The organism is Streptomyces sp. Y309, from assembly GCF_056712025.1.
Genome location: NZ_CM160048.1, coordinates 5,692,844 through 5,748,511 on the forward strand (window position 1 = coordinate 5,692,844; position 55,668 = coordinate 5,748,511).

A 55,668-nucleotide genomic window follows, 5' to 3' on the forward strand; every position below is an offset into this window, starting at 1 on the left:
AGCGGGGTTCCGCCGTGGACAAGCAGGACATCGTCGGTGACGGTCATGAATCTCGCGTTCCGATGAGGTGGACGGGGGGACGAAAGGGTAAGCGTAATGGCCGCGTACCCCCCTTCAGTAAGCCCAAGGCGGGCTCAAACACGTCATGAGTCCGCTACAACACGAACCGTGCGGAATTGGACGCTCACGGTCACTGCGCCACCAGGCCGTCACAGCCGTCCCGGCACCCTCTGAGCTGCGTTCCCCCGCGTCGCCCCATTGGCTCCCCGCGCGGGCCCAAGATGCGGGATCATGTCTGGCATGACCGAGGTGTCCTCGCTCACAGGGCGGCTGCTCGTGGCCACGCCGGCCCTGTCGGACCCCAATTTCGACCGCGCGGTGGTGCTGCTCCTCGACCACGACGAGGAGGGCTCTCTCGGTGTGGTGCTCAACCGCCCGACGCCGGTGGACGTGGCGGACATCCTGGAGGGCTGGGGCGACCTCGCGGGCACCCCCGGCGTCGTCTTCCAGGGCGGCCCGGTCTCCCTGGACTCGGCCCTCGGCGTCGCGGTCATCCCCGGCGAGGAGGGCCCCCTCGGCTGGCGCCGCGTACACGGCGCGATCGGTCTGGTCGACCTGGAGGCCCCACCGGAGCTGCTCGCCTCCGCCCTCGGCAGTCTGCGGATCTTCGCGGGGTACGCAGGGTGGGGTCCCGGTCAGTTGGAGGACGAACTGGTCGAGGGCGCTTGGTACGTGGTCGAGTCCGAGCCGGGCGATGTGTCCTCCCCGGACCCGGAGCAGCTGTGGCGGGCGGTGCTGCGCCGCCAGCGCAGCGAACTGGCGATGGTGGCAACGTATCCGGACGACCCGTCCCTGAACTGAGGGTCCCCCCCCCGGCCCACCTGCCGTTCCTGGGGCTCCGCCCCAGACCCCGCTCCTCAAACGCCGGAGGGGCTATGGCCCACCCACCCGCCCTGACCAGCCCTAACGGGACGTAGTCGGCACGCTCCGGCAACCATCAGCCGTCCGGAGTTTGGGGAACGGGGGTCTCGGGGCCGACCAGCGGGGGCCGTCCCACCCACCCGCACACCCACCCCACCCCAGCCCCCTCAGCCCGTCCGGCGTTTGAGGACGAGGCCGTTGAGGCCGATCGGGGGTCCAGGGGGCAGAGCCCCCTGGTTACGGGAAGGGGCGGGCTTGGGGAGCTCCCAGCAGGGCCGCCCCTACCCAACCCGCACCCGCAAATACCGCTCAGCCAACGGATGCGCCCCCCGCGCCGGGACCACCAAGTGCACGGCGACCTGCGGCGCGTTCTTGAGGCGTACGTAGCGCAGCCCCGGGTGGGAATGCCGACGGGCAACCGGCTCGGGGGCGACCCCCACCCCGTGCCCCGCCACCACCGCCTCCAGCCACTCATCAAAGTTGTCGGCGGTACAGGCAAGCCGCGGCCGCCCCCCGACGGGCCACAGCTCGGGCCGTGTGGTCCCGGTGACGGTGTTCACGACGAGCGGCACCTCCGCCAGCTCGGCCCAGTCGACGACGCGCCGGTGCGCCAGGTCGGCCGAGCCCCGGGCGACGACGGCGACCCGCGGCTCGTACAGCAGCACCCGGCTGCGTACCGCCGCACCCGGCGGAATCTCACCGCGTACGACCGCGACGTCGCAGGCCCCCGACGCGAGCCCGGCCAGCGGCTCGTCACGCCGCACGAGCCGCACCCCCGCCCCGGTCGCCGCCTCGAACGCGGCGTTGAGCGGGCCGCAGGCCTCGGGCAGCAGCGAGGTGAAGCCGAGCCGCAGCAGCGGGGGTCCGCCGCGGGCCGCGCACAGGGTCGCGTCCAGGCGGGACAGCAGCGGCGCGAGCTCGTCGCGCAGGCGGCGGCCGGCGTCGGTGAGCTCGACGCTGCGGGTCGTGCGGTCGAGGAGCCGGGCGCCGAGGGCCTCCTCCAGGGCGCGCACGGTGCGGGTCAGCGCGGGCTGGCCGACGCGCAGCACGGCGGCGGCGGTCGTGAAGCTCAGCTCGTCGGCGACGGCGAGGAAGGCGCGCAGGTGCCGCAGCTCGACTCCGTCGGGGCGGGGGACATCCATTCCGTCGAGGCGCGGGGAATCCATGCCTCCGAAGCATAAATCCACTTCCCCGGGCATTTCCCCGGCGAACCGGAGACTGCCTACGTTTCCGTTCCGCGGCGCGTGTCCCGTGCCGCAGGACAGACGAAGGGAGCTGGGTGCGGTGCGGCGGATATGGCTGCTGATGCTGGGGGCCTTCACGTTGGGGCTCGACGCCTATGTGATGGCGGGGCTGCTGCCCGTGGTCGCGGACGACCTGGACACGACCGTGTCTCTCGCCGGACAGATGGTGACGGTGTTCACGCTTGCGTACGCGGTGAGCGCGCCGCTCGTCGCGGGCCTCCTGGCGGGCGTGCGCCCGCGCGTGCTGATCGTCGCCTCGCTCGCCGTCTTCACCCTCGGCAACGGCGCGACCGCCCTCGCACCCGGCCTCGCCGTGCTGCTCCTCTCGCGCGTCGTCGCGGGAGTGGGCGCCGGGGTCTACTCGGCGCTGTCCACGGCGGCCGCCGCGTCCCTCGCCGGGCCGGAGCGGCGCGGGCGGGCCCTCGCCCTGGTCATGGGCGGCATGAGCTCGGGCACGGTCCTCGGGGTGCCGCTCGGGGTGCTGCTCGCCGACCACACCTCGTGGCGGTCGACGATGTGGCTGGTCACCGGGCTCGGCGCGGTGGCGCTCGTGGGGCTCGCCCTCGGGCTTCCGCAGGTGCCCGCCGAGCCGCCGGTGCCGGTGCGGGCGCGGCTCGGGGCGCTCGCCGACCGGGCCGTCCTGCCGGTCGTCGGCGTCTCCTTCCTGGCCGCGGTGTCGAGCCTCGGCCTGTACACGTACCTCGCGCCGGTCCTGGAGGCCGCGGGCGGTGTCGGCGAGGGGGACGTGGCGCCGTATCTGTGGGCGTGGGGGATCGGCGGGGTGCTCGGCAGTGTGCTCGCGGGGCCGCTGGTGGACCGGTGGGGGCGGGTGTACGCCCTGGTCGCGGGCATCATGGGAGCCCTGGTGGTGGCGGAGGTGGCCCTTCCGCTGCTGGGTGCGGCGGCCTTCCCGGCGCTCGTGGTCTGGGGTGCGGCGGGCTGGGCCCTGCAAGTGCCGCAGCAGCACCGGCTGTTGGCGCTGTCCGCCGAGCGCGGCACGGTGGCGCTCGCCCTGAACAATTCCGCGCTCTACCTCGGCAGCGCGGTAGGCTCCGGGGCCGCGGGGCTCGCGCTCTCGGCGGGGCTGGGGGCGCAGGAGTTGCCGTGGGTGGCGGCCGGGGTGGCCGCGGCGGGGCTCGCGCTGCACGCGGTGGCAGCGCGTGCGCGGCGCACAGGGCCGCGCGGAGACGGCTCGGACGGCAGGCGCTGCCAGGACGCGCCCGGCGTGAGTACCCTTGGCACCTATGAGCACTCTTGAGCCCGAGCCCGAGCGCGGGGCAGGTACGGGGACCCTCGTAGAGCCGACGCCACAGGTGTCGCACGGTGACGGCGACCACGAGCGCTACGCGCATTACGTCCAGAAGGACAAGATCATGGCAAGCGCCCTCGACGGTACTCCCGTCGTGGCGCTCTGCGGCAAGGTGTGGGTCCCCGGCCGCGACCCCAAGAAGTATCCCGTCTGTCCCATGTGCAAGGAGATCTACGAGTCCATGGGAGCGGGCGGCGACAAGGACAAGGGCGGCAAGGACGGCGGCAAGAAATAGCTTTCCTCTGGCGGGGGCGCCTTGGGCCGCCGTTTCGTAGGGGGCTGCGCCCCTTTCCCCGCTGTCGGCGCTCCGCGCCTCGTCCTCAAACGCCGGACGGGCTGAATACGGCCCGTCCGGCGTTTGCCGTCTCCGGGCCGTTGCGTGTGCCGCAACGGCTCTTTTGTGGCGCGCAATCGCGTGGCAGCCTCACGGCATGACAGACACGGATCTGGTTCCGGCCCCCCGGAGCCTGGAGTGGGTGCCGCCCTCACAGGGGCTCTTCCCCCTCGATCAGGAGACGTTGCTCGAAGCCCGGCCGGGCACGGAAGGCGTGGCCCGCTGGATTCGCGCCACGATCGGCGCGGCCACGGGTCTCCCGCTCGCCCCGGGAGACGATGACGACAACCGCATCGTGCTCGCCATCGACCAGGAGATCCCCTCCGAGGGCTACCGCATCGTCGTCGACGGCTACGCGATCCGAATCGACGGGGGTGACGCGACCGGTGTCTTCTATGGCGCGCAGACGCTCCGTCAGCTCCTCGGCCCGGACGCCTTCCGGCGGGCGCCCCTGAACCTCGCTCGCGAGTGGCACGTACCGATGGTGGTCCTCGAAGACGCCCCGCGATTCCGCTGGCGCGGCATGATGCTCGACGTGGCCCGGCACTTCATGCCGAAGGACGGCGTCCTGCGCTATCTCGACCTGCTCGCCGCGCACAAGTTGAACGTCTTTCACTTCCACCTGACGGACGACCAGGGCTGGCGGGTGGAGATCAAGCGCTACCCGAGGCTCACGGAGGTCGGCGCCTGGCGGCCGCGTACCAAGTGGGGGCACCGCGCGTCGGAGTTGTGGGACGAGAAGCCACACGGCGGCTACTACACGCAGGACGACATCCGCGAAATCGTCGCGTACGCCGAGTCCTTGCACATCACCGTCGTCCCGGAGATCGACGTCCCCGGGCACTCGCAGGCCGCCATCGCCGCGTACCCGGAGCTCGGCAACACCGATGTCATCGACACCGCCGCGCTGTCCGTGTGGGACACCTGGGGTGTCACACCGAATGTGCTCGCGCCCACGGACGGCACCCTCCGTTTCTACGAGGGGGTGTTCGAGGAGCTGCTGGAGCTGTTTCCGTCGACCTTCATCCACGTCGGCGGCGACGAGTGTCCCAAGGAGCAGTGGAAGGACTCGGCCGCCGTGCAGGCCCGCATCGAGGAGCTGGGGGTCAGCAACGAGGACGAGCTGCAGAGCTGGTTCATCCAGCACTTCGACAAGTGGCTCTCCGCGCGCGGGCGTCGGCTCATCGGCTGGGACGAGATCCTGGAGGGCGGGCTCGCGGCGGGCGCGGCCGTGTCGTCCTGGCGCGGGTACGGCGGCGGCATCGCGGCGGCCCAGGCGGGCCACGACGTCGTCATGTGCCCCGAGCAGCACGTCTACCTGGACCACCGCCAGCACGGCGGCTCCGACGAGCCCGTGCCCATCGGCTTCGTACGCACCCTGGAGGACGTCTACCGCTTCGAGCCGGTGCCGGCCGAGCTCACCGCGGACGAGGCGAAGCACGTCCTCGGGACGCAGGCCAACGTGTGGACCGAGGTGATGGAGTACCAGGGGAGGGTGGATTACCAGGTCTTTCCGAGGCTCGCGGCGCTCGCCGAGGTCGCCTGGCGTACGCTCCCGGCGCCCGCCGAGCGCGACTTCGCCGATTTCGAACGGCGAATGAACGCCCACTACGCGCGACTTGACGCCCTGGGTGTCGACTACCGCCCGCCAGGCGGCCCGTTGCCGTGGCAGAAACGTCCCGGAGTGCTCGGACGCCCGATCGAGGGGGCGCCCCCAAACGTGTGAGGCGACGCCCGAGCGCGTGCTCCCGGCGGCTCGCGGTGCAACCGTGGGCCGCCAGGAGAAAGCCGTACAAGGATCACCGAAGGGTGGCAATTCCCGCTGACCGGCGAGGGAGTGCGAAACCGGCATATCCCCTCGGTCTGCGGACGAACGTCTCCTAGCGGACCCCCGCGCCGGGGCCCGGTGAAGATGTGCCAGAGTTGCCACGTCCGGGTTGTGAGCACGTACCGTACGGCGGAACAGGCGTAACGGTGACAACGGCGCGCAAGCCGCCGGGCCATCGGGAAGGGGCAGCCGGTTTTGACCACGCACGCACCGCGGGCAGCGCAGGGGGCGCAGTCTGTGACGCTGCCTGCCACGCTCGACGAGGCCGTCGCGGCGCTCGCCGCCGTGCCCGCCGCCGTGCCCGTCGCGGGCGGCACGGACCTCATGTCGTCGGTCAACGCAGGCCTGCTCCGCCCCGCCGCCCTCGTCGGCCTCGGCCGCATCAACGAGATCCGCGGCTGGCAGTACCAGGACGGGCACGGGCTGCTCGGCGCGGGCCTCACGCACGCGCGCATGGGACGCCCGGACTTCGCCGCGCTCATCCCGGCGCTCGCCGCCGCCGCGCGCGCCGCGGGACCGCCGCAGATCCGCAACGCGGGCACCCTCGGCGGCAACATCGCCTCGGCCGCGCCCACCGGCGACTCGCTGCCCGTACTCGCCGCGCTGGAAGCCGTGTTGATCATCGCGGGACCGGGCGGCACCCGCCGCGAGATCCCGGTCTCGCACCTGCTCGCGGGCATGGAGATGCTGGCGCCCGGCGAGCTCATCGGCTACGTACGCGTGCCGCTGCTGCACGCCCCGCAGGTCTTCCTGAAGGCGACCGGGCGCACTGGCCCGGGGCGCGCCACCGCGTCGGTCGCCCTGGTGCTCGACCCGGCGCGCAGGGGAGTGCGGTGCGCCGTCGGCGCCATCGCGCCCATGCCGCTGCGGCCGCTGGAGGCCGAGCAGTGGGTGGCCGGTCTCATCGACTGGGACGGCGAGCGCGGTCTGGTGCCGGAGGCCCTGACGGCCTTCGGCGAGTACGTCGCCGCGGCGTGCATCCCCGACCACCCGCCCGCCGAGGACGGCACCGCGCAGCCGCTGCCGCCCGCCGTACTGCACCTGCGGCGCACCGTCGCCGCGCTGGCCCGACGAGCACTGGGGAGGGCGCTGTCGTGACCGACGGTCAGAGGAATGGCGCGGGCGGCTGGCAGCCGCATCCGCAGGGCGAGTACGACGCGGACGCCACCGCGTTCGTGCAGCTCCCCGAGGGCGCGGCCGACGCCGTGAGCACGCCGCTCGCCGCCCCCGGGCACGGCTATGTGCCGCCGCAGATAACGGTCGCGCCGACCGCGCCCGACGCCACCGACCCGGCGGCCACTGGCGTGTGGGTGCTGCCGCCCGAGATCACCGGCATCGCGCCCGCGTCCGGCGGCGCGCAGTCCGTGACCTGGCCGGACCCCGGCACACAGACGGGCGCTCACCCGCAGCGGCAGCTTCCGGCCGAGGGCGCCCCCGACGCGTACGACCCGCGCGCCACCGGACAGTGGGCGTTCCCGGACGCAATGCCTTCGCACCCGGAGCAGGTGTCGCACCCGCAGGAGCAGGCGGGGGCCGCCGAGCACGGCCACGCGCCTGCCGGTCAGGCGGGGGCCGCCGAGCACGGCCACGCCCCTGCCGGTCACGACGTGACCGGGCAGTGGTCCATCCCTGTCGCGGACGGTGATCTTCCGGACGAATCGGGCGAGTTCACGACGTCGTCGCTGGCGACACAGTGGGGTGGCACGCCGCCCGCCACGCTGCCCGGCGGGGCGCCCGCCCCCTGGGCCACGTCGGCCACGTCGTGGCCGACGCAGGCCCCGGAGACCTCCGAGGCGCCGCAGGCTCCGCAGGCGCTGGGGTACCCGGCGGCTCCGACGGAGGCCGCGCCTGCGCGACCAGGCGTCGGGGAGACCCCCGAGACCCCCTTCGAACGCACCGCCAAACTGTTCGTCGTGGGCCGCCGACCGGACGGCTCCCTCGGCCCTGCGGGGTCGCGGGGCGACGACGCACCGGACGAAACGGGCGGCCACGCGAGCGCCGAGGACGCCGACGACACGTCGGCCGAGCCCGGCGGAGCCACGGCTCCGGAGGGCCTCGCGCCCGGCCGGGCGGGGGTGGACCCCGCAGGCGGGGCGGAGGGTGCGCACGGGGTGGGGCCCGGGTACGGGGAGGACGCGGCGGAGGGGGACCTTCCGCACGGGGACCCTGCACACGGGGCGAGCCCCGCACAGGGGGCTGACTCCGTGCACGGGGTGGACTTTGCCCAGGAGGCGAGCCCCACACAGGGGGCGGACCCCGCAAGCGGGGTGGACTTTGCCCACGGGGCGAGCCCTGCGCACGGAGCGGACTTCGCGCACGGGGCGAGCCCTGCGCGCGAGGCGGGCTTTGCTCACGAGGCGGACTTCGCGCACGAGGCGGACTTTGCCCACGAGGCTCCCGCGCACGCGGCGGACCAGGCACCCGACGGGGACCCCGAGTTCGTGAACCTCGCGCATGGTGTGCAGGCCGCGCCCGCACACCACGCGCCCGGGGCGGGGCATGTCGCCGACGCGGACCACCCCCGTGACGTGGACGGCGCGCCCGAGGCGGACTTCGCCCCCGGCGTGGGCCAGGCGCCCGGGGCGGGCCATGCCTCCGGCGCGGACCACCCCCGTGACGTGGACGGCGCGCCCGAGGCGGACTTCGCCCCCGGCGTGGGCCAGGCGCCCGGGGCGGGTCATGCCTCCGGCCCGGGCCTCCCTTCCACAGCGGGTCACGCCCGCGGGGCGGGCCACACCGGTGACGCGGAGGGTACGTCCGAGGCGGGCCTTGCCCCCGGGACGGACCACCTGTCCGACGCGGACTTCGCCTCCGACGGCGACTACGAGCCCGGGGCGGACTCCGTCCACGGGGCGGGCCAGGCCCACCAGGCGGGCCATCCCCGTGACGAGGAGGGCGCGTTCGAGGCGGAGCACGCTCCCGAAGCGGCCCACGCCGGAGAGGGACCCCACCCCCACACCACGGACACAGCCCACTCCGAAGACGCGGCCCACCCCACGGACACACCCGCCGCCGCCCACCCCGCCGAAGCGGAATCCACCCACACCCTCGACCCGGCCGACGCCGACGCCGAAGCCGACGCCCACGCCGGCGCCGAAGCCGACGCCCCCTCCACCCACCCCCCGTCCAAGGCTCCGGAGCCAGTCCCCCCTCAGGACGAACACCCCCTCGTCTCCTACGTCCTGCGCGTCAACGGCGCCGACCGGCCCGTCACCGACGCCTGGGTCGGGGAGTCGTTGCTGTACGTGCTGCGGGAGCGGCTCGGGCTCGCGGGGGCCAAGGACGGGTGTTCGCAGGGCGAGTGCGGGGCGTGCAACGTGCAGGTGGACGGGCGGCTCGTCGCGTCCTGCCTGGTGCCCGCCGCCACCGCGGCCGGCAGCGAGGTGCGGACCGTCGAAGGCCTGGCCGTGGACGGACAGCCCTCCGACGTGCAGCGCGCGCTGGCCAACTGCGGCGCCGTGCAGTGCGGTTTCTGCGTACCGGGCATGGCGATGACCCTGCACGACCTGCTCGAAGGCAACCCCGCGCCCAGCGACCTGGAGACCCGCCGCGCGCTGTGCGGCAACCTGTGCCGCTGCTCCGGCTACCGGGGCGTCCTCGACGCGGTCCGCGACGTGGTCGCCGAGCGCGAGGCGAAGGGCGCCGCGGGCGAGCAGGGACAGGGACAAGGGCAGGGGCAACAGGGGCAAGGACAACAGGGACAGGGGCCTGATCACGCGCGCGGCGCGCAGGCACCGCGCGTGCCGCATCAGGCCGGCCCCCACGGCCACGAGCAGACCGGCCCCCACGGCCGACAGCAGCCGGGCCCGTACGGCCAGGACGGAGGCCAGGCGTGAGCAACGAGACCGTCGCCGCGCCCGCGCCGGGCGCGGAGCAACTGCCGCACGGCATCGGCTCGTCACTGCCGTCGGCGGAGATCAGGGCCAAGACGGAGGGCACGTTTCCGTACGCCGCCGACCTGTGGGCCGAAGGCCTGCTGTGGGCGGCAGTACTGCGTTCCCCGCACGCGCACGCGCGCATTGTGTCCATCGACGTCACCCACGCCGAGGACATGCCGGGCGTCCGCGCCGTCGTCACGCACGAGGACGTGCCGGGCGAGCCGCTGCACGGCCGCAAGACCGCCGACCGCCCGCTGTTCGCCGCCGATGTCGTACGCCACCACGGCGAGGCCATCGCCGCGGTCGCCGCCGACCACCCCGACACGGCCCGGATGGCCGCCGCCGCGATCATCGTCGAGTACGAGGTGCTCGACCCGGTGACCGACCCGGAGCAGTCCTTCGAGGCCGCCCCGCTGCACCCCGACGGCAACCTCATCCGCCACATCCCGCTGCGCCACGGCGACCCGGAGGCGGCCGGCGAGGTCGTCGTCGAGGGCCTCTACCGCATCGGACGCCAGGACCCGGCGCCCATCGGCGCGGAGGCCGGACTCGCGGTGCCGCGCCCGGACGGCGGCGTCGAGCTGTACATCGCCTCCACCGACCCGCACGGCGACCGCGACATGGCCGCCGCCTGCTACGGCCTCGCCCCCGAGCGCGTGAAGGTCGTCGTCACCGGCGTCCCCGGCGCCAGCGCCGACCGCGAGGACGCCAGCTTCCAGCTCCCGCTCGGCCTGCTCGCCCTGCGGACGGGCTGCCCGGTCAAGCTCACCGCGACCCGCGAGGAGTCCTTCCTCGGCCACGCCCACCGCCACCCGACGCTCCTGCGCTACCGCCACCACGCGGACGCGGACGGCCAGTTGGTGAAGGTGGAGGCGCAGATCCTGCTCGACGCGGGCGCGTACGCCGACACCTCCGCGGACGCGCTCGCCGCGGCGGTCTCCTTCGCCTGCGGTCCCTACGTCGTCCCGCACGCCTTCATCGAGGGCTGGGCGGTTCGCACGAACAACCCGCCGTCCGGTCACGTACGCGGAGAGGGCGCCCTCCAGGTCTGCGCCGCGTACGAGGCGCAGATGGACAAGCTCGCCAAGAAGCTGGGCGTCGACCCGGCCGACCTGCGGCTGCGCAACGCGATGGCGACCGGCGACATCCTGCCCACCGGCCAGTCGGTGACGTGCCCGGCCCCGGTGGCCGAACTCCTCGCCGCCGTACGGGACTTCCCGCTGCCCGACCTGCCCAAGGACACCCCGCAGGAGGACTGGCTGCTGCCCGGCGGCCCCGAGGGCGCGGGCGAACCGTCCGCCGTGCGGCGCGGCGTCGGCTACGGCCTCGGCATGGTCCAGCTCCTCGGCGCCGAGGGCGCGGACGAGGTCTCCACGGCCACGGTGAAGGTCCACGACGGCGTCGCCACGGTGATCTGCGCGGCCGTCGAGACGGGCCAGGGCTTCACGACGCTCGCCCGGCAGATCGTCCAGGAGACGCTCGGCATCGACGAGGTGCGCGTGGCTCCCGTGGACACGGACCAGCCCCCGGCCGGGCCCAGCTGCCACGGCCGCCACACCTGGGTGTCGGGCGGCGCGGTCGAGCGCGCCGCGAAGATGGTGCGCACCCAGCTCCTGCAGCCCCTGGCGCACAAGTTCGGCATGTCGACCGAGCTGCTCCAGATCGCCGACGGCAAGATCACCTCGTACGACGGCGTCCTCTCGACCACCGTCGAGGAGGCGATGGACGGCAAGGAGCTGTGGGCCACGGCGCAGTGCCGCCCGCACCCCACCGAGCCGCTCGACGCCGACGGACAGGGCGACGCCTTCGTGGGCACGGCCTTCTGCGCGGTCCGCGCGGTCGTGGACGTGGACATCGAGATCGGCTCCGTACGCGTCGTGGAACTCGCCGTCGCCCAGGACGTCGGCCGCATCCTGAACCCCGCGCAGCTCCGGGTCCGGATCGAGGCGGGCGTCACCCAGGGCGTCGGCGCGGCGCTCACCGAGAACCTGCGCACCCCGCGCGGCCTCGTCCGCCACCCCGACCTGACGGGCTACGCCCTGCCCACCGCCCTGGACGCCCCCGACATCCGCATCGTCAAACTCGTCGAGGAACGCGACGTGGTCGCCCCCTTCGGCGCGAAGGCCGCGAGCGCGGTGCCGGTGGTGACGTCCCCGGCGGCGATCGCGTCGGCGGTCCGGGCAGCGACGGGCCGCCCGGTGAACCGACTGCCGATCAGGCCGCAGGCGGCGGTGGGGGCGGAACTGTCGTAGCCGGGCCTGTCGGCAACGTTCCAGCCCGGCTGGCAACGTTCCGGCCCGCCCGGCAACGATCTAGCCCGTCTGGCATCGATTCAGCCCGTCCGGCGTTTGAGGACGAGCCGCGAAGCGGCGATCGGCGGGAGCCGTCCCACCCACCCGTGACCTCCACCCCTCCGAGCCCGTCTGGCGTTTGAGGACGAGGCGCGAAGCGCGGATCGGCGGGGGTCTTTCCGCCCATCCGCGACCTCCACCCTTCCCAGCCTGTCCGGTGTTTGAGGACGAGGCGCGAAGCGCGATCGGCGGGGGCCCTCCCGCCCACCCGTGACCTCCACCCCTCCTAGCCCGTCCGGCGTTTGAGGACGAGCCGCGGAGCGGCGATGAGCGGGGGTCCAGGGGGCGGCAGCCCCCTGGTACGGGAAGGGGCGGGCCTGGGGCGCCCCCGCGAGGGACCCCGCGGTACCCAGGTCCCCCGGAAAAGGAGAGGAACCCTCGGCCGCGCCGAGGTAACTTCGCGTGCGTGAACGCTGCCACCACCCCCGAAGGGGTCATCGTCATCACCGGCATCATGGCCGCAGGCAAGTCCACGGTCGCCCAGGCCCTCGCGGAGCGGCTGCCCCGGTCCGCGCACGTGCGGGGCGACGTCTTCCGGCGCATGATCGTCTCGGGCCGCGAGGAGTACGAGCCAGGGGCGGGCGGCGAGGCGGAGGCCCAACTCCGCCTCCGCTACGCCCTGTCCGCGGCGACGGCGGACACGTACGCCGCCGCGGACTTCACCGCGATCGTCCAGGACGTGATCCTCGGCGAGGAGCTGAAGGACTACGTCGACCTGGTGCGGACGCGTCCCCTGTACGTCGTCGTGCTCGCCCCGCACCCCGCCACGGTGGCCGCACGCGAGGCCGCCCGCGGCAAGACCGGCTACGGCGAGTGGACGGTCGAGGCCCTGGACGAGGGACTGCGTGTCACCACGCCACGTATCGGACTGTGGCTGGACAGCTCGGAGTTGACGGTGGATCAGACGGTGGACGCGATTCTGGCGCGGCTCGACGAGGCGGCGGTGGTCTGAGAGTGGAATGTCACCGACCGGTGCCCATACGGTCGCGATGACGCCTCAGGCATGGCATCCCCCCATAAATCCCTTTTGTTAGCCGCGAGTTGCAAGGCACCATCGGAAGTGTCCCGAGCAACTACGCCACAACTACGGGGGAAATCATGGGGGATGACGGTGACACGGGCTGGGGCTGACCCCGGCGTGTCGAGCGTGACGCGGGGCCTCGCGGACTGAGGCACCGACAGGGGCGGTCCCGGACGGGGCCGCCCCTTTTCACGCCTGCCCTCAGGGCCCTGTGCTGACGTGTGCTCAGGATCCAGCGCCGGGCGGCGCGGTGCCCTCGATCGTCACCACGGAGCCCGAACGGACCTGCCCGTAGAGCCACTTGGCGTCGGCGGACCGCAGTCCGAGCGAGCCGCGGGTCACGTCCGCCCTGCCGGGGGCCCCCTCGTTGTACGTGAGGGCGAGGACGTAGTTGGTGCGGCCCGCGGAGTCGCGCAGCTCGACGACCCAGGGCAGCGAGACGTCGTACGCGCCGCCGAGGCCGACCGTCTCGCCGGTGAGCTTCTTGGTGCGGTGCTTGGCGACGACGGTCATGCGGCCGGGCTTCGTGGGGTGTCCGGCGGTGCCGGACGACAGGGGCAGGGCGCGGCCGCGTACGGTCATCGTGCGCCGGGCGAGGTCGACGGTGACGGCGGGCGCGCCGGCCTCCGACGGGGTGGGCGCCGTGGGCGCGGCGGGCGGTGCCGGGCGCGGGTCGGAGTCGCCGCCGACCGCCGTGACCAGGCCGAACACCAGGGCCGCGCCCGCGATGGCGGCACCGCCCGCGACGGCCGCGTACCGACGGCGAGCACGGGCCACGGCGCGGCGGCGCACCTGCGCGCCGGGGCCGGGGGCCGGGGCGCGGCCGCTGTCGGCGAGGCCGCGCAGGGCGGCGGAGAGCGCGTCCGCCTCGCCGGGCGCGGGGTTCTGGTCATCGGACATGGTCGCCCTCCTTCCCGCCGAGTACGTCGTCGCCGAGCACGTCTTTGCCGAGTACGTCTACGTCTACGCCTTCGTCCGTGGACAGGTGCTTGGCCAGCGCGGCCCGCCCCCGGGAGAGCCGGGCCTTGACGGTGCCCGTCGGGGCGCCGGTCTCGGCGGCGACCTGCTCCACGCTGAGGTCGCACAGGTGATGCAGCACGATCGCGAGCCGCTGCGCGTCCGGCAGCCGCCGCAACGCCTCGACCAGGGCGACGTGTTCGGGCCCCGGACCCGGCGCGTGCTCGGGCGGCGGGTCGCGGCGCACGAGTTCGAGCCAGCGGCGGGCGCGGCGCCAGTGGCTCACCGCGAGCCGCATGGCCACCGTGCGGATCCAGGCCTCCGGGGCCGCGACGGCGGTGAACTCGCGGCGCCGGTCCCAGGCCCGTACGAACGCCTCCTGGACGACGTCCTGCGCCTGCCCGTGGTCGCCGGTCAGCGCGTAGACCTGGCCGACGACGCGGGGGAACGCGGCGGCGTAGAACGCGTCGAACTCGTCCTCCGTCATGCCACCCGCCCCCCCCCGCCACGCGTCCCCGGAAATTCCCGTACGCGGCATGCAACCCGGCGGCCTCCGCCGTGCGTATGGGTGGCGTACATGGAAGCACACCGCAGGAACATCACAGGAAAGCCACAGGGGGGCCGATGACCAGGCGTACTAGGAGCACCCGTAGCACCCGTAGCACCCGCAGCACCAGAATTCGTCATGCCGTACGCGGGGTGGTGGCCGCGGCGCTCGGCGCGGCCGTGCTCGCGGGCTGCGGGGTCGGCTCGGACGGCGGGGCCGAAGGCGGAGGGGCGCCGGCGGCGGCGTCCGAGGACCGGGAGCCGACGGGCGCGGGCTCGCCCACGCCGCGCGCGAAGCCGGTCGTGGAGCCGGACGCGCTGCGCCGGGGCGGCGTACGGGTCAATGTCTTCGACGGGCAGCGGGTGGGCGTAGGCATGCCGGTGTCCGTGACCTTCGACCGCCCGGTCCCGGAGTCCGAACGGGCGGCAGTGGAACGCCGATTGACGGTGCGGGCCGACAAGCCGACGACCGGCTCCTGGAGCTGGGTGAAGGACCGCAACCTGCACGAGGGCCAGCGCGTCGACTACCGCCCCAAGGCCTACTGGAAGCCCGGCACCGAGGTCACCGTCCGGGTGGGCTCCGGCACCGTACGCCGCTTCACGGTCGCCCGCTCCCTGGTCGCCACCGTCGACGTACGCACCCACACGATGACGGTCGTCAAGGGCGGCGCGACCCGCCGCGTACCGGTCACCGCGGGGGCGCCCGGCATGGACACCTGGAACGGCACGATGGTCGTCTCCGACAAGCAGCGCCGCGTCTTCATGGACTCCCGGACGGTCGGCTACGCGGACGCGTACCGGGGCTACTACAACTACGCGGTCCACCTCACCACGTCCGGCACCTACCTCCACGAGAACCCGAAGGCGAACCTGCACGCGGGCGCCCGCAACATCACCCACGGCTGCATAGGCCTCGCCACGGACGGGGCGGCGCGGCGCTTCTTCGAGGAGGTGATCCCCGGCGACGTCGTCCGAGTGACCGGCTCCAAGGAGACGGTGGCACCCGGGAACGGGTACGGGGACTGGAACGTGCCGTGGGACGAGTGGAGGGCGGGGAGCGCCCGCGCTTCGGCCCGGAAGGGTTCCTAGGCGGCGGTGTCGTAGGTGTAGTAGGGAGTGTGGTCGAGCATGTCGGCGGGGGTGACGTTCCCCCAGGGGCGCATCGGGTCGTGGAGGTCGACGACGTCGTGGGTGCCGGAGGCGGGCAGGTAGGGCGAGTCGGGGTGGCGGGACTGCCACTGGGTCCAGAGTTTGTCGACGTAGGCGTGGTGGAGCCAGAAGACCGGGTCGTTGGGGGAGGCGCCGGTGGTCATGTGACCGCCGACCCAGACGTGGACGCGGTTGTGGAGGTTGGCGCCGCGCCAGCCTTCGAGGTGGTTGCGGAAGCCGTCGGACGCGCTGTTCCACGGCGGCATGTCGTACGTGGACATGGCGAGGACCGAGTCGACCTCGGCCTTGGTGGGGAGTTGGCGCACGCCCGCGCCGAGGTTCCGGCGCAGGAAGTCGCGGCCGTCGACGCGTACGTTGATGCGCCAGCCGTTGCCGGCCGAGGCGAACGCGCCGTCGGTGACCTGGCCGTCGCGGCTGCGGCCGGTGCCGCCGAGGAAGTCGGGGGCCCAGAGGGAGGCGGCCGGGGTGCGGTCGGTGGTCCAGTCCCAGTAGGGGAGGGCGACGGACGGGTCCACGGACTGCAGCGCCTCCTCGAACTGTATGAGGAAGCGGCGGTGCCAGGGCAGGAAGGACGGCGAGCGGTGGCCGACGCGATCGCCGTTGTCGGTGTCGCTCATGATGAAGTCGTTGTGCGTGCTGACGAAGGAGTCGTAGCGCCCATCGCGCTTGAGGGCGAGGAGTGCGTTCACGAAGCGCCGCTTCTCGTCGGCGGTGAGCTGGGACTGGTTCTTGCGTACGGTCATGGCGGTGCTCCGGGTCAGACGGCGGAGGGGGACGGGGCGAGCGGGACGAGCGCGGCGCCCTGGAGTTCGACGACGGCGGCGCGGGCGAGGGCGCGCGGGGTCGCCCGCGGCTCGTAGTGGTTGATGACGCTGATCCAGGTGCCGTCGGCGTTGCGCATGATGTGCAGGTCGTCGCCGTCGATGCGGACGGCGTAGCCGTCTCCGTGGTCTCCGTGGTGCCCCCCGCCGTGGCCACCGGTGGGCCCGCCCTGGATGCGGCGGCCGAGGTACACCTCGTCGAAGGAGCCGGGCTGGTCGCTCGGGTGGCCGTGGGCCATCGGTGCGGCGGCCCGGGCGGAGCCGGCGGCGGCGAGGCCGACGGCGGCGCTCGCGGTGACGCCGAGGGCCTGGCGGCGGGTGATTCCGGACATGCGTATTGCCCCCAAGTAAGCGTGGTGGAAGAGCAGTTCCGGTGGTCGGCCGGACTGCTGAGGCCATGCCTACAGGGAGGGGGAGTGAGGCCGTAATCGGCGGGAAGAGTTGCCCTCCATTACGGACAACTACGGGTAAATGGTGCAGAGTTGGACGAGCGTAATTCTGCTGCCCATTCGCCCTGGCGGCACGCAGACCGCAAATCCTGCGCCTTGGATGAGGATAGCGTGAAAGATCTTCACGCATGCTCCATGAGGCGTGCGCCGGGTCACAGGGAAAAGCTGGCCAAAAGGCGCCCTGTGGAGTCCCGCAGGGCGCCGCTTCGCCGCGTGGAGGCCGTGACCGGAATCGAACCGGTGTGCTTCGCTTTGCAGGCGAATCCCTCAACCACTCGGGCACACGGCCACGTCGTAGGCTCGCGCCGTACGTGACGTATCGACCGTAAGCAGGGCCGCCCACGCCGCTCAAGCCCTTGGCGGACGCTGCAACGGGACTGCCATGCGGCGTTCACGAACCGCCGGAGCAATGGAATTGGAGATCCCCATGACGACCCTCCCCGACCGCCCCCGCACCGCCGTGCTGGTCATCGACATGCAGAACGGCGTGGTGGCCGAGGCGTACGAGCGCGATGCCGTGATCGCGAACATAGCCACCGTGGTGGACAAGGCGCGCGCGGCGGACGTGCCCGTCGTGTGGATCCAGCACTTCGACGACGAGCTCCCGCGGGGCAGCGAGAGCTGGGCCTACGTCCCGGAACTCGTCCGCCGCGACGGCGAGCCCGTCGTCCACAAGCAGTACGGCGACTCCTTCGAGGCCACCGACCTGGAGTCCGTGCTCGCCGAGCGCGCCGTCGGCCACCTCGTCGTCACGGGCGCCCAGACCGACGCCTGCATCCGCTCCACCCTCCACGGCGCCTTCACCCGCGGTTACGACGCCACCCTCGTGGCCGACGCCCACACCACGGAGGACCTGACCGGCCACGGCGCCCCGTCCCCGGACCTGGTGATCGCGCACACGAACCTGTACTGGCACCGGCAGAGCGCGCCCGGGCGGCGCGGGGGGACGGTGCGGACGCCGGAGGTGACCTTCCCTGCCACGAGCTGAGCCGTCAGCCGGCCAGCGCGTCGACTGGCTGAAATTGCACTTGCAACGTGTGTGTGCGGGCGACTTGGCTGGAGCGTCTGTTGAGTGAGCGACGGGGGAGGAGCCGCACATGACGCAGCCGCCGGGACAGCAGCCCGGGCAGCCGCAGCCGTGGCAGGGAGGGGGCGGCTTCGGCGCGCCGCACGGTTCGTACGGGGCGCCGCAGGGCCCGTACGCCGCGCCCCAAGGCCCGTACGGCGCGGCGAGACCCGCGGCGGACAATCCGTACACACAACCCGCACCACACTTACCGCAGTACGGAGGATTCCCGCCCCCACCGCCGGGCGGCGGAGGACGAAGGCGCAGGACCGGACTCATCGCCGGGGCCGCGGTGTTGGCCATGGCGGTTGTGGCGGGTGGGGTCTGGTTCGCGGTGGGGCAGGGGGACGACGACGAGTCGCAGAAGCCCGCGGCCCTGCCGAGTGAGAGCGAGAGCTTGAGCGCGGGGGCGGAGCCGCGGGAGTCGCCGAGCGCGGAGGAGGAGTCGGAGGACGATCCGTACGCCGACCCCGACCCCGACCCCGACTCCGGCCCCGACACCGAGGAGTCCGAGGAGTCCGAAGAGCCCGGCGGCGGGCCGACCGGGACCACGCTCGTCGGGTTCTGGCGGTCGGAGAAGCCGGGCGGCGGCATCCTCGGACTGCGGGAGAGCCCGGACAGCGCGAAGCCGAAGAAGGCGTCGGTGTCCCTGCTCGACGGCGGCCGCTGCACCGGCCTGCGCCGCGTGATCGAACCGGGCCGCAGCTACCGCATAGGGCTGATCTGCGAACGGGACAAGAAGGAGATCTACGGGGACCTGATCTTCCCGGGCGGCGACACCCTGACGGTCACCTGGGACCAGGGCAAGTCCGGCAAGGAGACCTACAAGCGGTTCCTGGACTGGTCGGAGGACGGGGCGGGAGACGGGGGCGGGGGAGGAGGGGACACGGGGGCCGGAGGGGACCCGGGAGTCGAGGGCGTCGCCGATACCGGCGCACCGGCCATGGGCGCCAGGTAGGAGGCCGACGGCGAGGGCGCGGAGTCGTACGACCAGCGGAGTCGTACGACCAAGGGATGATCCAGGGCCCGCCCGCAGACAGGGGCCGGGTGTCAGTGGGCGCTTCTACGCTGGCCCCTATGACTGCCCGAGACTCCCGCGACGCCGAAGTCGCCACCGCCCCGGCCGCCTTGGAGGCGGCTTCCGTATCGGAGGAGCGCGTCGGCGGTGTGCTCAGGAAACCGTATCGGGCGCTGAGCTTCGGGATCGTCTCCGTCGTCTTCCTCATCGCCTTCGAGGCGACGGCCGTGGGCACGGCCATGCCCGTGGCGGCGCGGGAGCTCGACGGGATTCCGTTGTACGCCTTCGCGTTCTCGGCGTATTTCACGACGAGCCTGTTCGGGATGGTCCTGTCGGGGCAGTGGGCCGACCGGCGCGGGCCGCTGGGGCCGCTGGCGGGCGGGATCGCGGCGTTCGCGGCGGGGCTGCTGCTCGCCGGGACCGCGGGCGCGATGTGGCAGTTCATCCTGGGGCGCGCGGTGCAGGGGCTCGGTGGCGGGCTGGTCATCGTGGCGCTGTACGTGGTGGTCAGCCGGGCCTACCCGGAGGCGCTGCGGGCGTCCATCCTGGCGGCGTTCGCCGCGAGCTGGGTCATACCCTCGGTGATCGGCCCGCTGATCGCCGGCACGGTGACCGAACACGCGGGCTGGCGCTGGGTGTTCCTCGGCATCCCCGTCCTCGTCGCCGTCCCGCTCGCCCTCGCGCTGCCCGCGATACGGCGGACCGCGTCGGGCCCCGTCGACCCGGACGCCCCGGTCGAGCCCTTCGACCGCCGCCGCGTCCGTCTCGCCCTCGGCATCTCGCTCGGCGCGGGGCTCCTCCAGTACGCGGGACAGGACCTGCGGTGGCTGTCGCTGCTCCCGGCCATGCTCGGCGCCGCCGTCCTCGTCCCGGCCGTGCTCGGGCTGCTGCCGCGCGGCACCTACCGGGCGGCGCGCGGGCTGCCCTCCGTCGTGCTGCTGCGCGGCGTCGCCGCGGGCTCCTTCATCGCCGCCGAGTCCTTCGTGCCGCTGATGCTCGTCACCGAGCGCGGCCTGTCGCCGACGCTCGCCGGGCTCTCGCTGGCGGCGGGCGGCGCGACCTGGGCGCTCGGCTCGTACGCCCAGTCGCGGCCCCGCATGGAGCCGCACCGGGAGAAGCTGGTGGTCACCGGCATGGTCCTGGTGGCCGCCGCCATCGCCACCGCGCCGAGCGTCCTCATCGACGCCGTCCCGGTGTGGACCATCGCCGTCGCCTGGGGCTTCGGCTGCCTCGGCATGGGCATGGTGATCGCCTCGACGAGCGTCCTGCTGCTCCGCCTGTCGCCCCCCGAGGACGCGGGCTCGAACTCCGCCGCCCTCCAGATATCCGACGGCCTGTCCAACTCCCTGCTCCTCGCCGCGGGCGGCGCCGCCTTCGCCGCGCTCGGCGGCGGCATGACCGGCGCCGCCCACACCGCCGAGGCGACGGGCTCCCACCCGGCCGCGTTCACCGCGGTGTTCCTGCCGATGGCGGCGGTCGCCCTGGCGGGGGCGTGGCTGGGGACGCGGCTGCGTAGCCCCCACGGCGTCCATTAGCGCGCTCCGCGCGCGGGCACCCCTTCCCACTGCATCGAATAGCGGCTCCGCCGCGGGCGGGGGCTGCGCCCCCGGACCCCCGCCATCGGCGCTGCGCGCCTCGTCCTCAAGCTCCCCCAGGCTCTTAATGAGCAGGGAGGGACCCCCTCGACGGGCTGTCATGACTCCGGTGTGAGTCGTGTCCCACCCTGGTGCCTCCGGGGTCGTCAGCCCGGTCCCCTTCGGGTGGCACCGGTAAGGTGGCCCGGTTGTCATACGTAGCCGTGCCGCCGAACCCGAACGAACCGGAGACCGTGACTACCACCGCCGCCTCCTCGTCCCACCACCTTTCCCCGGCCTTCCCCGGCCGCGCCCCCTGGGGCACCGCGAGCAAGCTGCGGGCCTGGCAGCAGGGTGCGATGGAGAAGTACCTCCAGGAGCAGCCGCGCGACTTCCTCGCGGTCGCCACCCCCGGCGCCGGCAAGACGACGTTCGCGCTGACGCTAGCGTCCTGGCTCCTGCACCACCACGTGGTGCAGCAGGTGACCGTGGTCGCGCCCACCGAGCACCTGAAGAAGCAGTGGGCCGAGGCGGCGGCACGAGTGGGGATCAAGCTGGATCCGGAGTACAGCGCGGGCCCGCTCAGCAAGGAGTACCAGGGCGTCGCCGTGACGTACGCCGGTGTCGGCGTCCGCCCCATGCTGCACCGCAACCGCGTCGAGCAGCGCAAGACGCTCGTCATCCTCGACGAGATCCACCACGCCGGTGACTCCAAGTCCTGGGGCGAGGCCTGCCTGGAGGCGTTCGAGCCCGCGACCCGGCGGCTCGCGCTCACCGGCACGCCGTTCCGGTCCGACACCAACCCGATCCCCTTCGTGGCGTACGAAGAGGGGAACGACGGAATCCGGAAGTCCGCCGCCGACTACACCTACGGGTACGGCAGCGCCCTGGGCGACGGCGTCGTGCGCCCCGTCATCTTCCTCTCCTACAGCGGCAACATGCGCTGGCGCACCAAGGCCGGCGACGAGATCGCCGCGCGGCTCGGCGAGCCCATGACCAAGGACGCCGTCTCGCAGGCCTGGCGCACCGCGCTCGACCCGCGTGGCGACTGGATGCCGAACGTCCTGAAGGCCGCCGACCAGCGCCTGACCGAGGTCCGCAAGGCCATCCCGGACGCGGGCGGGCTCGTCATCGCCTCCGACCAGGACTCCGCCCGCGCCTACGCCAAGCTCATCCGGGAGCTGACCGGGACCAGGCCCACGCTGGTGCTCTCCGACGACGCCGGTGCCTCGCAGCACATCGACGACTTCAGCGGGAGCGACGAGCGGTGGATGGTCGCCGTGCGCATGGTGTCGGAGGGCGTCGACGTGCCGCGGCTCGCGGTGGGCGTGTACGCGACGACGATCTCGACGCCGCTGTTCTTCGCCCAGGCCGTGGGCCGTTTCGTACGCTCCCGGCGGCGCGGCGAGACCGCGTCCGTCTTCCTGCCCACCGTCCCCGACCTGCTCGGCTTCGCCAACGAGATGGAGGTCGAGCGGGACCACGTGCTCGACAAGCCGAAGAAGGAGGGCGAGGAGGATCCGTACGCCGAGTCCGAGAAGGAGATGGACGAGGCGAACCGCGAGCAGGACGAGGACACCGGCGAGCAGGAGCAGTTCTCCTTCGAGGCCCTGGAGTCCGACGCGGTCTTCGACCGGGTGCTCTTCGACGGCGCCGAGTTCGGCATGCAGGCGCACCCCGGCAGCGAGGAGGAGCAGGACTACCTCGGCATCCCGGGGCTGCTCGAACCCGACCAGGTGCAGATGCTGCTCCAGAAGCGGCAGGCCCGGCAGATCGCCCACAGCAAGAAGAAGCCCGCCGAGGAGGCGGACCTCCTGGAGATCCCCGCCGAGCGGCGACCTGTCGTCTCCCACAAGGAACTGCTCGAGCTGCGCAAGCAGCTCAATACGATGGTCGGCGCGTACGTCCACCAGAGCGGGAAGCCGCACGGCGTGATCCACACCGAGCTGCGCCGCACCTGCGGCGGACCGCCGAGCGCGGAGGCCACGGCGGGCCAGCTCCGCCAGCGCATCGCGAAGGTCCAGGAGTGGGCCACCCGCATGAAGTGACCCGTTGGTACGACCCGCTGTAAGGAATCGTGTGCTCCGCGTGCAGACACTGTGCGCGCTGCGTCCATATACGGCGGGACGTATCGGGGTATTCCGGTCGCTCTTTCCTTACCCTTGACCGGATTCTGGACGGAGTCTTCCGCTGAGCGGGACGCCCTCGCTACTGTCCCCGCTACACAACGCCCCGTGGCAGCGCCGCCCCGGAGCGCAGCCGGTGCGCCCACCCGTAGAGGGGGCCGTCGACCCTCACCACTAAAGGAGTGGGCGTCGTGACCGCGGAGACATCTCAGACGCTCGACCGAGGACTGCGCGTCCTCAAACTGCTCGCCGACACCGACCACGGCCTGACCGTCACCGAGCTCTCCAACAAGCTCGGCGTGAACCGCACCGTGGTGTACCGCCTGCTCGCCACCCTGGAGCAACACGCCCTCGTACGGCGGGACTTGGGCGGTCGCGCCCGCGTCGGGCTCGGCGTGCTGCGGCTCGGCCGGCAGGTCCACCCGCTCGTCCGGGAGGCCGCGCTGCCCGCGCTGCGCGCCCTCGCCGAGGACATAGGGGCGACCGCGCACCTCACCCTCGTCGACGGCACCGAGGCGCTCGCCGTCGCCGTCGTCGAGCCCACGTGGACCGACTACCACGTGGCGTACCGCACCGGCTTCCGGCACCCCCTCGACCGGGGCGCCGCCGGCAAGGCGATTCTCGCTGCGCGGCGGGGGCAGGTCACCGACCCCGGGTTCGCCCTCACCCACGGGGAACTGGAGGCCGGGGCGAGCGGCGCCGCGGCGCCCTTGGTCGGGGTGACCGGGATAGAGGGGAGCGTGGGTGTGGTGATGCTGGCGGATTCCGTCCCGGAGAGGGTGGGCCCCCGCGTGGTGGACGCGGCCCGCGAGGTTGCCGACGCGTTGCGGTGACCGCAGATCGCGGCCTTCGGCCTGGCTCGTCCTCAATCGCCGGACGGGCTTGATCTCGCCTCGCGTTAGATTGGACGGGTGCTGTCTCGTCTCGCTCGTCTGAGCCGCCCCCAGGCCCTGGCCGCCGCCGCGGTGCCCCTCGTCGCCCTGCTCGGGGTCACCGCCTTCGCCCCCCTGCCATTCGCTGTCGCCCAGCCGGGCAGCACCGCCGACGTGCTCGGGGAGTACAAGGGCAAGCCGGTCCTGACGATCACCGGGGCGCCGCAGCGCGAGACGGGGGGCCAGCTCCGGATGACGACCATCGTGGCCACGGGCCCGCAGATGGACGTGCGGCTCGGAGACGTCATCGACGGCTGGTTCCGCACGGACCGGGCCGTGATGCCGAAGGACTCCGTCTATCCGGACGGCGACAACGTCAAGGAAGTCGAGAAGCACAACCTCGGCGAGATGCGGGAGTCGCAGGACGACGCCACGAAGGCGGCGCTCGGCTACCTGCGGGCGAACGGCGTGGACGGCACCGGCAAGGTCAAGGTCAAGGCCGACCTCGGCAAGATCGGCGGGCCGAGCGCGGGCCTGTTCCTGTCGCTCGGCATCATCGACAAGCTGGACGGCGACGGCAGCGGGGGCGACCTGACCGGCGGCCGCACCATCGCCGGCACCGGCACGATCACCGCGAAAGGCAAGGTCGGCGCGGTCGGCGGCGTCGCCATGAAGACGCAGGCCGCGGCCCGCGACGGCGCCACGGTCTTCCTCGTGCCCAAGGCCGAGTGCTCGGACGCCGAGGCGGAGAAGCCGAAGGGCCTCCGGCTCGTCCCGGTGACTACGCTGGCGAGTACGGTCGACGCGCTGCGAGCCCTGGAGAAGGGCGAGAGCGTCCCGAGCTGCTGACCAGGCGCAGCCCCAACTCGACCAGGGTCCAGCCCAGTTGAGTACGCAGCGGGGCGCGCCGCGGCAGCCGGGCAAGGGCGGGGGCGGGGGTCGCGCGCCGTAATTCCGCCGCGCGGGCGTGGTGCACATACAGATGTGCGTCGGGGTGCATGCAGGAACCTCTCAGTCCGTGGGCCGGGTCGGCCCGTCCTCGGTGTGGGCCGGTCAGTCCGTGGGCCGGGTCGGGATCAAGTGCGTGTGCACGCGGACCTTGGCGGCGTCCGGGACGCCCTCCTCCGGCGCCAACGCCCGGTATTCCTCGATGAGTTCGTGCATCTTCGCCTTGAGTTCCGCGGCGCGGCCGGGCGTCAGGTGCAGCGTGAAGTCGCTGATGTCGGCGCTCTCGATCCAGTCGGGCGACCAGTCCTGCCCGGTGGCGAGCCAGGTGGAGACCTCTTCGGCGTGGTTCGCCGTGTGCTCGTGCATGAACGTGCTGTAGGCGCCCCGCACCGTGGGGTCCGCGTCCTTGGCGAGGTCGTTGTCCAGGTGCGTGCCGTCATAGGTGGCCCGCCACCACCGCTCGCGGCCCTTGCCGCGCTCGGGGGCGTCCTCGACGAAGCCGTACTCCGCGAGCTGGCGCAGGTGATAGCTCGTCGCGCCGCTCGACTCGTCCAGGCGCTGGGCGAGTTGGGAGGCCGTCGCGGGGCCGTCCAGACGCAGCGACCTGAGGATCCGCATCCGCAGCGGATGCGCGAGCCCGCGCAGCGAGCGCGGGTCGAGGTGAAGGACCTTCCGGGCTGACGCCGCCTGCTCGGGCGACCGCGACTCATCCGTCATGCCCCACAGCGTACGCATGCAAAGACTCCGTTGCAACGGTTTCTTTGCAACGGAGCCTTTGCATGCGAGTGGGAGGCGGAGAAGCCGGAACCGGGCCGCCCGGCGGCTACTCCTCCACGAACCCCTCCTCCACCATCCAGTCCAGGGCCACGCTGTGCGGATCCTGGCCGTCGACGTCCACCTTCGCGTTCAGCTCCTGCGCCACCTTGTTGTTGAGCTTCTTGGTGATGGGCGCGAGGACCTCCGCGATCTCCGGGTGCTTCTTCAGGGTCTTGCTGTTGATCTCGGGGGCGGCGTTGTAGTTGGGGAAGAAGTGCCTGTCGTCGGCCATCGGCGTCAGGTTCATCGCCTTGATGCGGCCGTCGGTCGTGAAGACCTCGCCGAAGGTGCAACTGCCCTTGCGGGCCTGGGTGTAGATGATCCCGGTGTCCATCTGCGTGATGTTCCCGGTCGGCAGCTTCATGCCGTACGTCTTCTGCATGCCGGGCAGGCCGTCGGCGCGGTTGGCGAACTCGCCCTCCACGCACAGTGTGACCGCCTTCGGGTCGGACTTCGCCAGTGCGGCGACGTCGGACAGGGTCTTCGTGCCGTACTTCTTGAAGTTGGACTCGTTCATCGCGAGGGCGTAGGTGTTGTTCAGGGAGGCGGGCGGCAGCCACGAGACGCCGTTCCCCGCGTCCGCCTTCCGCACGGCCTCCCACTGCTTCTGCGGGTCCGGGATGGGGTCGGAGTTGCCCAGATAGGTGATCCACGCGGTGCCCGTGTACTCGTACATGGCGTCCGCGTCACCGCCCTTGACGGCCTCGCGCGCGCCGATGGAGCCCTGGATGCCCGTCCGGTCCAGGACGTCCGCGCCGGCCGCCTGGAAGGCGATGCCCATGATCGCGCCCAGGATGAGCTGCTCGGTGAACTCCTTCGAGGTGACGGTCAGATCGGCGCCCTCCAGGGGCTTGCCCTGGCCGACGATGCCGGGCTTGACGTCGTCCACCATCGGCGAGCCGCTGGTCAGACCGCACCCCGCGGCCGCGAGCAGCACCCCGCCCACGGCAGCCAGCGCCTTCGTCCGAGTACGCAGACGCGTACGCATCACGAGCTTCATGTCCGCACCTCCAGCCCGCGCGGACTGAGCACCAGCTCGGCCAGGGAGGCCAGCCAGTCCACCAGCAGGGCGAGGACCACCGTCAGGATCGAACCGAGCATCAGGACCGGCATGCGCTGGTTGGTGATGCCCGTCGTGATCAGGACGCCGAGGCCTCCGCCGCCGCCGAAGGTCGCGAGCGTGGCCGTGCCCACGTTCAGGACGAGGGCCGTGCGCACGCCCGCGAGGATCAGCGGGACGGCGAGGGGGAGTTCGACCTTGGCGAGCACGCCCAGCGGGGACATGCCGATGCCGCGCGCGGCCTCCAGGAGAGTGGGGTCGTTGGCGCGCAGGCCCGCGATGGTGTTGGAGAGGACCGGCAGGACGGCGTAGATGATGATGCCCGTCAGGGCCGCCTTCTCGCCGATGCCCATCCAGATGACGAGCAGCGCGAGCAGGCCGATCGCCGGGGTCGCCTGGCCCATGTTCGCCAGGGCCATGAACGCCGGGGCGGCCTTGCGGAAGGCACCGCGGGTGAGCAGGATGCCCAGCGGGATCGCGATGATCAGCACGAAGAACGTCGAGATCACCGTCAGCTCGATGTGCTGGCGCAGCGCCTTGCCCACCTGCCCGTTGGACAGCGCGTTCTCGGAGAGCGGGTCCAGGTCGGCCTGCTCGAACCAGATCCAGGTGGCGATCAGGACGGCCGCGAGCACCGCGGGCAGGAACGTCAGCTTCTGCCAGGTGATGCGGCGCGGCTGCCGCGCCGCCACCGGCGACGCCGGCGCCTCCTGCTCGGCCTCGCCCTCGTCGCGGAACGCCAGGCCCTTGACCTCGTGCTCGCCCTCGGGGCGCGCGGGGGCCTTGGCCGCCGGTTTGCGTTCGGGGATACGGGGTTCGCCCCCGGGAGTCGGACTCACGCCTTCGGCTCCCCTCCGTGACCCTCCTGCTCCTGGTGCGTCAACTGGGCGCGCTGCTCCTCCAGTTCGTGCTGGTGCTCCATGGCGTCGAGCCGGTCGGCCTCCAGCATCTCGTGCACGGAGTTCATCAGGGTCTCCATGTCGACGACGCCCGTGTACTCACCCCGCCGGCCGGTGACGGCGACCCTTCCGGCGTTGTCGGTGAGGACGGCCTCCAAGGCGTCCCGCAGCGTCGCGTCGCGGGTCACCGTGTCGTGCACGAGCGTGCCCGCGCGGGCCAGGGAGCCCTTGGCGCGCATCAGGTCGCCGCGGCGCAGCCACTTGTAGGGGCGGCGCCGCTTGTCGAGCAGGAGCAGCTCGTTGGTGCCGCTCGCGCGCAGCTTGTCGAAGATCGTCTGGAGCGGGTCGTCGACGGTCACGGTCGGTACGTCCGCCATCTCCACGTCGCGTACGCGCGTCAGGTTCAGCCGCTTCAGGGCCGCCCCCGCGCCCACGAAACCCGACACGAAGTCATCGGCCGGGTTGGTGAGAATGGCTTCCGGGGTGTCGAACTGGGCGATGTGCGAGCGCTCGCGCAGCACGGCGATGCGGTCGCCCAGCTTGATGGCCTCGTCGAAGTCGTGCGTGACGAAGACGATCGTCTTGTGCAGCTCGTGCTGGAGTCGGATCAGCTCGTCCTGGAGGTGGTCGCGGGTGATCGGGTCGACCGCGCCGAACGGCTCGTCCATGAGGAGGACGGGCGGGTCGGCGGCCAACGCCCGTGCCACGCCCACGCGTTGCTGCTGGCCGCCGGAGAGCTGGCGGGGATAGCGGCCGTGGAACTCGGCCGGGTCGAGGCCGACCAGGTCGAGCATCTCCTCCACCCGCGACTTCACCTTCTGCTTCCCCCAGCCGGTCATCTTCGGTACGAGGGCGATGTTCTGAGCGACCGTCATGTGCGGGAAGAGCCCGGAGGCCTGGATGGCATAGCCGACCTTGCGGCGCAGCCGCACCGGGTCGATGTCCGTCACGTCCTCGCCGTTGATGCGGATGCGTCCGCTGGTCGGCTCGATCAGGCGGTTGATCATCTTCAGCAGCGTGGACTTCCCGCAGCCCGAGGGGCCCACGAAGATGACGAGCTCGCCCGCCTTGATCTCCATGTTCACGTTGTCCACGGCCGGGTCGCTGCTGCCCGGATAGCGCTTGGTGAGGTTCTCCAGCTCGATCGTCGCGCCGGTGGTGGCCCGCGGGCCCGGCGCCTCCTGCGGAGCGGCGGTGGCGGTGCTCGTACTCGTCTCTCTCGTCTCGGACGTCTCAGACACGGATACCCCTCGGAATCGTCAGCCGACCGATCAGGACGTACGCGGCGTCGAAGAGCAGCGCCAGGACGATGATCCCCAGCGTGCCCGCGAGCACTTGGTTGAGCGCGTTCTTGCTGCCGAGGGACGCGATGCCGCGGAAGATCTCGTTGCCGAGGCCGGGCCCGGAGGCGTAGGCGGCGATCGCGGCGATGCCCATCAGCATCTGCGTGGACACCCGGATGCCGGTCAGGATCGGCGGCCACGCGAGCGGCAGCTCGATCCGTACGAGGCGGTGCACCCGCGACATCCCGATGCCCTTCGCGGCGTCCACCAGCGTCGGGTCGACCCCGCGCAGGCCGACGATCGAGTTGCGCACGATCGGAAGGAGGCCGTAGAGGGTCAGCGCGGTCACCGTCGGGGCGACACCGAGGCCGACGACGGGGATCAGCAGACCGATCATGGCCAGCGACGGAATGGTGAGGATCGTGGAGGTCAGGGTGGTGGCCAGGTTGCCCGCCCACTCACTGCGGTAGGTCAGGACGCCGATCAGCACCCCGATGGCCGTGGCCACCACCATGCACTGGAAGACGGCGCTCGCGTGCTGGTAGGCGTCCGTCAGCAACTGCTGATGGCGGCTGCCGAGGTAGTCCCAGAAGTTCATCTGTGCCGTTCACCTCGCCGAAAGCGTTGGGACGGTAGTCCTAGGTCCTACCCACGCCCCGCGTCGCCGGACGCCTGTTCCACCAGCGGGATGATCCGCAGCGGAACGGCGTTCTCCATGACGATCGCCGTGGAGGCCCGGACGATGCCATCAAAACCCACCACCCGGTCGATCACACGTTGAAGATCGGCGTTGGAGCGGGCCACCAGACGGCAGAGCATGTCGCCGTGACCGGTGATGGTGTGCAGCTCGAGCACCTCGGCCACGCTCGCCAAATGGGCCCGTACATCGGCGCCCTGCCCCTGTTTGATCTCCAACGTCGCGAACGCCGTCACCGGATAGCCGAGCGCGGCCGGGTCGACGTCCGGGCCGAAGCCGCGGATGACTCCGTTCGACTGAAGCCGGTCCATCCGGGCCTGCACCGTGCCGCGCGCGACGCCCAGGCGCCGGGACGCCTCCAGGACGCCGATCCGCGGCTCGCGCGCGAGCAGCACGATGAGCCTGCCGTCCAGATGATCGATCGCCATGCCGCCTCCGTAGTGCGCATCGTGTACAGAACGCCCGCCGCTATGGGCAGGACGCTATGCAGATTGCCCAGCAAATAGGTGAACTATTGCGCATCTTGTGGTTCGGCGAGAGCCTCGAACTATGACTCAGACCACACACACCACCCCCGAAACCGCGCGCGAGGCCGACCCCTTCCCGGTGAAGGGAATGGACGCGGTCGTCTTCGCCGTGGGCAACGCCAAGCAGGCCGCGCACTACTACTCCACGGCGTTCGGCATGAAGCTCGCCGCCTACTCCGGACCGGAGAACGGCAGCCGCGAGACCGCGAGCTATGTGCTGACGAACGGCGGCGCGCGCTTCGTCTTCACGTCGGTCATCAAGGCGTCGACCGACTGGGGCCGCTTCCTCGAGGAGCACGTCGCCGCGCACGGTGACGGCGTCGTCGACCTCGCCATCGAGGTGCCGGACGCGCGCGCCGCGTACGCGTACGCCGTCGAGCACGGGGCGCGCGGGATCGACGAGCCGTACGAGGTGAAGGACGAGCACGGCACCGTCGTGCTCGCCGCGATCGCCACGTACGGCAAGACCCGGCACACGCTGGTCGAGCGCTCCGGGTACACCGGGCCCTACCTGCCCGGCTTCGTCGCCGCGAACCCGATCGTCGAGCCGCCCGCCAAGCGCACCTTCCAGGCCATCGACCACTGCGTGGGCAACGTCGAGCTCGGCAGGATGAACGAGTGGGTCGGCTTCTACAACAAGGTCATGGGCTTCACGAACATGAAGGAGTTCGTGGGCGACGACATCGCCACCGAGTACTCGGCGCTGATGTCCAAGGTCGTGGCCGACGGCACGCTCAAGGTCAAGTTCCCGATCAACGAGCCCGCCATCGCGAAGAAGAAGTCCCAGATCGACGAGTACCTGGAGTTCTACGGCGGGGCCGGCGTCCAGCACATCGCGCTCGCCACGAACGACATCGTGGAGACCGTACGCACGATGCGCGCGGGCGGCGTCCAGTTCCTCGACACCCCCGACTCCTACTACGACACCCTCGGCGAGTGGGCCGGTGAGACGCGGGTTCCCGTGGAGACCCTGCGCGAGCTGAAGATTCTCGTCGACCGGGACGAGGACGGGTACCTGCTGCAGATCTTCACCAAGCCGGTCCAGGACCGGCCGACCGTCTTCTTCGAGATGATCGAACGCCACGGCTCCATGGGCTTCGGCAAGGGCAACTTCAAGGCGCTCTTCGAAGCGATCGAGCGCGAGCAGGAGAAGCGCGGCAACCTCTAGGGCTGTTGGTGGGCTGGGGTCCCACCCTGGCCCGCCGCTGCGCGGCGGAAGCTTTCCCACCCTCCCACCCGTTCACCCCGCACAGTCCGCTTCGGGCTGGCACCGGCGCCACGCGGCCTGCCCGTGCGGGCGGGTCCGTGCCACCGGTGCCACGAACGGCCGTCCGGCGTCGCTGGGGCGGGTGGGTAGGTAGGGCGAGCGGGGGCGGGCGCCCCCGGAATCCGCCGTCCCCGCTGTGGGCAATCGTGCCGCAGGGCGGCACGGGTGGGCACAGCCCAGGCCGACGTGGCCCTGATGTGAGGGATCAGGCGGACTGCGTGGGGCGAGGGGACGGCTTTCGGGGCTTCGGCTTCGGGCGCGTGGGGGTGCGTTCGCTCTCGGGGATGGGGTACGGCGCGTACACCTCCGCGGGCCCGCCCTCCGGGGGTTCGCCCAAGGCATCCAGGGCGTCCCGGGCGGCGGGCGCGCCCAGCGGGGAGAAGTAGGGGTTGATCCGGAGGGCCTCGTCCAGATGCCGCCGCGCAGCCCCGTACCGCCCGAGCTCCCGCTCGATCTCCCCCCGGTGGTAGAAGAAGAGCGCGCTCCGCGGCCCCTTCTTCACCGCCGCCTCCACCTGCTTCAGCCCCGCCTTCGACTCCCCGGCCCGATGCAACGCCCACCCCAGCGCATCCGCGTTCTCCGGACTCCCGTGCCGCTTGAACTCCGCGGTCAGCCGCCGCACGGCCGCCTCCGGATCCCCGTGATCCGCCTCGAACACACCGAGCACCCGCTCGTCGTTCACCCCGCCGAGCCCGGCCTGCTTCACCCGCGCCCGCAGCAGGTCGTACTGCGCCCGCGCGGCCGGCCGCAGCCCCAGTGACTCGTACAACTCACCCAGTTCCAGGGCGTATTCGGGCGCGGGCTGCCGGGAGAGCGCGCCCTGGTAGGCGCGCAGCGCGTCCGAGGTGCGGCCGAGCGCGACCAGCGAGCGGCCCTTCGACGCGAGCGAGGGGTGATGGTCGGGGTCGGCCGCGAGCGCCGCGTCGAAGTAGCGCAGCGCCTCCCCGGGCTCCCCCCGCTCCCAGGCCAGCTCCCCGACCCGGTACAGGCACGCCGCCCGCTCCGCCGGACTCTTCGCGAGCGCGGCCGCGTCCGCGAGCGCCGCCGCCGCGTCCTCGCGCCAGCCCCGGTCCCGGAAGACCGTCCCGGCCCGCACCCGCACCGCCGCCCCCGACCGCAGCTTGCGCACCTTCTCCAGCGCCCGCGCGACCCCCTTCTCGTCCCCGAGCCCCCGATAGGCGTCGAGCAGGGCCGCGTGCGCCGACCACCGCCGCGGCGCGAGCCGCACCGCCTGCTCACCCCACTTCTTCGCGGCTCGGAAGTCGTGCCGCGCGTTGCCGAGGGCGGCCAGCCCGGTGAGCGCGGGCACGTTCCCGTCGGGCCGCGCCTTCAGGGACGTACGCAGCGCCTGCTCGGCCTTCGGGTAGTACGCGGAGTCGGCCGTCCGCCGGCCCCGCTCGACGTACGCGGAGCCGAGCACCGCCCACGACTCGTCGTCCTGGGGGTGCTTCCGCAGCTGGGCCTCGCGCTCGCCGATGAGCGCCGCCAGATCGGGCAGCGCGGCCGGCGCCCCCGTCCCCACCGCGGCCATCGCCCGCCCGGCGGGCCCGAGCGCGGGCGGCGCGGAGTCCCCGCCCCGGCCCGGCAGCAGCACGAGCGCCCCGGCGAGCACGGCACATCCCGCGACGACGGCGATCAGCGCGCGCCGCACGACGGGGGAGCGGCGCGGTCCCAGGGAACGGCGCCGGCCGGGGAAGCCGCGCCGCCCGGGCCCGCCCAGCGAGGTCCGTGAGTGCCGCGGGATCCGGCCGTCCGAGCTCTGCACGGCAGGCCGGACCGACGCGTGCGGCGGGGGCGGTGCGGCGGCTGCGGCCTGCGGGTTCTCCTCGGTCTCCATGGCGCTCACTGTGCGTCAATACGAAGAGTGGGTCCCGGCACGCGAACGGCGTCGCACACGGGTTCACACCGATGGCCCCGAGTGCGAGGCTGTGATCATGAGCAGTGGCACGCACAGCACGCCGGACACCCCCGCCGCAGAACCCGGCCTGATCGACCGCCTCCGCGCGGGCCTCCCCGCCGACGCCCTCCTCACCGACCCGGACATCACGGCCTCGTACGCGAACGACATGGCGAGCTTCTGCGCGGCCGGTGTCCCCGCCGTCGTGGTGCTCCCGCGCACCGTCGAGCAGGTCCAGCACGTGATGCGCACGGCCACCGAGCTGCGCGTCCCCGTCGTCCCGCAGGGCGCCCGCACGGGCCTGTCCGGCGCGGCGAACGCGAGCGACGGCTGCATCGTGCTGTCCCTCGTCAAGATGGACCGCATCCTGGAGATCAGTCCCGTCGACCGGATCGCCGTCGTCGAGCCCGGCGTCGTCAACGCCGCGCTCTCGCGCGCGGTCGGCGAGCACGGCCTCTACTACCCGCCGGATCCCTCCAGTTGGGAGACGTGCACCATCGGCGGCAACATCGGCACGGCCTCCGGCGGCCTGTGCTGTGTGAAGTACGGGGTGACGGCGGAGTACGTCCTCGGCCTCGACGTCGTCCTCGCCGACGGGCGGCTGATGAGCACCGGACGGCGCACGGCCAAGGGTGTCGCCGGATACGACCTGACCCGCCTGTTCGTCGGCTCGGAGGGCAGCCTCGGCATCGTCGTCCGCGCGATCCTCGCGCTGAAGCCGCAGCCGCCCCAACAGCTTGTCCTGGCAGCCGAGTTCGGCTCGGCGGCCGCGGCCTGCGACGCCGTGTGCCAGATCATGGAGGGAGGCCACGTGCCGTCCCTCCTGGAACTGATGGACCGTACGACGATCCGCGCCGTCAACGCCATGGCCCACATGGGCCTGCCGGAGACCACCGAGTCCCTGCTCCTCGCCGCCTTCGACACCCCGGACCCGGCCGCCGACCTCGCCGCCGTCGGCGCCCTGTGCGAGGCCGCGGGCGCGACCCAGGTCGTCCCGGCGGAGGACGCGGCCGAGTCCGAACTGCTGCTCCAGGCACGGCGGTTGTCGCTCACCGCCCTCGAAGCGGTGAAGGGCACGACGATGATCGACGACGTGTGCGTACCCCGCTCCCGCCTCGGCGACATGCTCGAAGGCGTCGAGCGCATCGCCGACAAGTACGGCCTGACCATCGGGGTCTGCGCGCACGCGGGCGACGGCAATACCCACCCCACTGTCTGCTTCGACGCGGCAGACCCCGACGAATCACGGCGCGCCCGCGAGTCCTTCGACGAGATCATGGCCCTCGGCCTCGAACTCGGCGGCACCATCACCGGCGAACACGGCGTCGGCGTCCTGAAGAAGGAGTGGCTGGCGCGCGAGCTCGGGCCGGTGGGCGTGGAGATGCAGCGTGCCGTCAAGACGGCCTTCGACCCGCACCACCTCCTCAACCCTGGAAAGCTCTTCTGATCCCCCGTGTCGTCAGCGCTCACTCACCGTCCTTGGATTCGTCGGAGGGCCACGGGTCGCGCAGCCACAGCTCGTCCGCGCGGCCAGTGGTGGGGGCGAGCAGCTCGGCCAGGCCGTCGTCGATGCCGAGCTGCTCGGCCTCAGAGCCCGGAGGGACCACCCGCAGGGTGCGCTCCAGCCAGGCGGACACGGCGGGCGCCGGCGCCTCCAGGAGGGCGTCGCCGTCGGGCGAGCTGAGCGCCATCAGGACGACGGACCGGCCGTCCACCTTCGTCGGCCACACCCGTACGTCGCCGTGGCCGCACGGCCTGAACACCCCCTCCACCAGGAGCTCGCGGGCGAACGTCCAGTTCACGGGGTGCTCGGACCCGATGTGAAAGGCGATGTGGACGGCGTACGGATCGTCGGTGCGGTAGGTGAGCCGGGCCGGGACGGGGATCGCCCGTTCCGGCGAGAGGACGAGTTTGAGCTCCAACTCGCGTTCCACCACGGTGTGCATGTCGCTCGTGCTTCCTTTCTCGCGCTTGCGTGCACGGACCCGGTGAGCAGGTCTGTGTACGGGGCCTTGGAACAGGCCCGCAGAGAGTCAGAGCGCGTGGGCGGCCCGGCATTACGCGAGTTCGGGAAACTTTTTTTCGGGGAGGGCCCGGAAACTTCCCCGGGAGTCTTCGGGAGTCTTCGGGAGGCGGGGAGGAACCGTGCACGGAAGGGGGCGGTGCTGCGGGAGCCGCCCAGCGGGTCGCGCGGGTCTGATAGATGTGGAGCCTTCACACGACCCCCGAGCAGATACGGGACGACGGACATGAGCGCCCCAACCCCGGCCCCCGGCGACGACAGGCCCCGCGAAGGCTATTACCCCGATCCGTCCATTCCGGGATATGTCCGGTACTGGAACGGTGCGGCCTGGGTGCCGGGCACGAGCCGTCCGGCGCCGTCCGACGGTGAACCGCTGCCCGCGCCGCCGCGCTCGGCGGCCGCGCCCGCCCCGTCGGCGGCGCCCGCGGCGGCCGAGGAGACCGGACCGGTGTTCTTCGACGAGGAGCCGGGCGGGGTGACGCAGACCGGCCCCGACACCGAGGCCACCCCCGCCGCGGACGTGGACGCCGTCGCCGGTACGGGCGAATCGGGGGCCGGACAGCACGGGGCCAGGCCCGAGCCCGCGTCGGCCTGGCAGGCGGACGCGGCCCGGCAGACCGGCCTCGGCGGCGAGCAGGATCAGCGGGTGTCGTGGGGTGCGCCCGGGCAGCGGGATCCGCGGGTGCCCGGTGACGGGGCGGCGCCCGGCGCGGTGGCGACCTCGGAGGCCGCCGCCGGGAGCGCGGCCGAGGGCGGCGCGCGGCGCGTGCCCGCGCAGGGACAGCCCGGTGCGCGGCAGGAGCCGGGGCAGCAGGCGCAGGCTCCGGCGCCCGCCGACCGGCCGGGCCCGGCCGAGGGCGACGGACCGGGCACGGCGACGTTCCGGGCGGCCAAGCCCGGGGCGCCAAAGCCTGCTACGGGCGCCGGTGTGCCTGGTCCCGCCACGGGTGCCGGTGGGCCGAATCCCGCCGCGGGAACCGGTGGGCCGAAGCCCGCCGCGGGAACCGGTGTGCCGAAGCCCGTCCCGGGCGAGGGCACGGTGACCTTCCGGCGGCCGACGGGGCCGGTGAAGCCGGCCGGGGCTGCGACGCCGGACGCGGACGGCGGCACGGAGGGGACGATGGCGATCCGCGCCCTGCGCCCCAAGTCGGCCCCGCCCGCGACCACTTCCCCCGCCGCGCAGGCGCCGGGGGTGCCGCAGCAGCAGGGCGGGGCGCAGGGCGCGGTGCCCCCGCAGGCGGGATTCCAGCAGTCCGCCCCTGCCCAGTCCGCCCCTGCCCCGGCCGCTCCTCCCCAGACCGCTCCTCCGCAGGCCGTGCCCTCGCAGGCGGGGCCGCCGCAGGCCGGTGCTCCGGGCGGGGCCGGCTCGCCGGTGACGTCGGGGCCCGGGGGCGGGTCGGCGTCGTGGGCCCAGCAGGTGCACCAGCTCGCGCAGTCGCCCGCGCAGGGAGCGTCCCCGCAGGGGCAGTTGGCGCCGGGCGGCGAGGGACCCGTACTGCCGTGGAAGCCGGTGGCCACGGACCCCTTCGCGGCGGCGGCACAGGCACAGGCTTCGGCGCGGCCCGCCGGGCTCGGCAGGCGGTTCGCGGCGCGGCTCATCGACACGGTCGTGCTGGCCGCGGTCACCGCGGGGGCGGCGCTGCCGCTCGGCACGCGGGCCGCGGACCACATCGACAGCAAGATCGACGCGGCGAAGCTGTCGGGCGAGAAGGTCACGGTGTGGCTGCTCGACGGCACGACGGCGGGCTATCTGGGCATCGTGCTCGGCGTGCTGCTGCTCTTCGGCGTCCTGTACGAGGCGTTGCCCACCGCGAAGTGGGGGCGGACCCTCGGCAAGAAGGTGTGCGGGGTCGAGGTGCGGGACATCGAGGAGCACGGGGCGCCGTCGTTCGGGGCCGCGCTGCGGCGGTGGCTCGTCTACAGCGTGCCGGGTGTGCTGCTGGTCGGTGTCGTCGGCGTCCTCTGGTGCGTCTTCGATCGCCCGTGGCGCCAGTGCTGGCACGACAAGGCAGCCAACACGTTCGTGGCGGGCTGACCCCCTGGGGGGCTCCGCCCCCCCAGACCCCCCTTTCCCACCCACCCGCCCTTACTTGCCCTACCGGGACGTAGTCGGCACATCAGCCAAGCCGCCCGCCCCCTTCTAGCCCGTCCGGCGTTTGAGGACGAGCCGCGGAGCGGCGATACGGGGGTCCAGGGGGCGAAGCCCCCTGGTTACGGGAAGGGGCGGGATTGGGGAGCTCCCAGCCGGGTAACCCGGACAGCCGCCCGCCACTCGCGCTCGCCCCCGCTTCGAGGTGCACTCACCCCATGAGCACCGAACCGCCGCAACACCCCGGCCCCCCGGACCCCGACGACAACGACCCCTTCAAGAAGCAGCCGCCCCCGCCGGGCAGCGGCGGCTCCCCCTACGACACACCCCCGCCGGGCAGCGGCGGCCCCCCACCGCCGTACGGAGGCGACCCCTACGGGGGCGGACCCGGGGGCCAGGACCCCCTCGCGGGCATGCCCCCACTGGCGGACAGCGGCAAACGCGTCCTCGCCCGCATCATCGACATGCTCCTGGTCGGCGTGGTCGTCTGGCTGCTGTCCCTGCTGTTCCAGACGAACGAGTACGACCTGGACCCGGACAAGGTCGAGACGGGCAAGTCGTTCGGCCAGTCGCTGCTCGCCGCCGTGCTCTACATGGCGTACGACAGCTACCTGATCTCCAAGACGGGCCAGACGCTGGGCAAGAAGTGGATGGGGATGCGGGTGGCGAATCTGAACGACGGCGCCACCCCGACCCTGCAGACGGCGCTCGTGCGCTCCGCGGTCCTGTGGCTGCCGTTCGCGTTCTGCTGCGCCTGCATCTGGACCGCGATCAGCGGTGGCTGGAGCTTCTTCGACAAGCCCTACAAGCAGGGCCTGCACGACAAGGCGGCCAAGACCGTGGTGGTCAGCGTGAGTTGAGGCCGACGCGAGCCGCGCACAGGCGAGCATCGCGGCACACGCGAGCCGCGCGACAGGCGCGGCACACGCGGACATGGCGAAGGCCCGGCGCTGCGGCGGCGCCGGGCGGTACCCGCGGCGGGTTCGTGGGCGTCACGTGCGAGGCACGTGGGGCGTCACGGACCCGCTGGTTCGCGTACGGGCTGCGCGGCCTTGGGGGCGGACTCGGGGGTGATCACCGTGCGCGGCACCGGAATCCGCTCCTCCAGGGGAGCGGCGGCGGGCACGGCCGTCACGGCACCGGCCGGCTCCGGGGCAGGTTGGGGCAGCGGAACCGTCAACGCCACGAGCAGGCCGAGCCCGAGCGAGGCGAACACGATGATCGCGATTCCGGGCACCGAACTCGCCTGGGAGAGCAGCAGCATGGCGAGCGCGGAACAGATGACGGTCACGGAACCGTAGGCGAGCTGTGCGGCGGTCGGACGAGGCATGGGGCGAGGCATGGCGTGATCCGTCCTCGGGACAGCGGATGCGGGGGAGTCGAGTCGAGTCGAGGAAGAAGCAGGACGACAGGGCGGTCGAGACGCTCAGGACGATCGAGAGGCTCGAGACGATCGAGACACGCAAGACGATATGGACGTATACGAATCAAAGGGTGCTCAAAGGTGGCGACTTGGAAGCTTCGCCGAGTACCCGTGCGCACCGTCGAAATGACTCTATTCGCCTGCATGCCCGACGGGAACGTGCGGTAAGCGTGACCTAACCCACGGTGCCGGTGCACGGGGGGCGCATAGATTCATGCATCCCGCCAAGTGGACGGTGCGGCGCGCCTGTTGAGGAGACACTGGGCGACCCGTGCGCGCCGCTGTCGCCATAGTGGTCGCGTCCGCATGACGGACGGTCGCGTCTGCATAGAGCACTTGGCCTGTTCAAGTCAAGGTCTGTCTTTTCTCCCCTCTCTCCGGTCGAATGTCGTCACTTGTGACGCGCATATCGCGCGCGGACCTCCTAGACCGGGAAATTTCGGTCCGTGATGCGGGCGCGGGGGAGGACAGCATCAAGTGACAACTAAGAGACGGACGTTCCGGGTCACCGCGGCCGCGGTGGCGCTCGCGGCGGCGACCGCGACGTTCTCGGCGTACGGAGTCGCGGCAGCCGACGACGGCGGAAGCGGCGGCAAGGCGCCCGCGTCCGGAGTCGACCGCCGGGACCCGGCGGACGCCAAGGCCCATGTCGACCACGACCTCGAAGGGCCGTTCAGCAAGCAGCAGGCGCAGCACCGCAAGGCCGCCCTGGAGCAGGTCGTCGCGGGCGACGCCAAGGTCCAGAAGCGCGGCGGCTCCAACGTCGTGAAGCTCGACGACAAGAAGTACGTCGAGCTGGGCCGGGAGAAGACCGACAAGATCTTCACGATCCTGGTGGAGTTCGGGGACAAGGTGGACGACACCACCATGTACGACCCCGACGGTCCCGAAGGACCCGAGCCGCCGGTCAAGAAGTACGGCGGCAAGCCGGGCCCGGCGCACAACAAGATAGCCAAGCCGGACCGTGCGAAGGACAACAGCACGGCCTGGCAGGCGGATTACAACCAGAAGCACTTCCAGGACCTGTACTTCGGCGAGGGCAAGGACAAGAAGGGCAAGCCCAAGCACTCGCTGAAGACCTACTACGAGAAGACGTCGTCCGGCCGCTACTCGGTCGACGGCGAGGTCTCCGACTGGGTCAAGGTCGACTACAACGAGGCCCGTTACGGCTCCAACTACTGCGGCGACACCAACTGCGCCAACGTCTGGGACGCGGTGCGCGACGGCACCACGGCCTGGGTCAAGGACCAGAAGGCCAAGGGCCGCACGGACGCGCAGATCAAGGCGGACCTCGCCAAGTACGACCTGTGGGACCGCTACGACTTCGACGGCGACGGCAACTTCAACGAGCCCGACGGCTACATCGACCACTTCCAGATCGTGCACGCGGGCGAGGACGAGTCCGCGGGCGGCGGCGCCGAGGGCGAGAACGCCCTGTGGGCGCACCGCTGGTACGCGTACGGCAACGACGCGGGCAAGACGGGACCGGCCGACAACAAGTCGGGCGGCACCCAGATCGGTGACTCCGGCATCTGGGTCGGCGACTACACGATGCAGCCGGAGAACGGCGGCCTCGGCGTCTTCGCCCACGAGTACGGCCACGACCTCGGCCTGCCCGACCTGTACGACACCACCGGCAAGGCCGAGAACTCCGTCGGCTTCTGGTCGTTGATGTCGGCCGGTTCCTGGCTCGGCACCGGCAAGGACGCGATCGGCGACCTGCCCGGCGACATGACGGCCTGGGACAAGTTCCAGCTCGGCTGGCTCGACTACGCCAAGGCGAAGGCCGCGACGACCTCCGAGCACAAGCTGGGCGTGGCGGAGTACAACACCCGGCACCGCCAGGCGCTCCTCGTCGAGTTGCCCAAGAAGCCGGTCACCACGACGATCGTGAAGCCCGCCGAGGGCGGCAAGCAGTGGTGGAGCGACCAGGGCGACGACCTGAAGAACACCCTCACCCGCTCCGTCGACCTCACCGGCAAGGCCAAGGCCGATCTTTCCCTTCAGGGGTGGTGGGACATCGAGGCCAACTACGACTACCTCTACACCGAGGTGTCCACCGACGGCGGCGCCAACTGGACGCCCGTCGACGGCACGGCCGACGGCAAGCAGATCACCCGTGACGCGGGCGACAAGCCGGCCCTGACCGGCGTCTCGAAGAAGTACCAGAAGCTGGTCTTCCCGCTGGACGCCTACGCCGGCAAGAAGATCGACGTCCGCTTCCGCTACGCCACCGACGGCGGCACCGCGGGCAAGGGCTTCGCCGCCGACGCCATCACGCTGACCGCGGACGGCGCCAAGCTCTTCGAGGACGGCGCCGAGGGCGACGACAACGGCTGGAAGACGAAGGGCTTCTCGCGCATCGGCGAGTCCTTCACCAAGAACTACGAGCAGTACTACCTCGCGGAGAACCGCCAGTACGTGTCGTACGACAAGACCCTCAAGGTCGGCCCGTACAACTTCGGCTTCTCCAAGTCCCGTCCCGACTGGGTCGAGCACTACCCGTACCAGACCGGCCTGTTGATCTGGCAGTGGGACACCTCCCAGAAGGACAACAACGTCAGCCAGCACCCCGGCAAGGGTCTGATCCTCCCGGTCGACGCCCACGCCAAGCCGATGAAGTGGAAGGACGGCACGCTCCTGCGCAACAAGATCCAGCCGTTCGACGCGCCGTTCTCGAAGTACGCGACGGACGCGTTCACCCTCCACAACGCGGACGTCGCGCTCAAGATCAAGTCCAAGAAGGGCGTCCCGGTCTTCGACGACCGCAAGGGCACCTACTGGTACGCGGAGAACCCCACGGGAAGCGTGAAGGTCACTGACACCAACACGCAGATAAAGATCATCAAGCAGCCGAAGGACGGCTCGACGATCACCGTCCAGGTGGGCCGCTCCTCGAAGTAATTTGCGTCATCGCAGGTCATAGGCCTGTTTCTGGCAGATCGGCCGTCGCCCCCTAGCGGGCGGCGGCCGATCGTGTTTAGGTGCGTCCTGTGGTTCTCTTATTGACACGACGTCTCACGGGGGTGTGACAGACCATGGCCGCAGGAGGCTTCTGCAAGCTGCCGAACGGCAGTGTGGTGGTGGCGCTGACCCTGCCGAGTCCCGGTGCGCCGCTCGGGGCCGGCGGGCGCGTACGCGTGCTTGTGCATGCCGCGAATCGGGCTCGCGCCCTGACGCGGCTGCGGAACCTTGGCCTCCGCGCCGTCTATCTCCGCGGCAACGCGGAGCCCCCGACCCCGGACGAGGTCACGGCCGTCCTCCACCACCCCGACGGCCTCATATGGCGCACGGCCCCGGGCCACTCCACGTCCGTGGAGGAACTCTGGCACCCGATCCGGGCCCTGCTCAGACGGTCCGCGGCTGCGTAGCCCCGCCACGGGGGCTCCGCCCCCGCGAGGGTCACACCACCGGCTTGCCGGTTAGTTCGGCGCCCGCTTCGCGGAGCTCGTCCAGCGCTCGCTGGGTGGTGGCCTCGGAGACCCCGGCCGTGAGGTCGAGGAGGACGTGGGTGCGGAACCCCTCGCGGAGGGCGTCGAGCGCCGTGGCCCGCACGCAGTGGTCGGTGGCGATCCCCACCACGTCGACCTCGGTGATCTTCCGCTCCCGCAGCCACTCCGCCAACGGGACCCCGTTCTCGTCGACCCCCTCGAAGCCGCTGTACGCCGCCGTGTGCGCCCCCTTGTCGAAGACCGCGTCGATCCCGCCGGAGGCGACCGCGGGCGCGAAGTTCGGATGGAAGCCCACCCCCTCCGTGCCGGCCACGCAGTGCGGCGGCCAGGAGTCGACGAAGTCGGGCCGGTCGGAGAAGTGGTCACCGGGATCGACGTGGTGATCGCGGGTGGCCACGACGTGGCGGTAGCAGGCGGGAGCCTGGCCGATCAGCTCCGTGATGGCGGCAGCCACGTCCGCACCGCCGGAGACCGCGAGGCTGCCCCCTTCGCAGAAGTCGTTCTGTACATCTACGACGATCAGGGCGCGACGCATGGCGGGTTTCCTTAGCTAGCTGGATGAACCGAGCCTAGAGACTCCCGGGCGGTTGCGGGAGAGGGCACGGGGCGCACTCACGTCACGTATCCCACGCGCTCACCCCGCGTACCCCCCGTGCTCACACGGCGTACTCCGTGGGAATGACCGCCTCCCCACGGGAGAGCTGGGTGGCCGAGAGCGGCAGCCGCCCCCGCGCGGCCGCGTGCCGCTCCCGCACAGTGTCGAGCGGCTCGCGGGCGACGACGTCACCCTTCTTGATCAGCTCGACGAGGAGCTGCCGGTCGGCGAGCTCGGCGGGTACCGGACCAGTGCCGACGACCTCGGCCTCCGCGACCCCGTCCGCGTCCACGCGCCGCGCCGCCCACTTGCGGCCGCCGACCGAGGACTTCCCGCCGAGGGACTTCTTGGCGACGGGCTCGAGCGGCGCCTTCGGGTCGGCGGAGCGGGCGCGCGCCACCAGCTTGTAGACCATGGAGCAGGTGGGCTGCCCGGAGCCGGTGACCAGCTGGGTGCCCACCCCGTACGCGTCCACGGGGGCCGCGGCGAGCGAGGCGATGGCGTACTCGTCCAGGTCGGAGGTGACGATGATCTTCGTGCTCGTGGCGCCCAGCTCGTCGAGCTCCTTGCGCACCCGGTGCGCGACGAGCAGCAGGTCGCCGGAGTCGATGCGCACGGCGCCGAGCTCGGGGCCCGCGATCTCGACGGCCATGCGGACCGCCTTGCTCACGTCATAGGTGTCGACGAGCAGCGTGGTGCCCCGGCCGAGCGTGTCCACCTGCGCCCGGAAGGCGTCCCGCTCGCTGTCGTGCACGAGGGTGAAGGCGTGGGCGGCGGTGCCGACGGTCGGGATGCCGTAGCGGAACCCGGCCGCCAGGTCGGTGGTGGTCGTGAAGCCGCCCACGTACGCCGCCCGGGACGCCGCGACCGCCGCTAGCTCGTGCGTGCGGCGCGCGCCCATCTCGATCAGCGGCCGCTCGCCCGCGGCGGACGCCATGCGGGACGCGGCGGCCGCGATGGCCGAGTCGTGGTTGAGGATCGACAGGATCACGGTCTCCAGGAGCACGCACTCGGCGAAGCTGCCCTCGACCCGCAGGATCGGCGAGCCGGGGAAGTACACCTCGCCCTCCGGATAGCCCCAGATGTCCCCGCCGAAGCGGTACGAGGCCAGCCATTCGAGCGTCGCTTCGTCCACCACACCGCGCTCGCGCAGGAAGTCGAGGACGCCGGAGTCGAAGCGGAAGTTCTCGACGGCGTCCAGGACCCGGCCGGTGCCGGCCACCACGCCGTAGCGGCGGCCCTCGGGCAGTCTGCGGGTGAAGACCTCGAAGACCGAACGCCGGTCGGCGGCGCCCGACTTCAGCGCGCCCTGCAACATCGTCAACTCGTAGTGATCCGTGAAGAGCGCGGTGGACGGCACGTCCACCGGCAGCCCCAGGTCATGCTCCCCAGAGTTCATGACAAAGATGCTACCCCGCATCTCGTCACTCTGACGATTTCGGGGGTCCGTTTGTGCGGTGGGCCCTCCTGGGTGGCAGCATGGGACAGGTGAGTAGCGCTGCTCCCGTAGAGATCACACGCCCGGACGCCGAAGAAGAGACCTTCGCGGTCCCCGAGCCGGACGTGCCCTGGATCACGCTCGTGCACAACGACCCGGTCAACCTGATGAGCTACGTGACCTATGTCTTCCAGTCCTACTTCGGGTATTCGAAGGACAAGGCCACGAAACTGATGCTGGACGTGCACCACAAGGGCCGGGCCGTCGTCTCCACCGGCAGCCGCGAGGAGATGGAACGCGACGTGCAGGCGATGCACGGATACGGGCTGTGGGCAACGCTCCAGCAGGACCGGAAGTAGCGACGCGACTGATGCCAGGACAATTCGAAGCGATTCCGGGGGGCGGCGCGGCCGTCGCCCTGGACGAGGTCGAGATCTCGATCATCCGCTCGCTCGCCGTGCAGCTCCTGGAGCTGATCGGCCCGGGCGACGAACCGGCGGGCGACGACGGCGACCCCTTCGCGGAGCTGTTCGCCGAGGGCCCGAGCGAGCCGCCCACCGACCCGGTGCTCAAACGGCTGCTCCCGGACGCGTACGGCGGTCCGGGCGGCGAGGCCGAATCCCGCGAGCAGGCCGACGAACTGCGGGCGTACTCCGCCGAGTTCAGGCGTTTCACCGAGAACGACCTGCGGGCCCGCAAGCGGGACGACGCGCTCGCCGTGATCCGCTCGCTGGACGCGCTCACGGTCGCGGGCGAGGGCGGCGCCGTCCTGAAGCTGTCCCCGGAGGAGTCGCGGCGCTGGCTCGGCGCGCTCAACGACCTGCGGCTCGCGATCGGCGCCCGCCTCGACGTGACCGACGAGGAGGACACCGACATCCTCTACCGGCTGCCGGACTCCGATCCGCGCAAGCCGATGGTGATGGCGTATCTGTGGCTGGGCGGGCTCCAGGAGACGCTCGTCGAGACGTTGCTCGGCTGAAAAAGTATGTAGCTAGCACGGTTCTTGCCGTGTTCGCTCAATGGATCCTCAATTCCGAATAACGATCGCATCACGCGATGCCCTCTTCTGCCAGGTGGAGGCGATTCGGCCGGCTGGCGTGTGACCTGAGTCACGTAAAGCTGTGGCAAAGGCGTGGTACCACTACGCAACTCCTTTTCCGGCACCACCCCTCGCCGGCTACGGGGGAGCCGCGCGCCGTCGGCAACGCACGACGCACGGCATACGCACTGACCGAGGCACCACCGGTCCGAGTCCGCGGACCCGGTGTTGCCTCATGTCGCCGACCGGACAACGGCGTTCGCTCAAAGCCCGCACCCTCAACTGCCGTTATCCCCACGGCAGTCCTGCGCCACTGAGGTAGCCAGATGTCACTCGAATCCTTCACCGACTCCGTCGACAAGACCGTCAACGGTTGGTTTGAGCCCATAACCAACAAGCTCAGCGAGATCGTTTTCTACGCGGTCCCCGTGGGCGACACCGAACTGCCGCTCATCGTGGCCTGGCTCGTCGTCGCGGGTCTCGCCTTCTCCGTGTACTTCGGCTTCCTCCAATTCGGAAAGTTCAAGCTCGCCCTGCAAGTGGTGCGCGGCAAGTACGACGAGAAGGGGTCGGACGGAGAGGTCAATCACTTCCAGGCGCTGACCGCCGCGGTCTCCGGCACCGTCGGTCTCGGCAATATCGCCGGTGTCGCCGTCGCGGTGAGCATCGGTGGCGCGGGCGCCACCTTCTGGATGATCCTCTGCGGCCTGCTCGGCATGGCCACCAAGTTCGTCGAGGTCACCCTCGGTGTGAAGTACCGCCAGGTGCACCCCGACGGGACCGTCTCCGGCGGCCCGATGCACTACCTGCCCAAGGGGCTCGGTGAGCGCTTCGGCGGCTGGGGGCTCAAGCTCGGCAAGGTCCTGGCCGTCCTCGCCTCCATCTGCATCCTCTTCTTCGGCCTCTTCGGCGGAAACCTGCTGCAGGTCAACCAGAGCTACGCGCAGCTCTCCAAGGTCACCGGCGACGGCTGGCTCAGCTCATCCTCCGGCGCGCTCTTCTTCGGCCTGCTGATCGCCGCGCTCGTCGGCATCGTGCTCATCGGCGGCATCCGCTCCATCGCCGCCGTCACCAGCCGCCTGGTCCCGGCGATGGCCGGCATGTACGTGCTGGCCTGCCTGGTCGTCATCCTCGTCAACGTGACCGCCGTTCCGTCGGCGATCAGCACGATCGTCGAGGGTGCCTTCAACCCGCAGGGCGTCACCGGCGGCGTCATCGGTGCCCTGATCGTCGGCTTCAAGCGGGCCGCGTTCTCCAACGAGGCCGGCATCGGCTCCGCCCCGATCGCGCACTCCGCGGTGAAGACCAAGCACCCCGCGAGCGAGGGTCTGGTCGCGCTCCTCGAACCGTTCATCGACACGGTCGTCATCTGCACCATGACCGCGCTGACCATCGTCATCGCCGACCCCTCCAGCTGGAAGGTCGGCGGGAGCATCGACAACGCCCAGGGTGTGACGCTCACCTCGGACGCCTTCGAGACCGTCATGCCGTGGTTCCCGCACCTGCTGACCGTCGCGGTCCTGCTCTTCGCCTTCTCCACGGTGCTCACCTGGGGCTACTACGGCCTCAAGTCCTGGACGCACCTCTTCGGCCGCAGCAAGACCAGTGAGATCACCTACAAGGTCCTGTACTCGGCCGGCTGCGTCCTCGGCTCCCTGCTCACCCTGGGCAAGCTGTTCGATCTGGCCGACGCGGTGCTCTTCATGCTCGCGGTCTTCAACATCATCGGCCTCTACCTGCTGGCTCCGGTGGTCAAGCGGGAGCTGAACAACTTCCTCGCCTTCGTCCGCCGCCGCAGGAACGGCGAGCCGGAGCCGGACGAGGCCGAGGGCGATGCCGTCACCGTCACCGTGAAGTCCGGCTGACCACGGCAGCCACCACTCCGCGGCACCTCCGCAGCCGCAGCCACTCCGGGCCCACGATCGCGGCCCGCCCGGGCCCGCCCGCATCCCTCGATGCGGGCGGGCCCTTCGCGTTGTTCGCGCGCCGATCGACTGTAGGCACCATGCTGTTCGCTCAACGGCCGCTCAAATCCGCATAACGATCCCATCAACGCGGCAGTGACCAATGTCGCCGGAAGGGCAAATTGTTCGGCTTTGCTCGTGGCGTGTATCACATTCCGCGAAAGGGATCTTCCGCTCTCCGTGGTACATCTTCACGACCGTTCGGTGACGCCACCCATGTCGCCGGGGGCGCGAAGGGCCGGCTGACCGTCGGCGGCACTCCATCACCATCCGGGGGGATCAGGACCTGGTCCGCGGCGAAACCGCAGTTCGCGGCGCGGATCAGCATGGAGAAAGGCGTCACCATGACCTCAGTGCAGGTCGAAGAGCAATACGACGGCAATGAGGCCGCGGCGGGCGCGGACGCGTCCGGCGACAACGAGGGTTATCAGCGCGGGCTTGGCGCCCGGCAGATCCAGATGATCGCGATCGGCGGTGCCATCGGCACCGGCCTGTTCCTCGGCGCGGGCAAGGCCATTCACAAGGCCGGGCCGAGCCTCATCCTCGCTTACGCCATCGCGGGCCTTGTCATCTTCTTCATCATGCGCGCGCTCGGCGAGCTCCTGATGTACCGGCCGGTGTCGGGCTCCTTCTCGGAGTACGCCCGCGAGTTCGTCGGCCCCTTCTTCGGCTTCGTGACCGGCTGGACGTACTGGCTCTTCTGGGTCGTCACCGGCATCACGGAAGTCACCGCGGCGGCCCAGTACATGCAGTACTGGACGCACGGCTCCATTCCTCAATGGGCGTACGCGCTGATCTTCACGGTCATCCTGTACGGCGCCAACCTGATCTCCGTGAAGCTCTTCGGCGAGCTCGAGTTCTGGTTCTCCATGGTCAAGGTCACCGCCATCATCGGCATGATCCTTATCTGTGCCGGCATCCTCACCATCGGCTTCTCCGACGCCGGTGACACCGCGTCCGTCTCGCACCTGTGGGACAACGGCGGCTTCTTCCCCAACGGCATCGGCAACACGCTGATGACCCTGCAGATCGTGATGTTCGCCTTCCTCGCCGTCGAGCTGGTCGGCGTCACCGCGGGTGAGTCCAAGGACCCGAAGAAGACCCTGCCCAAGGCGATCAACACCGTGCCGTGGCGCATCGCCGTCTTCTACGTCGGCGCCCTGATCATGATCCTGTCGGTCGTGCCGTGGTCCACCTTCAAGCCCGGTGTCTCGCCGTTCGTGAAGGCCTTCGAGGAGATGGGCCTCGGCGTCGGCGCGGCGATCGTGAACTTCGTGGTCCTCACCGCCGCGCTCTCCTCCTGCAACTCGGGCATGTACTCCACCGGCCGCATGCTGCGCGACCTCGCGCTCAACGGCCAGGGCCCGAAGTTCTTCACCAAGCTCACCAAGAACGGCCTGCCGCTGGTCGGCACCACCGCCTCCGCGGCGCTGATGCTCGTCGGCGTGTGGATCAACTACCAGTGGCCGGGCGAGGCGTTCAACTACGTCGTCTCCTTCGCGACCATCTCCGGCATGTGGGCCTGGATCATGATCCTGATCTCCCAGATCAACTACCGCCGCAAGGCCGACCGCGGCATCCTCCCGCAGTCCAGCTTCCGCGCGCCGGGAGCCCCGTACACGAGCTGGTTCGCGCTCGCCTTCATCGGCATGGTCATCGTGATGATGGGCATCGACAAGGACGCGCGGATCTCCCTGTACTGCGCCCCGATCTGGGCCGCGATCCTGTGCGTGTCCTACCTGGTCCTGAAGAGCCGCAACCCGGAGGCCGCGGCCTTCCGCAAGCGCGTGCACGGCGGCCCGGCCGCCGAGGACAGCGCGCCGGCCACCAAGGACTGACCCCGGCTTCGTCCAGCATGCGGGCGGCCCCGTACCACACTTCGGTACGGGGCCGCCCGCTGCTTATCCTGGCCGACATGCTGACCATCACCCAGGCCCTCCACGACCAGATCGTCGCGCACGCGCGCAAGGACCACCCCGACGAGGCCTGCGGCGTCGTCGCGGGCCCGGCGGGCAGTGACCGCCCCGAGCGTTTCATCCCGATGCTGAACGCGGCCCGCTCGCCCACGTTCTACGAGTTCGACTCGACCGATCTGCTCAAGCTGTACCGCGATCTCGACGACCGCGACGAGGAGCCGGTGGTCATCTACCACTCGCACACGGCGACGGAGGCCTACCCCTCCCGCACCGACATCTCGTACGCCAACGAGCCCGGCGCCCACTACGTCCTCGTCTCCACCGCCGACACGGACGACGCGGGACCCTTCCAGTTCCGCTCGTTCCGGATCGTCGAGGGCGAGGTCACCGAGGAAGAGGTCAAGGTCGTACAGGCATACTGAGCCCAGCTCTACGACCTTCGAGGCGGCAGGACCCAGGAAGCCGGTGCGAATCCGGCGCGGTCCCGCCACTGTGACCGGGCCCCTGTGCCCGGGAGTCAGGAACTGACCTGCCGCCTCCTCCACTTCAGGCAGGGGACGCGGAAATCCCCTCAAGGAGGCCCGCACCACCATGCGTACCCGCGTGCTCTTCGCCACGGCGGCGATCCTGCTGCCGCTCACCGCGTGCTCGACGACCCCGGAACCCGACGGCAAGGCCGCCCCCCGGTCCGCCGGATTCCCGTACACCGTCACCAACTGCGGTGTGAAGACGACGTACGAGGCACCCCCCGAGCGCGCCGTCACCATGAACCAGCACGCCACGGAAATCCTCCTGGAACTCGGCCTGAAGGACCGCGTCGCGGGCACCGCCTACCTCGACGACAAGGTCCTCCCCAAGTACGCGAAGGCGTACAAATCCCGCCCGGTGCTCGCCAAGGAGTACCCCTCGTACGAGAAGCTGCTCGCCGCCAACCCCGACTTCGTGTACGGCGGTTACGCGAGCGCCTTCGCCGCGGGCGACGGCCGCTCGCGCGCCGCCCTCGCCAAGTCCGGCATCAAGACCCGCCTGAACATCGAGGGCTGCGCCAAGAAGGCGGTCACGATGGATGACGTGTACCGCGAGGTGCGCGAGGCCGGCGCCACCTTCGGCGTCCGCGACCGGGCGGAGAAGTGGGTGCGCGCCGCGAAGGCCGAACTGGCGGCCACGGCCAAGAAGTCCAAGTCCGGTGAGCCGCTCTCCGTCTTCGTCTACGACAGCGGCGACAAGACGGCGTTCACCGCGGGCGGCCGGGGCATCGGCAACGACATCATCGAGCGCGCGGGCGGCCGCAACGTCATGGCCGACCTCGACAAGTCCTTCGGCGACGCCTCCTGGGAGACGGTGGTCGACCGCCGCCCCGACGTCATCCTGATCTACGACTACGGCGCCTCGACCGTCGCCCAGAAGAAGAAGCGCCTCCTGGACGACCCGGCCCTCAAGGACGTCCCCGCCATCAAGAACAAGCGCTTCGCGGTGCTGCCGCTGTCGGACGTGGTTCTCGGGGTGCGGGCACCGGGGGCGGTGGAGAAGCTGGCGGGACAGCTCAATTGAAGCCCGTCCGGCGCTTGAGGACGAGGCGCGGAGCGCCGATCGGCGGCGGTCTGTCCCACCCGAACGGGACACCCACCCCCGGGGGCCCGGGGGCGGAGCCCCCCACGCGGCGGAGCCGCAAATCGATGCAGCCGGGAAGGGGCGGGACTGGGGAAAGCCCCGCAGGGCCCCGCCTCCGCTACGCCACCGTAATGGCCACCCTCACCCTGGCCCTGGCGGCAGCCGGCGTCGCAGCCCTCGCCCTGGGCTCCGTACGCATCCCCCTCACCGAAGTGGTGGACATCCTCACGGGCCAGGCCCAAGCCCCGTCCCCGTACCGGACGATCGTCCTCGACGTCCGCCTCCCCAGGGTCCTGCTCGGCGCAGCCGTGGGCGCGGGCCTGGCAGTGGTGGGCACCACCCTGCAGGCCCTGGTCCGCAACCCCCTAGCGGACCCGTTCCTGCTGGGCGTCTCCTCGGGAGCCTCCGCCGCCGCGGTCTCGGTGATCGTGCTCGGCCTCGGCGCGGGCATGGCGACGACGGTGACGATCCCGGCGGCGTCCTTCGCGGGCGCGTTCCTGGCGCTGCTCGTGGTGTACGCCCTCGCCCGCGAGCCCGGCGGCGGCTTCACGACGAGCCGCCTGATCCTCGCGGGCGTGGCCGTCTCGTACGTCCTGTCCGCGCTGACCAGCCTGATCCTGGTCGTCTCGGCACGCGCGGACCACCTCAAGGAAGTCCTGTACTGGACGCTGGGGGGCCTCGGCAGCGCCCGCTGGGACATGCTCGCGCTGCCGCTGACCGTCCTCGCCCTCGGCACGGTCCTGCTGATCGCGCTGGCCCGCCCGCTGGATCTGCTCCTGGTCGGCGAGGAGGGCGCCACCGTGCTCGGCCTGGACACGGCCCGGTTCCGCGCGGGCGTCTTCGTGCTGGCCTCGCTGGTGACCGGCGTGCTCGTCGCGCACAGCGGGGCCATCGGCTTCGTCGGCCTGATGGTGCCGCACGCGGCCCGCATGCTGGTGGGCGCCGCACACCGGGCGCTGCTGCCGGTGGCCGCGCTGATGGGGGCGGTGTTCCTGGTGGTGGCGGACCTCGCGGCACGCACGGTGGCGGCGCCGCAAGACATCCCGGTGGGCGTGCTCACGGCGCTCACCGGCGGCCCGTTCTTCCTGTGGCTGCTGCGGCGTGGGCGGACGCGGGAGGAGGAGTCGGCGTGAAGCTGCGCACCGAAGACCTCACGTACGAGATCCCGGCGGGCCGCCGCCTCGTCGACGCCGTCTCACTCACCGTCTCCGCGGGCGAGACGGTGGGCCTGGTCGGCCCCAACGGCAGCGGCAAGACGACGCTGTTGCGCTGTGTGTACGGGGCGCTCAAGCCCACCGGCGGCCGGGTCCTGCTGGACGGCGAGGACCTGGCGGACGCGGGCGTGAAGGCCCGCGCGCGCCGGATCGCCACGGTCCCGCAGGACGGCCAGGCGGGCTTCGAGCTCACCGTCCGCCAGATCGTCGCCATGGGCCGTTCCCCGCACAAGCGCTTCTGGGAGGCGGACACGGCCGCCGACGAGGAGCTGGTGCGCGGCGCGCTGGAGCGGGTGGGCGCGGCGGCCCTGGCCGGGCGGTCCTTCGCGCGGCTGTCCGGCGGTGAGCGGCAACGCGTCCTGACGGCGCGGGCACTCGTCCAGGAACCGGCCGTCCTCGTCCTGGACGAGCCGACCAACCACCTGGACATCCGCTACCAGCTGGAGATCCTCGGCCTGGTCCGCGACCTCGGCACGGCCAACCTGCTCGCCCTGCACGACCTGACCCTGGCCGCGTACTACTGCGACCGTCTGTACGTCCTCGACGCCGGCCGCGTCGTCGCCTCCGGGCCGCCGAAGGACGTCCTCACCGGCGAGCTGCTCGCGGAGGTGTACGGGGTCGCGGCGGAGGTGGCGGTGCATCCGGCGACGGGGGCGCCGACGGTGACGTATCTGCCCGGTCTCCCCGGTCTCCCCGGGGCGCCGGGTCCGTAGGCGGTCGGTCCCGTCCGGCCCCGAAGGCGGCCGGTCCGGCCACCGAACGGATTCCGTCCGGCATCCGAGATCACATTCCGGGTCCTGGACCGGGAATCGATACGATGACCGCATGGTTTCGAACGACGTGAGCATTGATACGACGCCGGGCGCCCTGCTCGTCGGCCGGCTGCACGTCGACCTGTGCCGTCTCGCCAGCGCCATCTGTCGGCCCTGACGGGCGCCGCCTGCTGCCCCGCGGTCCTGTGCCGCGGCCGCCGCCACGCGCGCACTCCGCACCCCGCCGCGTGCGGACCCCCGCGCGTCCGTGCCACGATCCGCACCGGAACCCGAAGCCCGAAGCCCGCACCGGCCCTCCATCGGGCCCCCGGCCCCGGCCTCCGCACCACCCTCGGCAGTACCCCGACCCACTCCCGACAGGAGCCCTCCGCATGGCCATCGAGGTCCGCATCCCGACCATCCTCCGCACCTACACCGACGGCGAGAAGGCCGTCGAGGGCAACGGCGACACCATCGCCGCGCTCTTCGCCGACCTCGAGTCGCGGCACGCGGGCATCCAGGACCGGCTGATCGACAAGGACAAGGGCAACAGCCTGCGCCGCTTCGTGAACGTCTACCTCAACGACGAGGACGTCCGCTTCCTCGACGGCGTCTCCACGAAGCTCTCCGACGGCGACAGCGTCACGATCCTGCCGGCCGTCGCCGGCGGCATGGCCTGACAGGCCCGGTCACCGATGCGATACGACTCCCCGCTCGCGGCCGTCGGCAACACGCCGCTGGTCCGCCTGCCCCGGCTCTCCCCGTCGGCCGACGTGCGGATCTGGGCCAAGCTCGAGGACCGCAACCCGACCGGCTCCGTCAAGGACCGGCCCGCGCTCCACATGGTCGAACAGGCCGAGAAGGACGGCCGGTTGACGCCCGGCTGCACCATCCTTGAGCCCACCTCCGGCAACACCGGCATCTCGCTCGCGATGGCGGCCAGGCTCAAGGGCTACCGCATCGTGTGCGTCATGCCGGAGAACACCTCCCAGGAGCGGCGAGACCTCCTCGCGATGTGGGGCGCCGAGATCATCTCCTCGCCCGCGGTCGGCGGCTCCAACACCGCCGTACGCGTCGCCAAGGAGCTGGCGGCCGAGCACCCCGACTGGGTGATGCTCTACCAGTACGGCAACCCCGACAACGCGGGCGCCCACTACGCCACGACCGGCCCCGAAATCCTCGCCGACCTCCCCTCCCTCACCCACTTCGTGGCCGGGCTCGGCACCACCGGCACCCTCATGGGCGTCGGCCGCTTCCTGCGCGAGCACAAGCCCGACGTCAAGATCGTCGCCGCGGAGCCGCGCTACGACGACCTCGTCTACGGTCTGCGCAACCTCGACGAGGGATTCGTGCCCGAGCTCTACGACGCGTCCGTGCTCACCACGCGGTTCTCCGTCGGCTCCGCCGACGCCGTCACGCGTACGCGGCAGCTGCTGCGTGAGGAGGGGATCTTCGCCGGGGTCTCGACCGGGGCCGCGTTGCACGCCGCGATCGGTGTCGGCCGCAAGTCCGTCAAGGCGGGCGAGCCCGCCGACATCGTCTTCGTCGTGGCCGACGGTGGTTGGAAGTACCTCTCGACGGGTGTCTACACGGCGGAGACGGACGAGGAGGCCATAGCGGCGGTGCAGGGCCAACTGTGGGCGTAGGCCTTGCGGGGCGCTCCCCAAGCCCGCCCCTTCCCGAAACTGGGGGCTCTGCCCCCAGACCCCCGCTCCTCAAACGCCGGAGGGGCTAGACCTTGCCGGTGCGGCTGGGTTTTAGCCCGTCCGGCGTTTGAGGACGAGCCGCGGAGCGGCGATACGGGGGTCCAGGGGGCGGAGCCCCCTGGTTACGGGAAGGGGCGGGATTGGGGAAGGCCCCGCCAGGGCTAACCAGCCAGGTGCCGCACTTGGTCCCACAGCACGGGGTCGACGACCCCGGTCCGCCGCCGGAAGTCCCACACCGGGACCTTCCGGATCTCATCGGTCTCCAGAAAGCTGGGCCGCCCGTGCGCGTCCCCCACGGCCCCGGGCGGCAACGGAATCACCCCGGCCCGCTCGTCGTGGTACTTAGTGGTGATCTTCGCGACCCGCACGCTGTCCCCGCGGACACCCAGGACCAGACAGGGCCGATCCTTCCCCCCGGCCCCACCCTCGTAGGGCACCCGCGCCCACCAGATCTCCCCGGCGCGGGGCCGCGGCCGCCCACCCCGCTCCCGCCGGGGCGGCCGCCGCACATCCCGCCGCCGCCCCGGCCGCCCGGACCGCGCCCATCCGTCCACCAGAGTGACGACGAACGCGAGCACCACGACGGCGGCGAGCGCGAGCCACCACGACGTGTCCATGGGGACGACGGTACCGGCGGCCCCGCCCGGCCGCCCTCCCGTCTCCCGCCACCACCCTTATACGGAAGCGCTGCGCGCCCCGTCTCTCTGCGCCCCGGGGCCCCCGAACCGGTGACACCCCAGGTGAGTTCGCCCACAACGGCAGGCCACGGAGGAGCGAGCCGACCTTTCGCGCCTTACGCTCGACGGACCGCACGCCCCGATTTCCCCCGACCGCCAGCGTGGAGGTTCCAGCTCTATGAAGCTCACCGTCGTCGGCTGCTCGGGGTCGTTTCCGTCCGCGGACTCGGCCTGTTCGAGCTACCTCGTCGAGGCCGACGGCTTCCGGCTGCTGCTCGACATGGGCAACGGCGCCCTGGGCGAGCTGCAGCGCCACATCGGTCTGTACGACCTCGACGCGATCTTCCTCAGCCATCTGCACGCCGACCACTGCATCGACATGTGCGCGTACTTCGTGGCCCGCTACTACCGGCACGAGGGCGGCCGCTGCGCCCCCATCCCGGTGTACGGCCCCGAGGGCACCGAGCAGCGCCTGACCACGGCGTACGCCGACACGCCCTCCGCGTCCTCGATGAGCGAGGTCTTCGACTTCCACACGGTCAAGCCCGGCGCCTTCGACATCGGCCCGTTCTCGGTGCGTACGGAGAAGGTGTGCCACCCCGTCGAGGCGTACGGCATCCGGCTCGAGCACGGCGGCCGCTCGCTGACGTACTCCGGGGACACCGGGGTGTGCGAGGCACTCGACGAACTCGCCTCCGGCACCGACCTGTTCCTCTGCGAGGCCGCGTTCACGCACGGCAAGGAGAACATCCCCGACCTGCACCTCAACGGCCGCGAGGCCGGCGAGTCCGCCCGCCGCGCGGGCGCCGGGCGCCTGGTCCTCACGCACATCCCGCCGTGGACGGACCCCTCCGTGAACCTCGCCGACGCGCGGGAGGTCTTCACCGGTC

Annotated in this window: 51 protein-coding genes, 1 tRNA gene and 1 riboswitch (2 of these 53 only partly in view); of the genes, 33 read left to right on the plus strand and 19 right to left on the minus strand. The window is 71.6% G+C overall.

Going from position 1 to position 55,668, the window contains the following annotated elements:
• On the minus strand, positions 1-47 hold the start of the coding sequence (gene murA, locus AC0KTA_RS23245) for a UDP-N-acetylglucosamine 1-carboxyvinyltransferase (RefSeq protein ID WP_481050153.1). The gene continues 1,297 nt to the left of window position 1, outside the view; only the first 47 of its 1,344 coding nucleotides appear in the window; the start codon lies at positions 45-47; its stop codon lies off the left edge, out of view.
• A gap of 253 nt (positions 48-300) precedes the next feature.
• Here murA and AC0KTA_RS23250 point away from each other — a divergent pair, with 253 nt between their 5' ends.
• Complete coding sequence (locus AC0KTA_RS23250) at positions 301-861, plus strand: YqgE/AlgH family protein (protein WP_164324471.1); 561 nt, start codon at positions 301-303, stop codon at positions 859-861.
• A gap of 341 nt (positions 862-1,202) precedes the next feature.
• Here the strand turns inward: AC0KTA_RS23250 and AC0KTA_RS23255 are convergent, their stop codons facing one another.
• Positions 1,203-2,087: a LysR family transcriptional regulator gene (locus AC0KTA_RS23255; RefSeq protein WP_481050154.1), complete on the minus strand. Its 885-nt coding sequence runs from the start codon at positions 2,085-2,087 to the stop codon at positions 1,203-1,205.
• Positions 2,088-2,205: 118 nt separating this feature from the next.
• On the opposite strand from AC0KTA_RS23255, the gene AC0KTA_RS23260 reads away from it, so the two are divergent.
• The 7 genes from AC0KTA_RS23260 to AC0KTA_RS23290 all read left to right on the plus strand — a co-directional run bounded on the left by AC0KTA_RS23260 (position 2,206) and on the right by AC0KTA_RS23290 (position 12,817).
• A complete protein-coding gene (locus tag AC0KTA_RS23260) occupies positions 2,206-3,423 on the plus strand; it encodes an MFS transporter (RefSeq protein ID WP_481050155.1) in 1,218 nt (405 codons plus the stop codon).
• Entirely contained in the window at positions 3,410-3,709 is a 300-nt protein-coding gene (locus AC0KTA_RS23265; protein ID WP_037825937.1) for a DUF3039 domain-containing protein, read from the plus strand. The genes AC0KTA_RS23260 and AC0KTA_RS23265 overlap by 14 nt, the downstream gene beginning before the upstream one ends.
• A 196-nt stretch (positions 3,710-3,905) precedes the next feature.
• Positions 3,906-5,534 (plus strand): beta-N-acetylhexosaminidase, encoded by a 1,629-nt coding sequence (locus tag AC0KTA_RS23270; protein ID WP_481050156.1) that lies wholly within the window; start codon positions 3,906-3,908, stop codon positions 5,532-5,534.
• 297 nt (positions 5,535-5,831) lie between these two features.
• Positions 5,832-6,734, plus strand: a complete 903-nt coding sequence (locus AC0KTA_RS23275) for an FAD binding domain-containing protein (protein ID WP_481050157.1) — start codon at positions 5,832-5,834, stop codon at positions 6,732-6,734.
• Positions 6,731-9,472, plus strand: coding sequence for a 2Fe-2S iron-sulfur cluster-binding protein (locus AC0KTA_RS23280; protein ID WP_481050158.1), 2,742 nt, complete (start codon positions 6,731-6,733; stop codon positions 9,470-9,472). The genes AC0KTA_RS23275 and AC0KTA_RS23280 overlap by 4 nt, the downstream gene beginning before the upstream one ends.
• Positions 9,469-11,766, plus strand: a complete 2,298-nt coding sequence (locus tag AC0KTA_RS23285) for a xanthine dehydrogenase family protein molybdopterin-binding subunit (protein ID WP_481050159.1) — start codon at positions 9,469-9,471, stop codon at positions 11,764-11,766. The genes AC0KTA_RS23280 and AC0KTA_RS23285 overlap by 4 nt, the downstream gene beginning before the upstream one ends.
• A gap of 505 nt (positions 11,767-12,271) precedes the next feature.
• Entirely contained in the window at positions 12,272-12,817 is a 546-nt protein-coding gene (locus tag AC0KTA_RS23290) for an AAA family ATPase (RefSeq protein ID WP_481050160.1), read from the plus strand.
• Positions 12,818-13,111: 294 nt separating this feature from the next.
• Here the strand turns inward: AC0KTA_RS23290 and AC0KTA_RS23295 are convergent, their stop codons facing one another.
• Both AC0KTA_RS23295 and AC0KTA_RS23300 read right to left on the minus strand, forming a co-directional pair.
• Positions 13,112-13,786, minus strand: coding sequence for a L,D-transpeptidase (locus tag AC0KTA_RS23295; RefSeq protein WP_481050161.1), 675 nt, complete (start codon positions 13,784-13,786; stop codon positions 13,112-13,114).
• Positions 13,776-14,330: a SigE family RNA polymerase sigma factor gene (locus AC0KTA_RS23300; protein ID WP_481050162.1), complete on the minus strand. Its 555-nt coding sequence runs from the start codon at positions 14,328-14,330 to the stop codon at positions 13,776-13,778. The genes AC0KTA_RS23295 and AC0KTA_RS23300 overlap by 11 nt, the downstream gene beginning before the upstream one ends.
• A 212-nt stretch (positions 14,331-14,542) precedes the next feature.
• On the opposite strand from AC0KTA_RS23300, the gene AC0KTA_RS23305 reads away from it, so the two are divergent.
• On the plus strand, positions 14,543-15,478 hold the full coding sequence (locus tag AC0KTA_RS23305) for a L,D-transpeptidase (protein ID WP_481050163.1): 936 nt from the start codon (positions 14,543-14,545) through the stop codon (positions 15,476-15,478).
• Here AC0KTA_RS23305 and melC2 read toward each other — a convergent pair.
• The 3 genes from melC2 to AC0KTA_RS23320 form a co-directional block, all read right to left on the minus strand.
• Positions 15,475-16,302 (minus strand): tyrosinase MelC2, encoded by an 828-nt coding sequence (gene melC2 / locus AC0KTA_RS23310; RefSeq protein WP_481050164.1) that lies wholly within the window; start codon positions 16,300-16,302, stop codon positions 15,475-15,477. The two genes, AC0KTA_RS23305 and melC2, sit on opposite strands and share 4 nt — an antisense overlap.
• A 14-nt stretch (positions 16,303-16,316) precedes the next feature.
• Positions 16,317-16,712 carry an apotyrosinase chaperone MelC1 gene (gene melC1, locus AC0KTA_RS23315; protein ID WP_481050165.1) on the minus strand — a complete coding sequence of 132 codons (396 nt, stop codon included), beginning with the start codon at positions 16,710-16,712 and terminating at the stop codon, positions 16,317-16,319.
• A 331-nt stretch (positions 16,713-17,043) separates the two neighbouring features.
• A tRNA-Cys gene (locus AC0KTA_RS23320) sits at positions 17,044-17,118 on the minus strand.
• Between the two features lie 138 nt (positions 17,119-17,256).
• Between AC0KTA_RS23320 and AC0KTA_RS23325 the strand changes: the two genes are divergently transcribed.
• The 6 genes from AC0KTA_RS23325 to AC0KTA_RS23350 all read left to right on the plus strand — a co-directional run bounded on the left by AC0KTA_RS23325 (position 17,257) and on the right by AC0KTA_RS23350 (position 24,334).
• Positions 17,257-17,817 (plus strand): cysteine hydrolase family protein, encoded by a 561-nt coding sequence (locus AC0KTA_RS23325; protein ID WP_481050166.1) that lies wholly within the window; start codon positions 17,257-17,259, stop codon positions 17,815-17,817.
• A 109-nt stretch (positions 17,818-17,926) separates the two neighbouring features.
• Entirely contained in the window at positions 17,927-18,853 is a 927-nt protein-coding gene (locus tag AC0KTA_RS23330; protein WP_481050167.1) for a hypothetical protein, read from the plus strand.
• Between the two features lie 119 nt (positions 18,854-18,972).
• On the plus strand, positions 18,973-20,448 hold the full coding sequence (locus AC0KTA_RS23335) for an MFS transporter (protein ID WP_481050168.1): 1,476 nt from the start codon (positions 18,973-18,975) through the stop codon (positions 20,446-20,448).
• Positions 20,449-20,741: 293 nt separating this feature from the next.
• Positions 20,742-22,535 carry a DEAD/DEAH box helicase gene (locus tag AC0KTA_RS23340; protein WP_481050169.1) on the plus strand — a complete coding sequence of 598 codons (1,794 nt, stop codon included), beginning with the start codon at positions 20,742-20,744 and terminating at the stop codon, positions 22,533-22,535.
• A 269-nt stretch (positions 22,536-22,804) separates the two neighbouring features.
• A complete protein-coding gene (locus AC0KTA_RS23345; RefSeq protein ID WP_481050170.1) occupies positions 22,805-23,446 on the plus strand; it encodes an IclR family transcriptional regulator in 642 nt (213 codons plus the stop codon).
• Positions 23,447-23,524: 78 nt separating this feature from the next.
• Positions 23,525-24,334, plus strand: coding sequence for a S16 family serine protease (locus tag AC0KTA_RS23350; RefSeq protein WP_481050171.1), 810 nt, complete (start codon positions 23,525-23,527; stop codon positions 24,332-24,334).
• Positions 24,335-24,538: 204 nt separating this feature from the next.
• On the opposite strand, the gene AC0KTA_RS23355 is transcribed toward AC0KTA_RS23350, so the two are convergent.
• The 6 genes from AC0KTA_RS23355 to AC0KTA_RS23380 form a co-directional block, all read right to left on the minus strand.
• Positions 24,539-25,150 (minus strand): ArsR/SmtB family transcription factor, encoded by a 612-nt coding sequence (locus AC0KTA_RS23355; protein WP_481050172.1) that lies wholly within the window; start codon positions 25,148-25,150, stop codon positions 24,539-24,541.
• Positions 25,151-25,256: 106 nt separating this feature from the next.
• Positions 25,257-26,249: a glycine betaine ABC transporter substrate-binding protein gene (locus AC0KTA_RS23360; protein ID WP_481050173.1), complete on the minus strand. Its 993-nt coding sequence runs from the start codon at positions 26,247-26,249 to the stop codon at positions 25,257-25,259.
• Positions 26,246-27,052: an ABC transporter permease gene (locus tag AC0KTA_RS23365; RefSeq protein WP_481056532.1), complete on the minus strand. Its 807-nt coding sequence runs from the start codon at positions 27,050-27,052 to the stop codon at positions 26,246-26,248. The genes AC0KTA_RS23360 and AC0KTA_RS23365 overlap by 4 nt, the downstream gene beginning before the upstream one ends.
• A 92-nt stretch (positions 27,053-27,144) precedes the next feature.
• On the minus strand, positions 27,145-28,353 hold the full coding sequence (locus AC0KTA_RS23370; protein ID WP_481056533.1) for a betaine/proline/choline family ABC transporter ATP-binding protein: 1,209 nt from the start codon (positions 28,351-28,353) through the stop codon (positions 27,145-27,147).
• An 88-nt stretch (positions 28,354-28,441) separates the two neighbouring features.
• Positions 28,442-29,089, minus strand: coding sequence for an ABC transporter permease (locus AC0KTA_RS23375; RefSeq protein WP_481050174.1), 648 nt, complete (start codon positions 29,087-29,089; stop codon positions 28,442-28,444).
• A 47-nt stretch (positions 29,090-29,136) separates the two neighbouring features.
• Positions 29,137-29,616, minus strand: coding sequence for an Lrp/AsnC family transcriptional regulator (locus AC0KTA_RS23380; protein ID WP_481050175.1), 480 nt, complete (start codon positions 29,614-29,616; stop codon positions 29,137-29,139).
• A 121-nt stretch (positions 29,617-29,737) separates the two neighbouring features.
• Here AC0KTA_RS23380 and hppD point away from each other — a divergent pair, with 121 nt between their 5' ends.
• Positions 29,738-30,883: a 4-hydroxyphenylpyruvate dioxygenase gene (hppD, locus tag AC0KTA_RS23385; RefSeq protein WP_481050176.1), complete on the plus strand. Its 1,146-nt coding sequence runs from the start codon at positions 29,738-29,740 to the stop codon at positions 30,881-30,883.
• Between the two features lie 304 nt (positions 30,884-31,187).
• Here the strand turns inward: hppD and AC0KTA_RS23390 are convergent, their stop codons facing one another.
• The gene (locus tag AC0KTA_RS23390) at positions 31,188-32,819 is read right to left on the minus strand and encodes a tetratricopeptide repeat protein (protein WP_481050177.1); all 1,632 of its coding nucleotides are present in this window, start codon (positions 32,817-32,819) and stop codon (positions 31,188-31,190) included.
• A gap of 97 nt (positions 32,820-32,916) precedes the next feature.
• Between AC0KTA_RS23390 and AC0KTA_RS23395 the strand changes: the two genes are divergently transcribed.
• The gene (locus AC0KTA_RS23395) at positions 32,917-34,326 is read left to right on the plus strand and encodes an FAD-binding oxidoreductase (RefSeq protein ID WP_481050178.1); all 1,410 of its coding nucleotides are present in this window, start codon (positions 32,917-32,919) and stop codon (positions 34,324-34,326) included.
• Between the two features lie 19 nt (positions 34,327-34,345).
• Here the strand turns inward: AC0KTA_RS23395 and AC0KTA_RS23400 are convergent, their stop codons facing one another.
• On the minus strand, positions 34,346-34,825 hold the full coding sequence (locus AC0KTA_RS23400) for an SsgA family sporulation/cell division regulator (RefSeq protein ID WP_481050179.1): 480 nt from the start codon (positions 34,823-34,825) through the stop codon (positions 34,346-34,348).
• A gap of 303 nt (positions 34,826-35,128) precedes the next feature.
• On the opposite strand from AC0KTA_RS23400, the gene AC0KTA_RS23405 reads away from it, so the two are divergent.
• Together AC0KTA_RS23405 and AC0KTA_RS23410 are read left to right on the plus strand one after the other, a co-directional pair.
• Positions 35,129-36,937 (plus strand): RDD family protein, encoded by a 1,809-nt coding sequence (locus AC0KTA_RS23405; RefSeq protein ID WP_481050180.1) that lies wholly within the window; start codon positions 35,129-35,131, stop codon positions 36,935-36,937.
• Positions 36,938-37,209: 272 nt separating this feature from the next.
• Positions 37,210-37,851: an RDD family protein gene (locus AC0KTA_RS23410; RefSeq protein WP_481050181.1), complete on the plus strand. Its 642-nt coding sequence runs from the start codon at positions 37,210-37,212 to the stop codon at positions 37,849-37,851.
• A 155-nt stretch (positions 37,852-38,006) separates the two neighbouring features.
• Here AC0KTA_RS23410 and AC0KTA_RS23415 read toward each other — a convergent pair whose 3' ends face one another.
• Positions 38,007-38,321, minus strand: coding sequence for a hypothetical protein (locus AC0KTA_RS23415; protein WP_481050182.1), 315 nt, complete (start codon positions 38,319-38,321; stop codon positions 38,007-38,009).
• Between the two features lie 570 nt (positions 38,322-38,891).
• Between AC0KTA_RS23415 and AC0KTA_RS23420 the strand changes: the two genes are divergently transcribed.
• Complete coding sequence (locus AC0KTA_RS23420; protein ID WP_481050183.1) at positions 38,892-41,318, plus strand: immune inhibitor A domain-containing protein; 2,427 nt, start codon at positions 38,892-38,894, stop codon at positions 41,316-41,318.
• Positions 41,319-41,452: 134 nt separating this feature from the next.
• Positions 41,453-41,785, plus strand: a complete 333-nt coding sequence (locus tag AC0KTA_RS23425) for a hypothetical protein (protein ID WP_481050184.1) — start codon at positions 41,453-41,455, stop codon at positions 41,783-41,785.
• 31 nt (positions 41,786-41,816) lie between these two features.
• On the opposite strand, the gene AC0KTA_RS23430 is transcribed toward AC0KTA_RS23425, so the two are convergent.
• Both AC0KTA_RS23430 and AC0KTA_RS23435 read right to left on the minus strand, forming a co-directional pair.
• The gene (locus AC0KTA_RS23430; protein WP_481050185.1) at positions 41,817-42,401 is read right to left on the minus strand and encodes a nicotinamidase; all 585 of its coding nucleotides are present in this window, start codon (positions 42,399-42,401) and stop codon (positions 41,817-41,819) included.
• 121 nt (positions 42,402-42,522) lie between these two features.
• Positions 42,523-43,860 carry a nicotinate phosphoribosyltransferase gene (locus AC0KTA_RS23435; protein ID WP_481050186.1) on the minus strand — a complete coding sequence of 446 codons (1,338 nt, stop codon included), beginning with the start codon at positions 43,858-43,860 and terminating at the stop codon, positions 42,523-42,525.
• Between the two features lie 80 nt (positions 43,861-43,940).
• On the opposite strand from AC0KTA_RS23435, the gene clpS reads away from it, so the two are divergent.
• The 11 genes from clpS to AC0KTA_RS23490 all read left to right on the plus strand — a co-directional run bounded on the left by clpS (position 43,941) and on the right by AC0KTA_RS23490 (position 54,041).
• On the plus strand, positions 43,941-44,258 hold the full coding sequence (clpS, locus tag AC0KTA_RS23440) for an ATP-dependent Clp protease adapter ClpS (protein WP_481050187.1): 318 nt from the start codon (positions 43,941-43,943) through the stop codon (positions 44,256-44,258).
• 11 nt (positions 44,259-44,269) lie between these two features.
• On the plus strand, positions 44,270-44,878 hold the full coding sequence (locus AC0KTA_RS23445) for a DUF2017 domain-containing protein (RefSeq protein ID WP_481050188.1): 609 nt from the start codon (positions 44,270-44,272) through the stop codon (positions 44,876-44,878).
• A gap of 386 nt (positions 44,879-45,264) precedes the next feature.
• Entirely contained in the window at positions 45,265-46,803 is a 1,539-nt protein-coding gene (locus tag AC0KTA_RS23450) for an alanine/glycine:cation symporter family protein (protein WP_481050189.1), read from the plus strand.
• A gap of 443 nt (positions 46,804-47,246) precedes the next feature.
• Complete coding sequence (locus AC0KTA_RS23455) at positions 47,247-48,740, plus strand: amino acid permease (RefSeq protein ID WP_481050190.1); 1,494 nt, start codon at positions 47,247-47,249, stop codon at positions 48,738-48,740.
• Between the two features lie 77 nt (positions 48,741-48,817).
• A complete protein-coding gene (locus AC0KTA_RS23460) occupies positions 48,818-49,240 on the plus strand; it encodes a M67 family metallopeptidase (RefSeq protein WP_481050191.1) in 423 nt (140 codons plus the stop codon).
• A 10-nt stretch (positions 49,241-49,250) separates the two neighbouring features.
• Positions 49,251-49,365: riboswitch (cobalamin riboswitch) on the plus strand.
• Between the two features lie 44 nt (positions 49,366-49,409).
• Positions 49,410-50,369: an ABC transporter substrate-binding protein gene (locus AC0KTA_RS23465; RefSeq protein ID WP_481050192.1), complete on the plus strand. Its 960-nt coding sequence runs from the start codon at positions 49,410-49,412 to the stop codon at positions 50,367-50,369.
• 125 nt (positions 50,370-50,494) lie between these two features.
• The gene (locus AC0KTA_RS23470) at positions 50,495-51,562 is read left to right on the plus strand and encodes a FecCD family ABC transporter permease (RefSeq protein ID WP_481050193.1); all 1,068 of its coding nucleotides are present in this window, start codon (positions 50,495-50,497) and stop codon (positions 51,560-51,562) included.
• Entirely contained in the window at positions 51,559-52,356 is a 798-nt protein-coding gene (locus tag AC0KTA_RS23475) for an ABC transporter ATP-binding protein (RefSeq protein WP_481050194.1), read from the plus strand. Before AC0KTA_RS23470 ends, AC0KTA_RS23475 begins: the two co-directional genes overlap by 4 nt.
• 112 nt (positions 52,357-52,468) lie before the next feature.
• Positions 52,469-52,573: a putative leader peptide gene (locus tag AC0KTA_RS23480; protein WP_016638880.1), complete on the plus strand. Its 105-nt coding sequence runs from the start codon at positions 52,469-52,471 to the stop codon at positions 52,571-52,573.
• 214 nt (positions 52,574-52,787) lie between these two features.
• On the plus strand, positions 52,788-53,075 hold the full coding sequence (locus AC0KTA_RS23485; protein ID WP_481050195.1) for a MoaD/ThiS family protein: 288 nt from the start codon (positions 52,788-52,790) through the stop codon (positions 53,073-53,075).
• A gap of 15 nt (positions 53,076-53,090) precedes the next feature.
• Positions 53,091-54,041 carry a PLP-dependent cysteine synthase family protein gene (locus tag AC0KTA_RS23490; protein WP_481050196.1) on the plus strand — a complete coding sequence of 317 codons (951 nt, stop codon included), beginning with the start codon at positions 53,091-53,093 and terminating at the stop codon, positions 54,039-54,041.
• A gap of 221 nt (positions 54,042-54,262) precedes the next feature.
• Here AC0KTA_RS23490 and AC0KTA_RS23495 read toward each other — a convergent pair whose 3' ends face one another.
• Complete coding sequence (locus AC0KTA_RS23495; protein WP_481050197.1) at positions 54,263-54,718, minus strand: type II toxin-antitoxin system PemK/MazF family toxin; 456 nt, start codon at positions 54,716-54,718, stop codon at positions 54,263-54,265.
• A 238-nt stretch (positions 54,719-54,956) separates the two neighbouring features.
• Here AC0KTA_RS23495 and AC0KTA_RS23500 point away from each other — a divergent pair, with 238 nt between their 5' ends.
• Positions 54,957-55,668 carry the 5' portion of an MBL fold metallo-hydrolase gene (locus tag AC0KTA_RS23500; protein WP_481050198.1) on the plus strand. Its footprint extends 41 nt past the window's final position, so 712 of the gene's 753 nt are visible here — the first part of the coding sequence; the start codon lies at positions 54,957-54,959; its stop codon lies off the right edge, out of view.

What these genes read in the sequence shown, in the direction of transcription:
- AC0KTA_RS23300 (WP_481050162.1), bottom strand. Translation starts at nt 14,330, where the DNA reads ATGACGGAGGACGAGTTCGACGCGTTCTACGCCGCCGCGTTCCCCCGC.
- AC0KTA_RS23450 (WP_481050189.1), top strand. Translation starts at nt 45,265, where the DNA reads ATGTCACTCGAATCCTTCACCGACTCCGTCGACAAGACCGTCAACGGT.
- AC0KTA_RS23265 (WP_037825937.1), top strand. Translation starts at nt 3,410, where the DNA reads ATGAGCACTCTTGAGCCCGAGCCCGAGCGCGGGGCAGGTACGGGGACC.
- AC0KTA_RS23415 (WP_481050182.1), bottom strand. Translation starts at nt 38,321, where the DNA reads ATGCCTCGTCCGACCGCCGCACAGCTCGCCTACGGTTCCGTGACCGTC.
- AC0KTA_RS23355 (WP_481050172.1), bottom strand. Translation starts at nt 25,150, where the DNA reads ATGACGGATGAGTCGCGGTCGCCCGAGCAGGCGGCGTCAGCCCGGAAG.
- AC0KTA_RS23455 (WP_481050190.1), top strand. Translation starts at nt 47,247, where the DNA reads ATGACCTCAGTGCAGGTCGAAGAGCAATACGACGGCAATGAGGCCGCG.
- clpS (WP_481050187.1), top strand. Translation starts at nt 43,941, where the DNA reads ATGGGACAGGTGAGTAGCGCTGCTCCCGTAGAGATCACACGCCCGGAC.
- AC0KTA_RS23495 (WP_481050197.1), bottom strand. Translation starts at nt 54,718, where the DNA reads ATGGACACGTCGTGGTGGCTCGCGCTCGCCGCCGTCGTGGTGCTCGCG.
- AC0KTA_RS23465 (WP_481050192.1), top strand. Translation starts at nt 49,410, where the DNA reads ATGCGTACCCGCGTGCTCTTCGCCACGGCGGCGATCCTGCTGCCGCTC.
- AC0KTA_RS23490 (WP_481050196.1), top strand. Translation starts at nt 53,091, where the DNA reads ATGCGATACGACTCCCCGCTCGCGGCCGTCGGCAACACGCCGCTGGTC.
- AC0KTA_RS23360 (WP_481050173.1), bottom strand. Translation starts at nt 26,249, where the DNA reads ATGAAGCTCGTGATGCGTACGCGTCTGCGTACTCGGACGAAGGCGCTG.
- hppD (WP_481050176.1), top strand. Translation starts at nt 29,738, where the DNA reads ATGACTCAGACCACACACACCACCCCCGAAACCGCGCGCGAGGCCGAC.
- AC0KTA_RS23380 (WP_481050175.1), bottom strand. Translation starts at nt 29,616, where the DNA reads ATGGCGATCGATCATCTGGACGGCAGGCTCATCGTGCTGCTCGCGCGC.
- AC0KTA_RS23255 (WP_481050154.1), bottom strand. Translation starts at nt 2,087, where the DNA reads ATGGATTCCCCGCGCCTCGACGGAATGGATGTCCCCCGCCCCGACGGA.
- AC0KTA_RS23480 (WP_016638880.1), top strand. Translation starts at nt 52,469, where the DNA reads ATGGTTTCGAACGACGTGAGCATTGATACGACGCCGGGCGCCCTGCTC.
- AC0KTA_RS23425 (WP_481050184.1), top strand. Translation starts at nt 41,453, where the DNA reads ATGGCCGCAGGAGGCTTCTGCAAGCTGCCGAACGGCAGTGTGGTGGTG.
- AC0KTA_RS23395 (WP_481050178.1), top strand. Translation starts at nt 32,917, where the DNA reads ATGAGCAGTGGCACGCACAGCACGCCGGACACCCCCGCCGCAGAACCC.
- AC0KTA_RS23330 (WP_481050167.1), top strand. Translation starts at nt 17,927, where the DNA reads ATGACGCAGCCGCCGGGACAGCAGCCCGGGCAGCCGCAGCCGTGGCAG.
- AC0KTA_RS23270 (WP_481050156.1), top strand. Translation starts at nt 3,906, where the DNA reads ATGACAGACACGGATCTGGTTCCGGCCCCCCGGAGCCTGGAGTGGGTG.
- AC0KTA_RS23335 (WP_481050168.1), top strand. Translation starts at nt 18,973, where the DNA reads ATGACTGCCCGAGACTCCCGCGACGCCGAAGTCGCCACCGCCCCGGCC.
- AC0KTA_RS23430 (WP_481050185.1), bottom strand. Translation starts at nt 42,401, where the DNA reads ATGCGTCGCGCCCTGATCGTCGTAGATGTACAGAACGACTTCTGCGAA.
- AC0KTA_RS23400 (WP_481050179.1), bottom strand. Translation starts at nt 34,825, where the DNA reads ATGCACACCGTGGTGGAACGCGAGTTGGAGCTCAAACTCGTCCTCTCG.
- AC0KTA_RS23325 (WP_481050166.1), top strand. Translation starts at nt 17,257, where the DNA reads ATGACGACCCTCCCCGACCGCCCCCGCACCGCCGTGCTGGTCATCGAC.
- AC0KTA_RS23410 (WP_481050181.1), top strand. Translation starts at nt 37,210, where the DNA reads ATGAGCACCGAACCGCCGCAACACCCCGGCCCCCCGGACCCCGACGAC.
- AC0KTA_RS23445 (WP_481050188.1), top strand. Translation starts at nt 44,270, where the DNA reads ATGCCAGGACAATTCGAAGCGATTCCGGGGGGCGGCGCGGCCGTCGCC.
- AC0KTA_RS23485 (WP_481050195.1), top strand. Translation starts at nt 52,788, where the DNA reads ATGGCCATCGAGGTCCGCATCCCGACCATCCTCCGCACCTACACCGAC.
- AC0KTA_RS23250 (WP_164324471.1), top strand. Translation starts at nt 301, where the DNA reads ATGACCGAGGTGTCCTCGCTCACAGGGCGGCTGCTCGTGGCCACGCCG.
- AC0KTA_RS23460 (WP_481050191.1), top strand. Translation starts at nt 48,818, where the DNA reads ATGCTGACCATCACCCAGGCCCTCCACGACCAGATCGTCGCGCACGCG.
- AC0KTA_RS23295 (WP_481050161.1), bottom strand. Translation starts at nt 13,786, where the DNA reads ATGTCCGATGACCAGAACCCCGCGCCCGGCGAGGCGGACGCGCTCTCC.
- AC0KTA_RS23375 (WP_481050174.1), bottom strand. Translation starts at nt 29,089, where the DNA reads ATGAACTTCTGGGACTACCTCGGCAGCCGCCATCAGCAGTTGCTGACG.
- AC0KTA_RS23470 (WP_481050193.1), top strand. Translation starts at nt 50,495, where the DNA reads ATGCAGCCGGGAAGGGGCGGGACTGGGGAAAGCCCCGCAGGGCCCCGC.
- AC0KTA_RS23435 (WP_481050186.1), bottom strand. Translation starts at nt 43,860, where the DNA reads ATGAACTCTGGGGAGCATGACCTGGGGCTGCCGGTGGACGTGCCGTCC.
- melC2 (WP_481050164.1), bottom strand. Translation starts at nt 16,302, where the DNA reads ATGACCGTACGCAAGAACCAGTCCCAGCTCACCGCCGACGAGAAGCGG.
- AC0KTA_RS23405 (WP_481050180.1), top strand. Translation starts at nt 35,129, where the DNA reads ATGAGCGCCCCAACCCCGGCCCCCGGCGACGACAGGCCCCGCGAAGGC.
- melC1 (WP_481050165.1), bottom strand. Translation starts at nt 16,712, where the DNA reads ATGTCCGGAATCACCCGCCGCCAGGCCCTCGGCGTCACCGCGAGCGCC.
- AC0KTA_RS23390 (WP_481050177.1), bottom strand. Translation starts at nt 32,819, where the DNA reads ATGGAGACCGAGGAGAACCCGCAGGCCGCAGCCGCCGCACCGCCCCCG.